Here is a 57,511-nt window from a genome sequence, read left to right as displayed (position 1 = left end):
GGGCCCTTAGGCCCGGTAAAAACACAGGGAAAGCAGGCTCAGTGGCTTACCACTTCATCTCGCCGGTATTGACCTTGGCACCGATGGCCAGACCATCGTCAACCGGCAGTGCCGGATAGGCTTTCTTCAGAGCCTCAATCAGCTCACCGGAGTTTTTCGCCTTGGCCAGCTCCTGTTCGAAACGCTCTACATAGTCACGGGTAAAGGTCACAGCAGCAGTGCCTTTGGGAGCAGTGCCCAGGAAGTGGCCCGGTACCACACGCTCGGGTTTCAGGGCCAGCAGGTTATCCAGCGCCTTGACCCAGTTGCTGCGAGCCGCTTTGGTCTGGCTGTCGGCCATCCAGACATGCACCCCGTGGTAGACCGGCACACCACCAAAAGCAGTCTTGATGGAAGGGGCCCAGAGGTAGGCATTCGGGGTATTCATCTCTTTGATTTCAATCTTCTCGCCATCCAGCGTCAGGTGGCTGGCGGTCATCACTTGCGGCACGGTCAGGCTCTTCGGTGCACCCTTGCCGAGGATCGGGCTCCAGTAGCTCAGCTTGGCATCCTTGGTCTGGTTGATATGGTCAACCACATGCTGGTCGGCCAGCACTTTGACATCCGGGAACGCCGCCATGACCGGCTCCAGACCGAAGTAGAAGTCGGGGTCACCGGCACTGATATAGACAGTGGTCAGCTTCTTGCCGCTCTTCTTGATCATGTCGACCAGCGCCTGACCATTTTGCACGTCGAACTGGGCATCGATCAGGATGGCCTCTTTGTCACCGGTCACCAGTGAGGAGGAGACCGGGAAGATCGCCTTCTCGCCAGGGTTGTAGACGGTCACGCTCAGGGGGGCGGCCAGTGCGGCGCCACTCAACAGGGTGGTCGCCAGAGTCAAGTTGCGGATCAGGGTGTTGTTCATCATCTATTCCTCATTAAGTATTCGGGGGTTCATTTGATGGACACAGTGTATTGGATCACTTAAGGTGCAAATACAGCATAAAAAGCGCATCACTGTTGCACATATCGAACATATAGAGAGCCATACATGGATCGACTGACCGCATTGAAGGTCTTTGTCAGCGTAGTCGAACAGGGGAGCCTGAGCGGCGCCGGAGAGAAACTGGATATGTCGCGCGCCATGGTGTCGCGCTATCTGGCCGAGCTGGAGAGCTGGATGGGCGCCCGCCTGCTGCACCGCACCACCCGTCGTCTGAGTCTGACCGGACCGGGAGAGGAAGCGCTGAACCGGGCCCGCGCCATGCTGGCCCTCGGCGAAGAGATGGAGCAGATCGCCGTGAAGGGGGATGACGCCCCCAAGGGACAACTGCGGATCACCAGCAGCTACTCCCTGTCGGAAGCCTTGCTGGTCGGGGCTGCTAACGACTATCTGGCGCAATACCCGGGGACGGCCATCGACATTCTGCTGCTCGACAGAACCGTCAATCTGGTGGAGGAGCGGATCGATCTGGCGGTGCGCATCACCAACGACCTCGACCCCAATCTGGTGGCGCGTCGTCTCGGCACCTGCCACTCGGTAGTCTGTGCCAGCCCGGCCTATCTGGCCCGTCATCCAATGCCACACAAGGTGCAGGATTTGGCGCTGCACAACTGCCTCACCTACACCTACTTTGGCAAGAGCCTGTGGGAGTTCAATGGACCGGACGGTCCCGAGTCAGTGCCGGTCAGCGGTAACCTGAGCGCCAATATCTCCAACCTGCTTCTGGAAGCAACGCTTGAAGGTGCCGGGATCAGCCTGCAACCCCGCTACTCGGCACAACCCTATCTGGAGCGTGGGGAACTGGTGCCCCTGCTGACCGACTGGCAACCCAAGCGCCTCGGGGTCTACGGGGTGTATGCCACCCGCAAGCAGATGTCGCCACTGCTGCGCAGCTTCCTCGATTTTCTGCTGGCCCGCATGGCGGCGGATCCCATCTGGCAGGAGTAAGCACTCCGCACACCCAAACATAACGAAGGGGCCGCTGCGGGCCCCTTCTTCACTCTGATCCCTTGATCAGGCTTCAAATCCGAATGGTTCTGAGTGCGGCGCTTCCGGCTGCGCACTCTCGTCGAGGAAAATATCCCGATAAGCCACATAGATGGAGTAGTTGAGCGCCGGGATCACCACCAGCAGACCTACCAGCAACAGCACAGCGCCAAACAGCAACAAAATGGCTGAGAGCAGCCCCCACCAGAAGAAGGAAAAAATATTGCGCCAGCAGCCGAAGAAGCTCAGCCGTACCGCCTGGATGATGCCGATATCGTGGTGGTAGATCAGCGCCGGAGCAAAGGTGACCCCCATCAGCACGGGAATGATAAGCAGCATACCCACCAGCAATACCAGCAGCAGTTGTTGCAACTGGCTGGCTGAGACCACCATGCTCTCGGGATCCTGCGTCAGCAGCGGGAGCAGCCCCCACATGGAGAGCAGACCGAGACAGACGAGGCCCACCAGGCTGAACAGCAGCAACACCAGCAGACCGCCTAGCATCAGCGGGGTCAGCTTGTGGCGAAAACCGGCGAAGAGATCGGCAAACTGCAGCGGCTCCCCCCGATAACCCCGAGCGGCGACCGCCACCCAACCCGCGCCCCACACCATGTAGAGCAGCTGGGAGATAAGGCCACCCGCCGGCAGTTGCTCCAGCAGCATGCCCACCATAAACCAGACCAACACCATGGCCACGCTGATCCCCATACCCTTGTTGAAGATATCGAACCCGCTGCGAACCCAGAGCCAGCCACGACCTGTCGTGTACCGGGCCGGAGTGGTGCGCAAAGGGGGTAATCCGTTCATATCGTCTCCTCGGAGTGTCGGTGGCATCAGTGCCGGAAGCCGATTCTAGAGCCAGGGCGGGGGCGACTCAATGGCGAAGCGGCCCGACCACGACATAAAACCTGACGCAGCTATGCACAAAAGGGGCGTCAGCCACGCCCCGCCACTGGCTGCACCGACGATAACGAGGCACAATCTGCCCCCTTCCCCAGCCGCGCCTGTCGTGGCCGACGTGTCGTGATCACCCTTTAGTGATCGACGAATGCCGGACAAGGGGTTGTCATCCCGCCATCCCGGGCGTTTTAACATCGAGTGATATCGTCATGAGAGTTGTTTGTTGTCTGTTGTTGTTACTGACCAGCCAGTCAGCCCTGGCCGAGGGTTTTATCAGTCGCCTGCTCAACCATCCGGTGCCGGGTGGCGTTGCGGTGATCCCTCTTGGCGCGTCACCCACTGCCCCCACGGCCCGCTATCACGACAAACCCGTGCTGGTAGTGCGCGAAGACAACCAGTGGATCGCCATCGTCGGCATCTCTCTGAAAAGCACGCCCGGCGCCCAGCAACTGACCACAGGTGATGGCCGTACTCTCGGCTTCACCGTGACCCCCAAGCACTACCGCGAGCAGCACATCAAGCTCAAGAACAGCCGTCAGGTCAATCCGCTTGCCGAGGATATGACCCGTATCAACCGCGAGCTGGCGGAGCAGACCCGGGCTTACCAGACCTTCAGCCCCAACCAGCCAAGCAACCTGCTGTTCGACAAGCCGGTCAACGGCCCCCTCTCCAGCCCTTTTGGCCTGCGTCGCTTCTTCAATGGCGAGGAGCGCAACCCCCACTCCGGCCTCGACTTCGCAGTGGGCGCCGGCACCCCGATCAAGTCCCCCGCCGCCGGCAAGGTGATCCTGATCGGCAACTACTTCTTCAATGGCAATACCGTCTTTGTCGACCACGGTCAGGGGCTCATCAGCATGTTCTGCCACATGTCGAAGATCGATGTGAAGCTCGGCCAGAACCTGCCGCGTGGCGGCATCGTCGGGCGAGTCGGTTCGACCGGCCGCGCTACCGGCCCCCATATGCACTGGAACGTCAGCCTCAACGACACCCGGGTCGATCCCGCCATCTTTATCGGTGCCTTCAAGCCCTGAATCGGCAGAGCCCGTTAACAAAACATCCTCTAACAAGACAGGCAGCCCATGGCTGCCTGTCTGCTATCTGCACGTCGAACCTGATTATCTATCCGGCCAGCGCGTGGGCGCCGGACTCCCGACGCATCGCCCGCCACATCACCAACACCAGCAATGAGCTGCACGTTGGCAATGCCAGCCAGACCCCGGGCACGCCCCACAGGGTCGAGAAGCCCCACAAGAAACCGCCAATCAGCACCAGCTTTCCGCCGGTGAGCAGGGAGGCGATGCGGGCCCGGTTGATGGCCTGGAAGTAGGTGGCCCCCACCAGCAGCAAGCCCTCCATCGGCAGCCCCCAGAAGTAGAGCCAGATCCCGAGGCTCGCCACCGGCAGCAGGGTGGCGTTGTCGCCGGCAAACAGATAGACCGCCGCCTCCGGCCACAGATAGAGCGGGATCATGGCGCACAGGGCGATCCCCAACGTCACTCCGAGTGCCAGGTTGCGGATCCGCAGCACCCGCCGCCAGTGACCGGCTCCTGCGTTGAAGCTGGCGATGGGCTGGATACCCATGGCGATTCCCTCGAACACCAGATAGAAGAAGGCCTCGGTGTAACTGATCACCCCGTAGGCCGCCACATGCAGCGAAGTGCCGACCGCCAGCAACGCCTTGTTGTGCAGCGCCAGCACTACCGAGAGATAGAGGTACATCAAAAAACTGGAGACCCCGAGGCGCACAGTCTCGCCCATCAGCCGCAGATCGGGGCGCAAGGTGTCCCAACTTATCCGCAGCTGGCTACGCGGTGTGAAGAAGTGCCACAGGCAGGCGAGGCCCGTCACTGCCTGGGAGAGCATGGTGGCCGTCGCCACCCCGGCCAGTCCGAACGGAAACACCACCATCAGCAGATAGTCGAGCAGCACGTTGAGCAGGCCCCCGACTACCATGATGAGGGTGACAAATCCGGGGCGGCCATCGTTGCGCAGCAGCGAGCTGAACGCCATCGACAGCACCGCAAAGACGCCAAGCCAGGCGTAGGCCTGCAGGTAGGAGAGCCCGGCGGTAAAGATCTCCCCCTCCGCCCCCATCCAGGCCAGCATGGGCTCGCCATAACGGATCCCGATAAAACTGAGCAATGCCGAGGCCAACAACACCATCACCAGCGCATTGCCGACGATATGGCGGGCTTTGGCCGGGTTGCCCTGCCCCAGATAGAAGGAGACCAGCGACGAGGCCCCCATGCCGATCAGCGCCCCCACCGCATAAAGCACGGCGCAAATGGGATAAGCCAGCATCAGACCGGCCATGCCATCCTGACCCAGCACATGGCCAACGAAGATGCCATCGATGGTGACATAGATGCCGGTGATCAGCATGGCCGCCACGGTCGGGGTTACGTAACGCCAGAAAAGGCGAGATAGCGGGGCTGTGCCCAGATCAACAGCTGACATATTCGACTCGGTGGAGAGAAAGCGGCCGGGATCATAGCGAAACGGCAGCACGACTTCCTGTTATTTGTGTTATGAATCATTAATATAGACTGCTTTACCCGCCTCCCTGCCCTGTTTTAGGCTAGGGCCACCTCTTCTGAACGGAAACGAGCCTCATGTTGCAACGCCTGCTCACCCTCTTGCTGCTCTCCCTAATCTTGTTGCCGCCAGCCGTGCGCGCCGACGATGCCATTGCCCAGGCCGAATCCCTGTTGCAGAGCGTGCCCAAGAGCGATACCCCGGAAAACCAGAAACTGCGGGAGAGCTACCAGCAGGCGCTGCAATTTGCCAGAGAGGCCGAGCGCTACCGGGAGCAGAGCAAAGCCTATCAGCAGATCCTTATCGATTACCCCAAGGAGTCGGCACGCCTCAAGGAGAGCCTGCACAACTATCAGCCCGCCGCTCGCCCGCCGCTGGCGAGCCTCAAGGAGGAGGCGCTGCGCCAGGCTATAGGCTTGAGCAGCAACCGCCAGCTCAACCTGCGCAAGGAGCGGCAGGGGGTGATGGACAGCCTCAACCAGCTGGAGAGCACCGGGCAGGAGTATCACCTGCGGGTGGATGATCTGCGCAAACAGCTGCAACTGACCCGCAGCCAGCTGGAGCGACTGAGCTTCAGCAGCGAATCGGATCGCCAGCAGGAGGCACAACTGCTGCTGACCAGAATGAAGGAGCAGAGCCTCTCCGACCGGATCCAGATGCTGGAGCTGGAGCAACTCTCGGCCCAGCAGCGCAACGATCTCGGCAAGCTGAAGCTGCAGGAGCTCAATCTGGCCATCGCCGACGAGGATGAGTGGCAAGCCAGCCTGCTGACCCAGCAGAACCAGCTGCGGCGGGAGAAGACCGAGCAGGCGCTGGAGGAGAGCGAACGGCTGCGCAAGCAGCTCACCACCGACATGCCGCTGCTGCTGGAGCAGCAACAGCAGAATCAGGCGCTCTCCATCCAGCTCGGCACACTGGAAGATCAGATTGAGCGGGTGCAGGACGAGCAGCGCAGCGTCGACAAGAATCTGTTTGAGCTGAATGAGCTGGTCAACTCGGTGCGCGAACAGCTGGAGTGGCTGCAGATCAGTAATGCCTACGGCGAGAACCTGCGCAGCAAACTCTCCGATCTGCCTCCCCAGTTCCCCCTCGACAAGCTGGAGTCCGCCATCGTCAGCGCCCGCATGGCCAAGTACCAGTACGAGAGCGAGCAGGATGGGCTCAAGGATACCCGCCAGCTGCGCGACAAGCTGATGGCCGAAGAGGAGGTGACGCTCGATCGGCCACAGCAAGCGGTGCTCGACAACCTGCTCAAGGCCCGGCGCCAGCTGCTGACCCGGCTCAACGACGCCTCCGACACCCTCATTCAGGAGCAGACTCGTCTCAAGCTGCTCTACAGCCGCCAGAACAGCAAGATCGACGAGATCCGGGAGATCAGTGCCAGCCACCTGTTCTGGATGCCGGATGTGCGCCCCTTTACCCCACAGGTGATGCTCGGCATTCCTGCCGCGCTGACCCTGGCCTTCAACCCGGACAACTGGTTGCAACTGCCCTACGCCATCGCCGAAAACAGCCCGCTGAGCCTCACGCTGGCCGGTATTGGTCTGCTGGTGCTGGCCTGGAGCTGGTTCAAGCTGGCCCGTCACCTGAACCTCTATTGCGACCATATTGCGCCGCGGATCGGCAAGGTAACTCAGGACAAATTCAGCCTCACCAGCCGCTTGCTGCTGCGCTCCCTGCTTGCCGCCCTCCCCTTGCCCGCCATGGTGCTGATGGTGCGCGGCCTGCTCGAAGGGGCCTGGCAATACCCGTTTGCGGTGGCGGTAGCGCGTGGCCTTGGCGAGATCTGGTTTCTGCTGCTGGCACTGGTGATGGCCCGCCATCTGACGCTGGAGCGGGGGATTTTGATCCACCACTTCCGCTGGCCCCGGGAACAGGTGCAAAAGGTATGGGGGCAGTTTCGCACCCTGCTGCTGGTGCTGATCCCGAGTTTCTTTGTGCAGGGGATGGCCAACAGCTATCAGGAGCACGCCTTCTACGACTCCCTCGGCCGGATGGCCTTCATGATCGGTGCACTCTGGCTGCTGCTGTTCTTTGCCCGCCTCAACCGGGAGCGGCTGCCGCTCACCTGGGGCCAGACCGACATGACCAAGCCCCATCTGCTGCACCACTTCATCTGGAACAGCCTGATGCTGGCGCCGCTGCTGGCGGTGATCGGCGCCCTGTTTGGCTACTTCTATACCTCGCGCACCCTGCTGCGCCAGCTGGAGCTGAGCCTGCTGATGGGGCTGGGTTGCCTGCTGATCTACTATCTGGCCAGACGCTGGATGCTGATCCAGCGCCGCCGCCTTGCCTTCGAGCGTGCCAAGAGCAAGCGGGCCGAGATGCTGGCCCAGCGCGGCCGTGACGACAATCAGGAGGAGCTAAGTTCGGAGATCCCCGATGTGGTGGAAGAGACTGAGCTGGACCTCGACACCATCAGCGCCCAGTCGCTGGGGCTGGTGCGCACCCTGCTGATGCTCGGCTTCACCATGCTGGTGGTAGTGCAATGGTCGGATCTCAACTCGGCGTTCAGCTTCCTCAGCAATATCGAGGTATGGCAGGTGAGCAGCAAGATTGGTGGCATCGAGCAGCTCTCCGCCATCACCCTGCAGGATCTGATGCTGACCGCCTTCGTCTTCATCCTGACCGTGGTGACCGCCCGCAACCTGCCGGGGCTGATGGAGCTGACCCTGCTTCAGCACCTCAGCCTCTCTCCCGGAACCGGCTTTGCACTCACCACGATCAGCAAGTATCTGGTGATCCTCGTTGGCGCCCTCACCGGTTTCTCCATGCTCGGTATCGACTGGTCGAAGACCCAGTGGCTGGTGGCCGCCCTCTCGGTAGGGCTGGGTTTCGGCCTGCAGGAGATCTTCGCCAACTTTGTTTCCGGCCTCATCATCCTGTTCGAGAAACCAATCCGGCTCGGTGACACTGTGACCATTCGCGATCTCACCGGCACCGTAACCAAGATCAAAACCCGGGCGACCACCATAGTGGATTGGGATCGCAAGGAGATCATCGTGCCCAACAAGGCCTTTATCACCGAGCAGTTCATCAACTGGTCGCTCTCCGATGCGATAACCCGGGTCAAACTGCGGATCCGGATCGGTCTGACCCGTGATCCGAAACTGGTGCAACGTATTCTTGAGGAGGCGATCCATGCCTCTACTCTGGTACTGGAGACCCCCAGTCCGGAAGTATTCCTGATCGAATTCACCGACTCGGCGCTGATCTACGAGATCCGCCTCTACGTCAACAACATGGATCACCGGATGCCCATCACTCACGAGGTTCACTCGCTGGTGCTGGAGAAGATGCAGCAGCAGGGACTTACTCTGCCCCATCAACAGATCGACATTCACCTGAGCCGCGGCTGATCCGCGAGGTAAAAGGAGCAGAACATGCAGATTATTGCCCATCGTGGCGCCAGCGGTCTGGCCCCCGAAAACACTCTCAAGGCGATGGCCAAAGCGCTGGAGCTGGGAGCATCAGCCATCGAGATCGACGTGCAGGCGGCCGATGGCGAGTTGTGGGTCTTCCACGACCGGCGGCTGGAGCGCTGCACCAATGGCAAGGGGGTACTGACCGAGCAATCCCGCTCCTATCTGGAGCAGCTTGATGCCGGTGAAGGAGAGGTGATCCCGACCCTCTGGCAGGTGATGGAGATCATAGCCGGACGCTGCGAGTTGCACATCGAGCTCAAGGGGGCTCATACCGCCGATGCGGTGGCAGCCCTGACCCGACGGGCAGAGGCCGAGCTGGGCTTTACTCCCGGCCAGTGGGTGGTTTCGTCCTTCCATCACCCGGAGCTGGCCCGATTTGCCGCCTTGCGGCCCGATATCCGCCTCGGCGCCCTGACCGCCAATCTGCCACTCAACCTGGCGCTGTTTGCTGATGAGCTGGGGGCCTGGTCACTTAACTGCGACGTGGATTTTGTCGACCGGATACTGGTGGAAGATGCACATCAACGCGGATTAAGGGTTCTAGTTTATACCGTTGATTATCATGAAGATTATGAAAAACTAGCCAGCATGGGGGTCGATGGAATCTTCACCAATCGTCCAGATCGTTTCCTGTAGCCACCTGACAAGGATACACATATGGATAAGCTCTGATTTAGGCACTAACTTTAAATAGCTGATCGGGATACAAAGAGTTCAACTTCAGCCGATAAGAACAGGCACATAACAATAACCAGTTTCCACACACTCAGACTGACGCTCACAAGGATGTAACTATGAACTTATCGATTAAAAACAAGCTGGTCCTGGCTATCGGGGTCATCATTCTGGTGATCACCGGGATACAGGTCTGGTACAACACCTCGCAACTGCGCAGCGAAACCCAGCGGCTGGTCTGGAATATCATCGACGAAAGCTCCATGGCCAACGTCAAGGGGATCTCCCGCTGGGTTGACTCCCGTATCGCCATCGTCAGCACCACCAAGGAGGCTTTCACCAAAGAGGATGAACCCATCAGCCATCTGGCCCAATCCATGAATGCAGGTGGATTCGACCTGGTCTATGCCGGTACTGCCGATGGCAAGATGATCCAGAGCAAGCCCACCAACCTCCCTGCCGGTTATGACCCCCGTCAACGCCCCTGGTACAAGGATGCGATGGCAGCTGGCAAACTGGTCATTACTGCCCCTTATGCGGATATCTCTACCGGACAACTGATTGTCACCATTGCCGAGCCGTTCCAGCGCGGCAACACTCAGGGCGTCATCGCCGGTGACGTATCCATCAGCGCCCTTATCTCGGATATTCTGGCAGTCACTACCGAGGGCACCTACGCCATTCTGGTAGACAGTAATGGCACCATCATCGCCCACCCGGATGCCTCGTTGAGTCTCAAGTCTGCCACCGCACTGGCCCCTGAATTGACCGCTTCTTACATCAACCAGATCGCCCATGACGGCATGATCAACGAGCTGGTGATCAGTGGCAAGAAAGAGGTCTTTGACTTCAACGCAATCCCCAATACCAACTGGTATTACGGCATGATGGTGGATGAGGAGACCGCCTATCAGTCGGTGCGCAGCATGGTCACCTCCTCCCTCATCCAGGGGCTTATCACCATACTGATCGTGGCTGGCTTCTCCTATGTCGCCATCAATGGTTCACTGGCACCCCTGAAAACCCTGGGCGAAGCGATTGCCGATCTCTCACGCGGCAACGGTGATCTGACCCGCCGCATCAAGATCGAGCGGGAAGACGAGGTGGGCGCGGTTGCCAAGCACGTCAACACCTTCATCGACCGGATCCATGTGATGGTGCAGGATATCTCCAACTCCTCGACCCAGCTTAATCAGCAGGCCAAATCCTCCCACAGCATGGCGGAGAAGGCGAATCAGGGGCTGGCACGTCAGCAAAACGAAATCTCCCAGATCGCTACTGCAGTACACGAGATGTCGGCCACAGCCGTTGAAGTGGCAAGCAACGCCGAACAGACCGCCGAAGCAGCCCGCTCTTCTAGCAGCAGTTGCGAACATGGCAAGCAGGTGATCGCCCGCAACCAGCGCTCCATCACCGATCTGGCCACCCAGGTGGAACAGGCCTCCAACATCATTCAGGAACTGGAGAAAAACGCTCAGGAGATCAACACCATCCTCTCCACCATTCAGGGCATCGCCGAACAGACCAACCTGCTGGCACTCAACGCAGCTATCGAAGCAGCCCGTGCAGGCGAACAGGGCCGGGGTTTCGCTGTGGTGGCAGACGAAGTGCGGGTGCTGTCACAGCGTACCCATAGCTCCACCGTCGAGATCCGCAGCATGATCGAGACCCTGCAGCGCAATACCCAGGGGGCAGTCAGCACCATGCATGAAGGACAGCTGCTGGCCCAGAACAGCGTGGATGATGCCAACAACGCCACCCAGGCGCTGGAACAGATCACCTCCTCCATCAATCAGATCTCCGACATGGCGACCCAGATATCCAGCGCGGCGGAAGAGCAACGAGCGGTGACCGACGAGGTCAGCCGCAACATTCAGGCGGTGAAAGATGTCTCGGACGAACTGGCAGTGGATGCAGACAGCTCACGCCATCTCTCTGAACAACTTAAAAATATTTCGGGTGAACTGAGCAATCAGGTCGGCATGTTCCGCATTTGAGCATGAGCAAAAGGGGCCGTACAGGCCCCTTTTATTTTTCTAAATAGCGCTTAATTTTCAGTGAGTAATCTCACATTACCCGCCAAATACCCCGCCTTGAAATCCTTGTGATTCGTCTGGGATTATCAGATCACCGCCGTGGTCACCGCAGCATTTCGGATTAACTATTTCTATCCGAACAAGTAAATGCCAATAATTCTCATTAAAAAATTACAATAAAAAACTTAAAATTTTTTTCGCGAGTACCTAAAAAGAGAGGTGATTCGCATTTTATTGAAAGAAAACTACGTACAATCCAGAAGTTAAAGTGCTCGTAGCTAGGTGTTCAACTGCTCAGTAACACCAAAAAATGACGATAATAACGACATTTTCATCCAGGGATTTGGGTGTTTTATAGAAAAATAACCAATAAAAAGGGAATAAAACCTAGCAGTTTGACTTGCATCAAGCCTGAATTTTTTTCATAGAGCAAAATCGTGCCCAGCAAATCTATCCCTAAGGAGGCAGATGTGGATATTATCAAGACCGATGTGGCCATCATCGGTGCTGGCGGTACCGGCTTACGCGCCGCTATCGCTATAGCCGAATCACAGCCAGACCTGGACATCGCCCTGATTTCCAAGGTTTACCCGATGCGCAGCCACACGGTAGCTGCCGAAGGCGGCGCTGCCGGTGTCGTCCGTGATGACGACTCCCTCGAAAACCACTTCAACGACACCGTCTCCGGTGGTGACTGGCTGTGTGAGCAGGACGTTGTCGATTACTTCGTCAACAATGCGACCAAAGAGATGATCCAGCTGGAGCACTGGGGTTGCCCCTGGAGCCGCAAGCCGGATGGCAAAGCCAACGTGCGTCCTTTTGGTGGCATGAAGGTACCCCGTACCTGGTTCGCTGCTGACAAATCCGGTTTCCACATTCTGCACACCCTGTTCCAGACCTCCGTCAAATACCCGAGCATCAAGCGCTTCGACGAGCACTTCTGCCTCGATCTGATCGTGGAAGATGGTCGTGTTCAGGGCGTTCTGACCTTTGACATCCAGAACGGCATCACCCGCTTCATCCAGGCCAAATCCGTGATTCTGGCAACTGGTGGTGCTGGTCGTGTTTACCGTTACAACACCAACGGCGGCATCGTGACCGGTGACGGCATGGCGCTGGCCTATCGTCACGGCGTACCGCTGCGTGATATGGAGTTCGTCCAGTATCACCCGACCGGTCTGCCGGGCACCGGCATCCTGATGACCGAAGGTTGTCGTGGTGAGGGTGGCGTCCTGTTGAACAAGGATGGCTACCGCTACCTGCAAGACTACGGCTTGGGCCCGGAAACCCCGATCGGCCAGCCGAAGAGCAAATACATGGAGCTGGGTCCGCGCGACCGTGTTTCCCAGGCATTCTGGCAAGAGCAGCAGAAAGGCCGCGTCATTCAGGGCCCGATGGGCGATGTGGTTCACCTCGACCTGCGTCACCTTGGCGAGAAGTACCTGAAAGAGCGTCTGCCGTTCATCTGCGAACTGGCCAAAGCCTACGTCAACGTGGATCCGGCCAAAGAGCCTATCCCGGTACGTCCGACTGCCCACTACACCATGGGTGGTATCGAGACCGACAACAAGTGTGCCACCCGTCTGCCCGGCCTCTACGCCGCGGGCGAATGTGCCTCCGTCGGTCTGCACGGTGCCAACCGTCTGGGTTCCAACTCCCTGTCCGAGATCGTGGTATTCGGCAAGCTGGCCGGTGAGCAGGCAGGTGAATTTGCCAAGACTCAGAAGCATGGCAATACCGAAGCGCTGGCCGCCAAGGCCGAGGCGCTCATCAAGCAGCACCTCTCCCTGCTCGACATTGATGGCACTGAAAACCCGGCCGATATCCGCAACGAGCTGGGCATGTCCATGGAAGCCGGTGTCGGTATCTACCGTACCGAAGAGCTGATGCAGGGCACCATCGACAAGATCAACGAGCTGAAAGCCCGTTACAAGAAGGTCAAGATCAACGACAAGTCCTCTGTCTTCAACACCGACCTGCTGTACGCCATCGAACTGGGCTACATGCTGGACGTGGCAGAAGCCATGGCGCACTCCGCCATCAATCGTAAAGAGTCCCGCGGTTCCCACCAGCGTCTGGATGGTTACGAAGAGCGCGATGACGTGAACTTCCTCAAGCACACGCTCTCGTTCTACCAAAATGGCGAAACGCCCTCCATCGATTACTCCGATGTGAAGATCACTAAGTCCCAGCCGGCAAAACGCGTGTACGGCTCCGAGGGTGAGAAACAAGACGAGGCTAAGAAGAATGGCTGAGATGATTGAAATTGAAATCCTGCGCTATCGTCCGGAGCAGGATAACGAGCCCTGGATGCAGACCTTCCAGGTGCCTTACCAGAGAGAAATGTCTCTGCTGGATGCGCTGCAATACATCAAGGATCACCTGGACTCTACCCTGAGCTTCCGCTGGTCCTGCCGGATGGCGATCTGCGGCTCCTGCGGCATGATGGTCAACGGTGTTCCCAAGCTGGGTTGCAAGGCATTCCTGCGCGACTATCTGCCGGGCAAGATGACCATCGAGCCGCTCAACAACTTCCCGATCGAGCGCGACCTGGTGGTCGACATGTCCGATTTCATCGAGAAGCTGGAGAGCATCAAGCCCTACATCATCCCGAGCGAGCCGCGCAACCTGTGCGATGGCGAGTACATCCAGACTCCGGCCCAGATGGCGAAGTACAAGCAGTTCTCCCAGTGCATCAACTGTGGTCTCTGCTACGCGGCCTGCCCGCAGTACGGCATCAACAAGAAGTTCACCGGTCCGGCGGCACTGGCTCTGGCCTATCGCTACAACGTCGACAACCGTGATGCCGGTGCCAAAGAGCGTATGCGCATCATCAGCCAGGACGAAGGCGTCTGGGGCTGTACCTTCGTGGGCTACTGCTCCGAAGTGTGCCCGAAGGGCGTCGATCCGGCAGCGGCCATCCAGCTTGGCAAGGTAGAGAGTGCCAAGGACTACATGATCGCCATGTTCAAGCCAGATTGAGAGCAGGATTGAGACCATGAACAACACTGAAAGCAAACGTAAACCTTACGTCCGCGAAATGAAGAAAGACTGGTGGCTGAAGAACGCCTTCTACACCGGTTACATGATCCGCGAAGGCACCAGTATCTTCGTCTCCATCTACGCTGTTGTGCTGATGTGGGGTCTGATGCGTCTGGTACAGGGTCAGGAAGCGTTCAACGGCTGGCTGGAATCCCTGCAAAGCCCGATCGCCATCCTGTTCCATGTGATTGCGCTGGCAGCCTGCCTGTTCCACGCCAAGACCTGGTTCGCACTGGCGCCGAAAGCCATGCGTATCTTCCGTGGTGAAGACCTGGTGCCGGAGAAACCGATCGTCATCGCCCAGTATGTGGCGCTGGCTGTGGTATCCCTGCTTGTCCTGATCATCGTGGCCTGAGGAGAAAACAATGAGACGTTCTGACGAGCCAATTTACTGGGGTCTGTTTGGTGCGGGTGGCATGGTCGTTGCCATGCTGCTGCCGGTCATTGTCCTCATCACCGGTCTGCTGGTGCCCATGGGCATCATGGACGTGGAAACTATGAGCTATGACCGCGTGCACGCGTTTGCCAGCTCCTGGTGGGGTGCCTGCATCCTGCTGGTGATCATCGCCCTGCCCATCTGGCACGGCATGCACCGTATCTACCACGGTCTGCACGATCTGGGGATCCACACCACCAAGCTGCACCACTATGTTTTCTATGGCTTTGCCTTCCTGGTATCTGCCATTACCGTCGGCCTGCTGATGGTACTGGTACTCCAGTAATCACATCTGACTGATAGACCAAACCGGGCACTCTGCCCGGTTTTTTTATCCTCCTGAACAGCTGAAAAGGGCCAGCAAGATTGCTCAGGCTGGCCCTTTTCAGCTGCATTTCCTGATGAGCACCTACTCCATCGGCGGCAAGAAACGGCGCATCACCTCGTCGGCATGCCCTCCTTCCTGAAACGCCACCAGAGCCTGATTGAGGTTATTCACCAGCTCGTGAGCGCGGGGGGAGCCCTTGCTCACCAGCAGATAAAATCCCTTGCGGCTGGGCAGGGCGAGATTGAGCAACCCGCTCTCGCTGCGGTAGATGCCAAGGCTGATGCCTGCCACCAGAGGTTCGATTTCGCTCGGCAGAAAATCGCAGCGATCCCGCTCCAGCATATCGAGCGCCTGCTGCAACTGCTTGACCCGGCGTGGCTCCTGCGCAAGCCCGTAGGGGGTGTAGTTGTAGCCAATCACCCCGCACACCCGGGAGCGATTGACCGTCTGCAGATCTGGCGGTTCAGGGTAGCGGCGCTTGAGATAGAAGAAACCGAGGTGGGTGTAATAGAGGGGAACGCTGTAGAAGGCAAACTCGGCCCGCTCCGGCTTGTAGCTGGCATCCCAAGTCAGCTCGCACAGACCATTCTGACGATAATCCGCCAGCTCCTGCTGCACCCGCGCCCAGGGCAGATAGCGGATCTGGTGGGACAGCCCGCTCTGTTGCAGCGCATCGAGCACCAGCGTTGTCGCCGAACCGGTCAGGCGGCTGGTATCGGGCACCCCGTCCTTGCGCTCCCAGTAGGTAAAGGGGGCCCACTCGTTGCCCTCCCCCAGACAGATCTTCACTGGCGGCTCTTGCCCCCATAGCGCGGGGGACAAGATGGCCATCGCCAATCCCGCCCACCATGTTGCCACTCGTTTCATCTCCCGCTCCCGGACTGTTTATCCCTCTTGCAGCTTAGCCCAGAAGGGATAGATCTCACTTTGCAGGGGTGCTTTCATGCCACAACGCCAGCAAATTGGCCGGAATGGCACCATAACGGAGCTGCGGGGTCTGGTGCCAGTCAGCCAGCTTTTGCAGGGCTTTCGCCAGATCCTGTGCAAGCGTACGGGTCACTCTCACACCAGCTTCCAGATAGAGGCTCTTGATCTCGAAGATCCCCTGCTGGCGATGGGCCTTGGCATCCATCCTGCCCACCAGCTTGCCGCGATGGAGCAAGGGCAACACGAAGTAGCCGTACTGCCGCTTGGGGGCCGGGGTGTAGCATTCGATGCGATAGTCAAAATTGAACAGTTCACTGGCCCGCTTGCGATCCCACACCAGCGGGTCGAACGGCGACAAGGCGGTGGTATGGGTCGCCTTGAGGGTGCCCGCCTGTGCCCTTGCCAGCTCATCGGCCAGCGAGGCGTGCACAAAAGCGCCGTGCCGCCATCCCTCCACCCGTACCGGCAACAGCTCCCCCTCGTCCGCCAGTTGATGGAGCAGGGCGTCATATTTGCCGCGCCGCAGCCGGTAGTAGTCCGCAACCCAGCCTGTTTTGACCAGCCCCAACGCCCGACAGCTGGCGCGCACCATATCCCGCTGCGCCAGCTCGACGCTCGGCAGATCCCGCTGGTCGTTCCACTCGGGGATGACCCGCTCGGCAAGATCATAGACCCGCTGAAAGTTGCGCCGCTCCCGCACCATCAGCTGACCGCTGGTAAACAATACCTCCAGATGGCGCTTCTCCGGTTTCCAGTCCCACCAGCCATTGCCCTTCCCCTCTTTGCGCTCAAAATCGGCCGCCCGTACCGGGCCGTGCTGGCGAATGCGTTCGATAAGCTGGCCAATCTCCTGCTGATGGGTAGCGAGCCAGTTGGCCGAAAACTTCCACCCCATGGCGGCAGGGTCAAGCATTCGGTGGCGCAGCAGCCGGTAATCCTCGCGGGGCACAAAGCAGGCCTCGTGGGCCCAATATTCGAAGATCTCGCCGTCGGCCAGCAGCTGCTCCAGCCAACGCGGTTCGTACTGGCCAAGGCGGCTAAAGAGCACCAGATAGGGGCTGCGCGCCACCACCGAGATGGTATCGATCTGCAGCAGCGCCATGCGGCGAATGGTGGCCAACAGGTCGGCCGGAGTCGCCTTGCTGCGGCGGGGGACGAGCAGCCCTTGCGCCGCCAGTTGCAGATGACGGGCATCTTGCAGTGACAAATGGGTAATCGACATCAACAACCGCTCCCTGGTATCTGACCATCGCGCGCCCGGCGGATGGCCAACAAAAACCGGGGGAGGCTCCACGTAGGCATGCCTCCCCTTCCTTGTGTGCCTGCGCCGCTATGAGTGGGCCGGGGGCAAGACCAGCTGATTGACCACCAGCATGATCTCTTGATAAGTGGCCTCTACCGTCTCGGGGGTCGGCTCCAGAATGAGGTCATCGGCATAGCCGTTGATGAGGGAGGTGATCTGGCGCGCCAGTCGCCGGGCATCGCCCGCCACAAACTCGCCGCTGTCGATCCCCTTTTGCAGGATCAGCTCCAGCACCTCGCGCCACGCCAGAATGATTTTGCGGTAGCTCTCGGCAAACACAGGGTCGCGCAGTGACTCGTTCCAGGCATCCAGATAGATGGCCCAGGAGGCATCCTGACTGGTCGGCAGGTTGTCCCGCACAAAGAGCGGCAACGCTTCGCGGGCAGGCAGCGGCAACAGCCACTCCCGCTGCTCGGCTATCTCCTGATAGGTGAAACGCTCCACGGCACAGAGGCAGAGCTCCTTCCAATCCTTGAAGTAGTGGTAGACGTGGCTGCGCGCCAGACCGGTGCGCTCGGCAATATCACGGGTTGACGATGCCGCCATCCCCTTTTCTCGAAACAGGGCCAATACGGCCTCGATGATCATCTCTTTGCGCTGTTCTGCTGATGGGCGTGCCATCTGACCTCCTGCGATATCCATCGTTCTGCTTGACTTTGAGCAGTCGCTCAAACAAACTTTGAGCACTCGCTCAAACTTAGCGTTTCCGACATCTTAGGAGATAACCCATGACAACACCAACCACTTCGGCAGCCAGTTGCGACGAGCAGGCCACGCCGTTGCCACACTCGGCCGGTCGTTCGCTGGGGGCGATTGCGCGGGCCAATCCCCTCAAGCTGGCGGGCACCTTCTCGCTGGTGGCCCTCGAAAACATCCTGCTGGTGGTCTATCCCCTGTTCGCCGGTTTTGCCATCGACGCCATCGTCAAGGGCCAGTGGTGGCAGGCTTCAAGCTACGCCCTGATCGTGCTGCTGTTCTGGCTCATCGGCGCCCTGCGCCGGGCGGTCGATACCCGCACCTTTACCCATATCTATGCGGCACTGGCGGTGCCGGTGATCCTGACCCAGCGCCAGCAGCAGGAGGGGCAATCCACCATAGTGGCGCGGGTCACCCTGGCGCGGGAGTTTGTCGACTTCTTCGAGAAACATATCCCGATCCTGGCCACCAGCCTGATCTCCATCGTCGGGGCGGCCGTGATGCTGATGGTGATCGAGTTCTGGGTCGGCATCGCCTGCATGGGGGTATTGCTGCTGTTCGGCCTGCTGCTGCCCGGCTTTTCGCGCAAGAACCAGCTGCTGCACGAGCGGCTCAACGATCGACTGGAACACGAGGTCAAACTGGTCACCCATGCCCAATCAACCAGCCTCGCCCGCCACTACCGCGCGCTGGCCTGGCTCCGAATCCGGATTTCGGATCGGGAGGCACTCGCTTTTCTGGCGGTCGGCATCAGCGCCTCCCTGCTGTTCCTGCTGGCCATCACCATGCTGATGGCCCAACCCCAGGTCTCGGCAGGCCATGTCTATGCTGTGATGACCTACCTCTGGAACTTTGTCACCAGCCTGGATGAGGGGCCCGGTCTTGCCGATCAGCTGGCCCGGCTGCGAGACATAGGCCGCCGGGTCAATACCGCCCAACCCGATGAACTGATTTGATATTTTGTATCTGTAACCGGAGTAGAAGATGAATCCGACCACCCTTTGCCAACGAGCGTTGACCATGTGCATCAGCTGTTTTTTCCTCGCCGCCTGCGGCCCCAAGATGAGCGACTTTGAGCCCAACACCAGCTACTGGTTCAAGGAGAAACCGGCAGAGGAGAGTGCCCCGCTGGCGCAAGACCTGAAGGTCGATATCGCCATCATAGGTGGCGGCTACAGCGGCCTCTCCAGCGCCTGGCATCTGGCCAAGGCCAATCCGTCGCTCAAGATCGCCATCTTCGAGGCCAAGCAGGTGGGCAGCGGCGCCTCGGGCCGCAACGGCGGCATGGTGTTGCCGGGCTCCGAGGTGATGGATCTCTACGAGGAGGGGGAAGCGAGCAAGCGCCACTACGATCTCACCGTCGCCAGCATGCGCAAGCTGCAGGCGCTGGTCGCCTCAACCGGCGTCGAGGCCGACCTCAAGCTCGATGGCTATGTGGAGGCGATCCTCGATGAGGAGGATATCGCCGAGTACCGCGACTATGTGAAAACCGCCAATCGCCTCGGCATCCCGCTCCAGTACTGGAACGCCGATACCACAGAGGAAAAACTCGGCACCGATCGCTACGCGGGGGCGGTCTACGACCCCAATGGCGGCCAAGTACACGCCATGAAACTGGTCAATGCCCTGCGCAAGGCGGTGGAGCAGGCGGGCGTCACCATCTACGAGCAGAGCCCGGTAATGGGGATCAAGGAGGGCAAGCAGATCGAGCTCAATGTGGCCGACAAGTACAAGGTGAGCGCCGACAGCATAGTGCTGGCAACCAACGGCTATACCTCAAAACTTGGCTACTTCAGCGGACGGGTCTTTCCGGTGCACGCCCAGAGCGCCATCACCGAGCCGCTTACCAAAAAACAGCTGGCCGCCATCCAGTGGCAGAGTCGGGTGCCCTACTACGACACCCGCAACATCCTGTTCCATCTGGTATTGACCCCGGATAACCGCATCGTCATCGGTGGCGGCAATGCCGAGTACGTCTTCAACGACGGCCTCAACTACAAAGGCGATCTTAACCGGGTCAGCGAGATGATGAGCGAGCTGGTGACCCTCTATCCGGCCCTCAAGGGGATCAAATTTGAGCAGGTGTGGGACGGGGTTCTCGGCATGACCGGCGACAGCACTGAAGCGGTGGGGGTGATGGGGGATCACAAGAACATCTACTACGCCCTCGGCTACAACGGCCACGGCATCAACCTCTCCTTCCTGTTTGGCGACATCGTGGCCAGCCTCTATCAAGGCAAGGATCACCCCTGGTTCAACCATGCGGAGCAGACCCTGCCAATGTGGCTGCCGCCAGAGCCGTTCAAGTCAATCGGCGTCAAATCTGCCCTGATGTACTACCAGTGGCAGGACAAGGGCTACAAGGAATAGCGCCGAGCAAGAACCCGACGAGTAACAGACGAAGGCACGCCTCAGGGCGTGCCTTTCTGCAATACCGCCACATCGGCGTGGGGGAAGCTAAGTTCGGCCTGCCAGCTGGCGGCCAACACCTGAAACGATGCCTCGGCAAAGAAGACGATGTGGGTCGGGTCGTGGCGATAGCGCCAGTTTTTAAACCGCTCGTCACCGAGCACCCGCTGGGTCTGCAACACCAGCAGGCCACCGGGCTTGAGGCAATCCCACAACTGCGCCAGCACCGTGCGCGGCTCGGCGATATGCTCGATCACCTCGGTACTGGTGATGAAGTCATACTGACGCGTCAGCAACTCTGGAAAATCGGCGTAGAACTTGTCATACCCCGCCATCTGGTAACCCGCCTCACGCCCCATCGCCACCAGCGCAGGGCCGGGACCGCAGCCAAAATCGAGACCACTGGCAGGTAGCGGCACCCGCGCCAGCACTTCGCCAAAAGCCCGCATCAAAAAAGTGCGATAACGGGGATCATCTACCCGATTGTCGTGACCGTCATAGACCGCCTTCTCCGCCGCCTCATCCAGATGATCCGCCTGATCCAGCCAGACCAGCTCGCACGCGAAGCAGCGATGATAGCGTTTGCCCGCCACCGGCAGGGGATAACTGCGATGGCTGGCACACAGGGGGCAGCTGACGGTGGATGACATGGCGATTCCTCTTGGGGGATTCCTGTTGGATAACAGCGGCGCAGATTGCCTGCAGGCTGCCTCGCTGACAACTTTTTTTGCTCCTTAAGGGTTTCTTAAGTTTGCCCTTTTACTCTCAAACCATCGCAAGAGAAGGAGTCACCCATGACCATCGAGATCCAGGCCCCCTACCGATTGCTGCTAGCCAAGTCCCCGCAGCAGGTCATGGCGCTGCAAACCTATATCCAGGCCGCCTACACCCTCGAGTTCAACGCCCGCATCCCCCATTTCCTCCCCTGTCTGCTGGGGCTATATCGGGCGGATGGGACGCTGGTCGGTGCCTGTGGTCTCAATCATGCCAGTGAGGGGCCTCTCTATCTGGAACAGTATCTGGAGCAACCCATCGAGGCCGCCATCAACACCCGCCTAGGAGTCTATCCGGCACGCAACCGCATTATCGAAGTGGGCAATCTGGCCTGCAGCGAACCGGGCAATGCCCGCCTGATGTTCGCGGCCCTGTGTCGTCTGCTGTGTGAAAACGCCCTCGACTACGTGGTCTTTACCGGCACTGCCAAGCTGCGCAACAGCTTTGCCCGCCTGCAACTCAACCCGGTGGAGCTGGCCCCCGCCCAAGCCCATCAGGTGGGAGCCGACGCCGACGCCTGGGGTGAGTACTACCGTTGCCAACCCAAGGTGATGGTGGGAGACATCAATCAGGGGCGCGAGGTGCTGACCCAGCGCAGCCTGCTGCTCAATCTGCTGGCCCCCATGCCGACCCTGTTTGACGATGCCGGCAAGAGCAGTGATAACCAGCCCCATCAAAAAAGGTGCGCCCAATGAGCCTGTTCGACGCCATCGCCAAGCATGCCCACGAGGATCCGCAATCTCCTGCGTTGCTGAGCAGCCAGCAGCGCCTCGATTACCAGACCCTGTGGCAACAGATCCAGCGTCTGGCCAGCCAGCTGCAACAGCTCGACGTCAGCCGTCTGGCGCTGCAACTGGACAACGGCCTGCCCTGGGCGCTGCTGGATCTCGCCTGCACCCGCGCAGGTATCGTGGTGATCCCTGTGCCCCACTTCTTCAGTCAGGCCCAGCAGGCCTGGTTGCTGGAGAGCAGCGGCGCCGATGCGCTGGTGGGCCCATATCATCAGGGGTGGCATGCCGCCGAGCCGCTCTCGCTGATCACCGGTCCTCATGTTGAACAAACAGTGCCGCTCTGGCGCCACGCACCAGCCAATCGACCGGCGCTGCCCAAGGGCACCGCCAAGATCACCTACACCTCCGGCACCACGGGTCAGCCCAAGGGCGTCTGCCTGTCACTGACCCAGATGATGGCGGTGAGCCATGCGCTGGCCGAGCGAGTCGCGCCAGCCAAGGTGGAAAAACACCTGACCCTGCTGCCGCTGGCGACCCTGCTTGAGAACATCACCGGCCTCTATGTGCCGCTGCTGACCGGCGCCTGCAGCCGCATTCCGTCCCTCGGGGAGCTCGGTTTCACCGGATCCAGTTCGCTCAATGCGGCCATGCTGGGGGAGGCCCTGCTGCGCTGGCCAACCCACAGTCTGGTGCTGGTGCCCGAACTGCTGCGCCTGCTGCTGGCGCTCTGCACCAGCACCCCGACGCTGGCCCAGCAGCTCAAGAGCCTGCGCTTTATTGCCGTCGGTGGCGGCAAGGTAGCCCCCGATCTGATCACACATGCCCGCCAGCTCGGACTGCCGGTATACGAAGGTTATGGCCTCTCGGAGTGTGGCTCCGTGGTGGCGCTCAACAGCCCGGATGCTGACAAGCCCGGCAGCGTCGGCCGCCCCCTGCCCCACTGTCAGGTCACCATCGCCAGCGACGGCGAAATTATGGTGAGCGGCAGTGCCATGCTGGGCTATCTCGGCAGCAACGAACCGACTCCCGAACAGATCGCCACCGGCGAACCTTCTGCCATGCAGATCGCCACAGGCGATCTGGGTCATCTGGATGATGAGGGCTACCTCCATATCACCGGGCGCAAGAAGAATGTCCAGATCACCGCCTTTGGCCGCAACTTCTCCCCCGAGTGGGTAGAGGCCGAAGCACAGCTCTGCCCCGCCATCGCCCGCATCGTGGTGTTTGGCGATGGTCAACCCGCCAACGTGGCGCTGATCCAGCCCCTGCCGGGGAAAGAGGCGGATCTGCCACGCCAGATCGCAGGCCTGAACCAGCGGCTGCCCGATTATGCCCGGCTGCACCACTGGTTGCCGGTGGCGCTGGATCAACATCCCGGCCTGCTGACCGCCAACGGGCGCCCCCGTCGCAACGAGATTTACCAACACTTTTCCCGGCAAATCAGCCAATGCCTTACAGGAGAACCGTCATGAGCTTCTATCAGACTCTGCAACAAGCCACTGCTCAGGAGCGTGAGCATCTGTTCAACGCCCCCATCATCGAAGCCTGTCGCCATGGCGATATCAGCCGTGACACCTATCTCGCCTTTCTGGCGCAGGCTTACTACCACGTGCGCCACACAGTTCCACTGCTGATGGCCACCGGCGGCAAGCTGGGTCAGGAGTACGAGTGGGTGCGCGGCGCCATTGCCGAGTACATCGACGAGGAGTATGGCCATCAGGAGTGGATCTTAAGCGATATCCGCGCCTGTGGCGGCGATGCCGAGGCGGTGCGCCACGGCCAGCCGGGGCTACCCATCGAGCTGATGGTCGCCTTCCTCTACGACCAGATCCAGCGCGGCAACCCCATGGGTTTCTTCGGCATGGTGCAGGTACTGGAAGGCACCAGCGTGGCCATCGCCCTCACCGTCGCTGATCAGCTGAAAAAGGGTCTCGGCCTGCCACCCCAGGCGATGAGCTACCTGAGCTCCCACGGCGCCCTGGATCAGGAGCACCTCAAGTTCTTTGAATCCTTGATGGATCGGGTCGAGAGTCCGGCGGATCAGGCCGCCATCATCCACGGGGCCAAGGTGGTCTACCGCCTCTATGGCGAGATGCTCTACAACCTCACCGCCACACCGTAAGTCGGCAGCAGACAGCAAAAAGGGAATCCATACCATGAACCTTGAAGGGAAACTCGTTCTGCTCACCGGCGCCAGCGGTGGCATAGGTGAGGAGCTGGCACAGGAGCTGGCCGCCCAGGGGGCCCGCCTGCTGCTGCACGGACGTCGCGGCCCGGCACTGGAGCGGCTGTGCAAGTCACTGCCTCATCCCGAGCGCCATCAGGTGGTGCTCGCCGACCTCGGCTCTGCACAGGAGCGGGCCAAGCTGTTGCAACACCCGGCGCTGGAGCATGGGATCGACATCCTGATCAACAACGCTGGCTGCAACCAGTTTGCCTGGCTGGAAGATCAGAGCTTTGAGCAGGTGGAGCGCCAACTGCTGCTCAATATCGAGGCACCGATCCAGCTCACCCGTGCCCTGCTGCCAACCATGCGCAAGCCGGGGATCATCATGAACATGGGCTCGAGCCTGGGCAGCATCGGCTACCCCGGTTACAGCGTCTACTGCGCCAGCAAATTTGCCCTGCGCGGCTTTAGCGAAGCGCTGGGACGGGAGCTGGAGGGGAGCGGCATCAAGGTGCTGCACTTTGCCCCCCGCGCCACCCGCACCAAGCTCAACTCCGAGGCTGCTTACGAGATGAATGCGGCGCTCGGCACTCAGACCGACAGCCCGCAGGAGGTGGCCGAAGAGGCGGTCATCGCCCTGTGCAACGAAACCCGCCGCAGCTGGCTCGGCTGGCCGGAAAAACTGTTCGTGCGGCTCAATGCCATGCTGCCCGGCATTGTCGACAAGGCGCTGGCCAGACAGCTGCCGATCATCAAACGTTATGCCCGTCATCTTCAGCCAGGGACGGCTGATGCTGGCGCCAACAGCGCGCCACAACCAGACTTGTCCCGCCCGATCCCGACCAAGAAGGAGCATTAATATGAACTTTTTCCGTCAATCAGTGACCTCTTGTGCCATCGCCATCCTGCTGGGATCCACCTCAGTCATGGCCGCGGGTGATGCCCTCGTCCCCATCCAGCAACAGTGGGCCGTCTGCCAGTATCAACAGAGCGGCAAGGCGAAAGAGAGCTGCCTCGAAACCCTGAGCACCCAGGCCGAAGCGGCCAGCGCCAAGGAGCCTTTTCGCGCCGATCTGCTGATCTGGTCGGCCATCGTCAAGAGCACCTGGGCGGGGGCCAAAGGGGGGCTGGGGGCACTGGGTCTGGTGAAAGAGGCCAAAGCCAAGCTGGAGCTGGCGCTCAAGCAGGATCCCAAGGCGCTGGACGGCTCTGCCTACACCAGTCTGGGCTCCCTCTACTATCAGGTGCCCGGCTGGCCGGTCGGCTTTGGCGATGACGAAAAGGCAGAGCAGCTGCTCAAGCAGGCGCTGGCCATCAATCCGGATGGCATCGACCCCAACTTCTTCTATGGCGACTTCCTGCTGGATCAGGGTCGCAAGGCCGAGGCCAAAACCTATCTCGACAAGGCGCTGGCCGCCCCGGCTCGCCCGGGCCGCGAAGTGGCCGACGAAGGGCGCAGAATGGAGATCCGCGATCGGCTGGCCAAGCTATAAAATCCTGATGGATCAAAGAACTATTTAAACTCTGCCCACCAGCTTGCATACTGGTGGGCAGGGTTGTTTATGCCACGGCACGCCCTGGCGCTGAGCCAGATCGCCACACCCAACAAACAGGGAGAAAAGAATGCGGATCCTGCTGGTGGAAGATGATGTGATGCTGGGGGATGGTATGCAGGATGCACTGCGCCATAGCGGCTACACGGTGGACTGGCTGCAACAGGGGTTGCCCGCTCTGGCAGCCCTCAAGAGCGACGAGTTCGCCGCCCTGATCCTCGATCTCAACCTGCCCGACATCGACGGCCTCAGCCTGCTGCGCAAGTTGCGGCGTGAAGGACACCAGCTGCCGGTGCTGATCCTCACCGCCCGCGATGCGCTGGACGATCGGGTGGTTGGCCTCGATGCTGGCTCCGACGACTACATGGTCAAGCCCTTCGCCCTGCAGGAGCTCAACGCACGCCTGCGCGCCCTGGTTCGCCGCAGCAAGGGGCAGGCTCAGGCGGTACTGGAGTATGGCGACATCCTTATCTATCCCGAATCCCAGCAGGTCACCTATCAGGGGGAGGCGGTCAAACTCACCCCCCACGAATACAAGTTGCTGCAGGAGCTGATCAGCCAGAGCGGCCGGGTGCTGAGCAAGGATCAGCTGCAACAGAGCCTCTACGGCTGGGATGAAGGGGCCGAGAGCAACGCGGTAGAGGTGCATATCCACCATCTGCGCAAGAAGTTCTACAGCGACCTCATCCGCAATATTCGCGGGGTCGGCTACATCATTCCCCAGCTCGAACAGCCAAGCCGGACACCCGCACGATGAAACGCCCGCGCTCCATTCGCCGCTTTCTGCTCACCGGTATCCTGACACTGGTAAGCCTGAGTCTCACCATCAGCGCCTTTATCGGCTACATGGAGGCGAGCCACGAAATGGAGGAGCTGTTTGATGCCCGCCTAGCCCAGTCGGCGCGCATCACCAACCAGCTGCTGGCCCGCTACATGGCCCAGCAGGGGCAACTGCCCGCCAACGGCACCGTCTATCAGGAGTGGGAGGCGCAAAATCCCGATGAGTGGCAAAAAGACCCCAGCCTCAACCTGACCGGCGAGGATCGGGAGATCACCCCCTACGGCCACGAGTTCGAACGCAATCTCTACTTCCAGCTGCTCGATGAAAAGGGCGGCCTGCTACTGCGCGCCCCCAGCGCCCCGGAGCAGCCGCTGGTCACCCTGGCCATCGGCTTTGACACGGTCGAAAAAGATAACCACCAGTGGCGCACCTTCACTCTCTACAACCAGCAGGAGCAGACCTGGCTGGTTGTAGCCGAGCGGGACGACGAGCGCAGCGAACTGGCCAGCAAGATGGCAACCCTCACCATGCTGCCGCTGCTGATCACTCTCCCCTTCCTGCTGGCCCTGCTCTGGTGGCTCATCACCCGCGGGCTGGCCCCCCTGCGCCAGCTGGCCCAGGCCATCAGCGAACGTCACCCCGCCAACCTGAGCCCGCTCAGCCTCAAGATAAGCGCGCAGGAGCTGACCCCCCTCACCAACGAGATCAACCGGCTGATGCAGGCGCTGGCGGAGACCATAGAGCGGGAGAAGCAGTTCACCAACGAGGCGGCCCACGAGCTGCGCACCCCGCTGGCGGTACTGCGGATCCACAGTGAAAATGCCCTGGCTGCCGAAGATGAAGTGAGCCGCCAGCAATCCCTGCACAAGATGCTGCAGGCCCTCGATCGCAGCGATCGGCTGATCCGGCAACTACTGACCCAGGCCCGCATCGACAACCAGCAGGGGCTGGTATTGACCGAACTGGAGGTGGGTCACCTGCTGCAAGGCACCCTCGCGACCCTGGCACCCATCGCGCTCAAGAAGGATCAGCAGCTGTCGCTGGAGTGTGAATTGCCGCAGCTGGTGATGGGGCAGGCCACCCTGCTCGACCTGCTGTTCAGTAATCTCATCGACAATGCGCTGCGCTACACCCAGCCAGAGGGCGAGATCAGGGTGCGGGTACTGCGAGAGGGCAACCGGGTGAGGGTGGATGTGAGCGACAACGGCCCCGGCATTCCCGCCAGTGCCTTGCCCCGGCTGTATGAACGCTTCTTTCGGGTCAATCCCCAGCAGGGGGATGGCGTGGGGCTCGGCATGGCCATCGTCTCACGCATCGCCCAACTGCACGGCGCCGACCTCGATGTCCACAACCGGCCGGAAGGGGGGCTGGAGGTGAGCGTGTTACTCCCGCTCCCGCCGGCAAGATAAGCGATAAGTAAAGAGCCCGCGATGCGGGCTCTTTACTTTCAATGACAATCTGGCTGCACGGTAAAGGTTCGACTGGCATCCACCGGGCCCAGCTCCGCCAGCAGACGTCGGCCCAGCAGCACCGGATAGATCATCTTGCTGCGATCCCGCAGGGTAAACCACTCCTCATACACCTTGTCCCCCAGACAGATGGACATGGTCACCGTTGGCCGCTGCTCCATGCCGCCCGCCCCGCGCACCGTCACGCTGCGCTCGACCCGCCGCTCGAACTGCTGTTTGACCAGCTTGCCGCTGTCGGCATCAGTTACCACCAGCATGAAGCGCACCCAGGGCTTGCCATCCCGTTTGAATCTGGTGATGGAGCGTGCATCGAGGGAAGAGGTGAGCGCCCCGGTGTCGAGTTTCATCTTCACCGCCACGCCGGTAGGCAAAATAAGCCCCTTCTCGATCCAGCCATAGCTGGCCGGGGTCTCAGCCAGCGCACTGCCACACAGTGCCAGCATCAGGGTGATCCCCACCATCATCTTGCCCATTTTACTGCCCTGCCTTGTCAATCCTGCGCCCAGATCTACCACAGTCCCATTGTGGGTCAATCCGATTTATTTCAGCTACTTGGATAATATCTGGCGGGTCAGGAGAGAGAGGACAAAGAGTGGCCGAACGGCGGCCCAAGCGGGCGGGAATATCGTAGGAGAGCAAGGCACCGAACGGTGCTGGATGAAACTGGTGGTTAACCTCAGGTTGTGACGCCAAAGGCTACCACAAGGATTTACAAATTATCAGTCTTGTTCTGAAGGGATTTTTGCCTACACTGTTGTAAACCGGAGGGCCTGAAAACCACCGGTTTTTTTGCGCCTGCCGAAAATTTGCCACTGCAAAAGTGACTTTCAACAAGGCTCAATAAGGAATTTGTAATGCGTATCGAAGAAGACTTGAAGCTCGGTTTCAAGGATGTCCTGTTCCGCCCCAAGCGCTCTACTCTCAAGAGCCGTTCCCAAGTAAGCCTGACCCGTCAGTTCACCTTCAAACATACTCAGACCCAATGGCAAGGCGTACCCGTCATCGCCGCCAACATGGATACCGTCGGCAGCTTCGCCATGGCGCGCACGCTGGCCGGTTTCGAGATGATGACCGCGGTACACAAGCACTACAGCCTTGAGCAGTGGCAAGCTTTCGTCAACGAGACCGACCCGGCGCTGCTGGGCCATGTGATGGTCTCCACCGGCACCTCGGCTGAAGATTTCGCCAAGACCCGCCAGATCCTCGCCATGTCCGAAGCGCTGCGCTTCATCTGTGTCGATGTGGCCAACGGCTACTCCGAACACTTCGTCGAGTTCGTACGCAAGATTCGTGAAGCCTGCCCCAACCACGTCATTCTGGCGGGCAACGTAGTGACCGGCGAGATGGTCGAAGAGCTGATCCTCTCCGGCGCCGACATCGTCAAGGTCGGTATCGGCCCGGGCTCGGTCTGTACCACTCGCGTCAAGACAGGCGTCGGCTACCCGCAGCTCTCCGCCATCATCGAGTGTGCCGACGCGGCCCACGGCCTCGGCGGCCAGATCGTCGGTGACGGCGGCTGCACCTGCCCGGGCGACGTCGCCAAAGCCTTCGGCGGCGGCGCCGACTTCGTGATGCTGGGTGGCATGCTGGCAGCCCACGAAGAGTGCGGTGGCGAGATCGTCGATGTAGACGGCGAACCCTTCATGAAGTTCTACGGCATGAGCTCCTCCAGCGCCATGGACAAGCACGCCGGTGGCGTCGCCGAGTACCGAGCCTCCGAGGGTAAAACCGTGCTGCTGCCCTACCGCGGCCCGGTCGAGAACGCCGTGCGCGACATTCTGGGCGGCGTGCGCTCCACCTGTACCTACGTCGGAGCCAGCCAACTGAAAGAGTTGACCAAGCGCACCACCTTCATCCGGGTTCGCGAGCAAGAGAACAACGTCTACGGCAAGGAGTAAGCTGCCGCAGCGACCGTCACGCGCTGACGGTTAGAAGCCAGTCAACCGGTGTGCTACCCTGCGCACCGGTTTTTTTGCATCTGGGATCCCGAGCCATGACCACTCACCTGCCCCCGTTTGACTGGGATATCTTCTGTTGCGTCGTCGATAACTTCGGCGACATCGGTGTCACCTGGCGACTCGCCCGCCAGCTAAAACGGGAGGGGAATATTGCGGCACATGGCGATGAGGTTCAGGTGCGACTCTGGGTGGACGATCTGGCAAGTTTCGCCCGCATCTGCCCCGGGCTCGACCCGGCGCAGGATGGCCAGTGGGTCGAAGGCATCTATATCCAGCACTGGCATGAGACCCTGCCGAGCGACATGGCACCGGCCAAGGTGGTGATCGAGGCCTTTGCCTGCGAGTTGCCCGCCCCCTTCATTGAACGAATGGCCGAACTGATGGCGAGCCAACCCAAGCCCCCCTGCTGGATCAATCTGGAGTACCTCTCGGCGGAGAGCTGGGTCGAGGATTGCCACGGCCTCGCCTCGCCCCAGCGGGTTGGCAATAAAAGCCTCAACAAATACTTCTTCTTCCCGGGCTTTACCGCTAAAACCGGCGGCCTTTTGTGCGAGCACGACCTCATCACCGAACGGGAGCAGTGGCAGCAAGATGATGCGGGACTGGCAGCCTACTGGGCCAGCCTCGGTTTGCCGCCCAGACAAGAGCACGAGCTGCGGGTCAGCCTCTTTACCTACGAGAGCGATGCGCTGCAAAGCCTGGTCAAGAGCTGGTGCCAGAGCACCACACCCGTCACCCTGCTGCTGCCGCTGGGGCGCTCGCTACAGGATGTGCTGCGCGGCGCAAGCCTTGAAGGGGCCATCACCACCGCCAAGGCGGGGGATCTGCTCCACTCGGGCAACCTCACCATCAAGCTGCTGCCGATGACCGATCAGGCCGGTTACGATCGACTGCTGTGGAGCTGCGATCTCAATCTGGTGCGCGGGGAGGACTCCTTCGTGCGGGCCCAGTGGGCAGCACGTCCTTTCCTCTGGCATATCTACCAACAGGAGGAGGAGGCCCATCTGATCAAACTGGAGCAGTTCCTCGACCACTATCTTGCTGATCTGCCTGCCGATTGCGGCCAATGGCTGCGCCGCTTCAATCTGGCTCTCAACCGTGGGGAAGATTGCCGCGCACTCTGGGCCCAATGGCCGCAATACAGCGCGATTTGGCAGCAACATGGGCGACTCTGGTCACAGAAGCTGCACCGGGATGGGGATCTCGTCACGAGGTTGGTGAAATTTCTGGAAAGCCGTATATAATCTGGCAGTTTTTATCCGTCCGTTTCACGAACAGGAATTTTTTACATGAAAACCGCTCAGGAAATCCGCGCTGGTAACGTAGTCATGATCGGCACCGAGCCGATGGTGGTCCAGAAGGCTGAATTCAACAAATCCGGCCGTAACTCCGCCGTGGTCAAAATGAAGCTGAAAGGCCTGCTGAACGGCAGCGCCACCGAGACTGTCTTCAAGGCCGACGACAAGCTGGACGTTGTTCAGCTGGAGCGTAAAGAGTGCACCTACTCCTACTTCTCCGACCCCCTGTATGTCTTTATGGACACCGAGTACAACCAGTACGACGTAGAGAAAGACAACCTGGGTGACGTGCTGAACTACCTGGTAGACGGCATGGAAGATCTGTGTGAAGTGACTTTCTACAACGAGAAAGCCATCTCCGTAGAACTGCCGACCACCATCGTGCGCGAAGTTGAGTACACCGAACCGGCTGCCCGTGGCGACACCTCCGGTAAAGTGACCAAGCCTGCCCGTCTGAAAGGCACTACCTACGAGCTGGCTGTTGCCGCTTTCGTAGAAATCGGTGACAAGATCGAAATCGATACCCGCACCGGTGAATTCAAGCGTCGCGTCAACTAATTGACCACGTTGAATTGATTGCAAAAAAGCGAGCCTCCGGCTCGCTTTTTTATTGCCTGTTCGCGGCCATAACGCCGCCTCCCCCTTCAGAAAATCCCACCGCCGCCGCTAACCCAGATAACCGGGGGAGCACACTATGGCCAGATTATCCTTATCACTGCTGTTATTGACCATGCTGGCTGGCCATGTCGCGCAGGCGAGCGACGTTGCGCCGCCCATCGCAGAGCCACTCCCCCTCGATCACTGGCAAGCGAGCGACTGGAAAGGGCAACCCGAGGCTACCCAGATCGACAAGCAGACGGTGCTGTTTGCCAAGCATGACAGCGACAACTATGTGGGTCTCGCCATCCTGCTGCCCGACTGGCAGCGCAGCGGTCAGCTCTGGCAACTAACCCGAGCCCTCAGCCAGCTGGGCTTTGATACCCTGCTGCTGCTCCCCTCTCCCCAGCAAACCGAGCTCGACCCAGCCGCCGAGAAAAAAGCCAAGGAGAGCGATGCCTTTCGCAAACAACTGGCCGAGCGGATCAGCAAGCTGGCCGATGCCAAGCTGCAGGAGGGGGGCTTCAAGCTGATCCTGGCGCAAGGCACCGGCGCCGCCTGGACCGCCAACCTTATCGCCAGCGAACAGCTGCCCGCCCCCGATGCGCTGGTGCTGCTCGATGGCTTCTTCCCCGACCAGCAGAGCAACCAGATCCTCGCAAAAGAGATAGCGCAGGGCACCATCCCTACTCTGGATCTCTATCAGGAGGATGGCGGCCGCTGGCCGCTGCTGGCGGCCGAGGCACGCCAGACCGAGAGCCGTCGCAGCCACAAGCTCAACTATCGCCCCTACGCCCTGATGGAACTGGGCGAAACCCCCTCCCGCATTCAGGGGTGGCTCAACCATCTGGGCTGGCTCTGACCAAGGCCACAAAGCACGCGCAACATCACATCTGCCGGAGAAAGCCCACCCGCCATGGCGCGGCACACTGGCTCTGATGGCGCCCTTTTTGGCATCATGACGGTTCAAACCCGAATATGGCAGGAAGGTACATGCAGCAGATTGTGTTTCTCGACAGCGATACCCTGGATGCGGGCATCACCCTGCATCATCCCGACTTTCCCCACCACTGGCAGAGTTATCCCAGCACGACCCCGGAACAGGTGGTCGAGCGGCTGAAAGATGCCAGCATCGCCATCATCAACAAGGTGCGCATCGGCGCCGCCGAGCTGGCCCAACTGCCGGAACTCAAACTCATCGCGCTCGCCGCTACAGGCAGCGATAACGTGGATCTGGAGGCGTGCCGCGCCGCCAACGTCGGGGTGTGCAATATCCGCAACTACTCGGGCCCCTCGGTGCCGGAGCACGCCATGGCACTGATGCTGGCCCTGTCGCGCAACCTCTTCTGCTGGCGCCAGTCGCTGCTGGAGGGGCGCTGGCAACAGAGCGGCCAGTTCTGCTTCTTCGACCACAACATCATGGATCTGCACGGCAAGCAGCTTGGCATCATCGGCAAAGGAACGCTCGGACAGGCGCTCGGCGAGCGGGCCAAAGGGATGGGGATGAGTGTGCGCTACGCCCAGAGCCAGGTCGGCGCCAGTCACGACGAGGATCGCTTGCCTCTCGACGAGTTGCTGCAAAGTTCGGATGTGATCAGCCTGCACTGCCCGCTCACCCCCTACACCCGCAACCTCATTGGCGAGCGGGAGCTGGATCTGATGAAACCGGGCGCCCTGCTGATCAACGTCGGCCGCGGTGGGTTGGTGGATGAGGAGGCGCTGCTGCAAGCGCTGGCCAACGGTCGCCTCGGTGGTGCCGGTTTCGATGTGGCGAGCGTCGAACCGCCGCCTCCCGACCATCCCTTGATGAAGGCGCTGCAATACCCCCACTTCATTCTGACCCCTCATGTGGCCTGGGCCAGCGAGGAGTCGATGCAGCGACTGGCCGACCAGCTGATCGACAACATCAACGCCTTTGCCGCCGGTCGCCGCCAGCACCGGCTGGTGTAACCGCACGAGCGAGTCACCGCAAAATCGAGTGACCACACCATGCAAAACGGGACCAACAGGCCCCGTTTTGCATCTTCCGCACTCACTGCACACGCATCAATTGTCGTCGTGCCATCTGTGCTTCTTATGCTTTTTGTACTTCTTGTGGTGCTTGTGATGGTGATGATCATCGTCATCATCGTAATAGCGCTCCTGACTCTGGTGGCCATCGCCGGTCTTGGCACCGATGGCCGAACCGCTCGCCCCGCCAACCCCGGCGCCGATCAGCTGACCGGTATCGCCACCGACACTCTTGCCGATAGCGGCACCGCCCAGCGCCCCCACCGCGCCACCAAGGGCCGCTTCATTCTTGTTGCCCTTGTTGGCCGTCGCCGCACCACCGGCTGCGCCGCCCAATGCAGCCCCCACCAGCGCACCGGTATCTCCCCCCAACTCCTTGCCGATCATGGTGCCCGCCACCCCGCCTGCGCCACCACCGAGAATGGTGTTGAGAGTTTCCGAACCGTGGGCCGCAGTGCTGCCCAGCAATGACGCCCCCAACAGAGCCAGAGCACCGATGCCACGCGTACTCATATCCATGGATACTCCTGTCAAACCTGATTAATAATCAGCAGCACTATACAAAGAGCTATCAGGTTCGCCAGCCAGCAGAAAACAGGGATGCGACAGTCAATGGCAGTACAGTCACAGCCAACACAGGAAGAGTAGAATCAACCTATTGAATTAAAACGTGAAAATTAACATTGAACCAGACAGTCACGACAAAGTGACCGATAACCTGGCAGCCGCGTCCTGTCGAATAGTCAGCGCGCTGGGACAAAAGCTGTCAGTCAAGGGCCCCTGCCACCCCTTCAGCCAGATGCCAGCAGTTCCGGCCAGCCTCCTTGCTGCGGTAGAGGGCAGCATCAGCCCGCTCGAAGATAGGGCCGGCGGCAGGAGAATGGCAGGCGCCGCCGGCACTCAGGGTGATCGGCCCATGGTGTTCACGCCACTGTTGCTGACGCACCAGTTCAAGCAGACAACCGAGTTTCTCCGCCAACTCATCCTGTGGCTGTTGCAGCAGAGCGGCAAATTCATCCCCACCTATCCGGTAAACCGTACTCACCCCCAGCACATCAGCAAGACAGTTGGCCACCCGACACAGCACCTGATCGCCGAAGGCATGGCCCTGGCTGTCGTTGATCCCCTTGAAGTGATCGACATCAAACAGCAGCAGCCAGAAGCACGCCCCCCTCTGCTCCAGTGCCGCCTTGTGCTGCTCGAAGGCTCGTCGGTTCATGATACCGGTCAGGGGATCCCGCAACAGCGCATCCTGCCCCTTGAGAAAACTGGCCCTGACCTGATCGATCTCGTTCAGGCTACGCCGCACGAACCAGGTCTTGGGCTCACTGACAGGCGCTGAACGCTCCAGATCGCGCACGATGCCGGTCAATGAGCCCGACACCAGCTCCTGCTCCTGGCGGAAGATCCGCACCAGCAGACTCAGGCTGCAACACCAGATGGCAAACAGAGAGAGCAGTGGAAAAACCACCATCTGCAACGCATCGTAGAGGCTGTCACGAAACAGTACTGGCGGCAGATAGATGTTGAGATCCCAACCAATATCCGCCAGCTCACGCTTGATATAAGTCCCATGCCACAGCACATCCAGGCCGAGCCACTGCTGACTCTGATGCTGCTTGATGGTGTTGGTCGCCAGCAGATCCATATTGCTGCCCACTACCAGCTGATCAGTGTCACGCAAGGTCAGATAGAGTGCCGCCTGATTACTACCGACCGTGCGCTGCAGCGCCTGCTGCAGCGAGTCGAATGACATGTCAACCATCAGCAGACCCAGCAACTGCCCCTGCTCGTCCCTCACCCGTTTGATCAGGCTGAGAATCAGCTCCTGAGTATTGTATTCAGGGTAGGGGCCAAACCAGACGGGCTCGTCGCCCGGCATGGCGGTCACCTGATACCAGGGGCGCAGCGCTGCCTTATAACCTGGGGGCGCGAGCCACTCCGGGTAACTGTCGATGCGATCCGCTTTCAGGTTGTAAAAGTAGATATAGTGGTTGCCGGGCTTGATCTGATGGGCAATAGCCCAGATGGGAGAGTCGGCCGGCTCGCCGCGGGCTATCTTCTCCTTGTCTAGGGAGCCCTCCAGCACTGCCAGTTGCCGCTCATTGACCTTCACCATCTCGTGGATCAAGGACGCCTCAACGGAGGAAGCCATGTGACCGAAGCCGGATACCGTCATGTCGATATCCCGCAGATAGCTGGCAATGGCCATGATGATAGTCACGATCAGGATCAACAAGCCAAGCAGTGCGGAGAGGGGGGCCAGCACATAGTAACGCTTGTTGAGATACGAGCGGCTCACATGACATCCGAACAGGGGAAAACATAGCGGGATTGTGCGAGAGAAAGGAGAGTGAATCATTGATTAATATCACTTCAACGCCCCTTTAATGACATTTCCAATACTAACAAAACATCAAGGTTCGCAAACGAATATCAACTGACAGGAAAAACGCTAGTTACCCCGGGTTAACCCCGCTCTGCATTGCGGGTGTTATAGTCTATACCTGACGCGGCCGGCGCTGGACACACCGTCCATCACCGGCTGCAACGCCAAGCAGAACAAGGAGATGTTATGAGCAGTCCGTTTATCGAACAGATCAAAGCACGTCGTACCATCTATGCCCTGGGCAGCCAGGTGTCCCATACACCGGAACAACTGACGGCCCTGATCCAGGATGCCATCAGGCACAGCCCCTCCTCCTTCAATTCCCAGAGCTCCCGCGCCGTCATCCTGTTTGGCGCCCAGCACCATAAGCTGTGGGATATCGTCAAAGCCGAGCTGAAAAAGATCGTGCCGCCGGAGGCCTACGCCCAGAGTGAGGCCAAGGTGGATGGCAGCTTCCGCGCAGGTTTCGGCACTGTGCTGTTCTTCGAAGACACCGACGTCATCAAGGATCTGCAGCAAAAGTTTGCCCTCTATGCAGACAACTTCCCCATCTGGTCGGAACATGCCACCGGCATCGCCCAGTTTGCGGTCTGGACCACCCTGGCCCAGGAGAAGATCGGCGCCTCCCTGCAACACTACAACCCCCTCATCGACGAGGCGGTACGCAAGGAGTGGAACCTGCCAGCCAGCTGGCTGCTGCGTGCCCAGATGCCCTTTGGCAGCATCCAGCAACCGGCCGGCGACAAGACCTTCATCGACGATGCCACCCGTTTCCGCGTTTTCAAATAACGGCCAGATAGCAAAACGCCCCCGCATCTCGGGGGCGTTTTTATTGCGACATCAAGAGTTCGGATAGCGATGGTTCATACCGCAATCTGCGGTCGTCACGCACTCGCACCACAGCTCAGGCGGGCAGCGTCACCAGCAGGGATGTCTCTCCAGGTTCCACCTTCACCTCGTGCCAGCCTCAGCCGTGCTGACTACTTAGCTGTTCGATAATGGTGGCGCGCAGCAGGGCTCGCCCTTCGTCGATGCGAGTTGATCGGGAGAGTCCTTTCGCCCACATCAGCGCCAGGGTTCGACTCAGCACTGGCTCGTGCAGCGCCACGACTTTCAGCTGGGGATCGCGCAGGTTCGCGGCATAGAGTCCGGGCAGGATAGCAACTGCCAACCCTGAGCGCACCAAGCCGTAAAGCGTCTCGACATAATCTGTGGTGTATCTGGGCTTGAGCCCGGGCAACTGGCTCTGGGCCAGTCCGTTGACCTGCCGGCTGACGTTGCCTCTGGCAAAAAGGGCGATGTCGCGGCGGGTCAGCGCCTGCCAGCTGATGATCTCTTCCGCTGCCAGCGGATCCTGCCGGTTGATCACCGCCACCAGCGCATCGTCCAGCAGCGGCGTCACCTCCAGCGAGTCGGGCAACTCGCCATCCAGCACGCCAATCCCTGCATCCAGAGACCCCTCGGCCAGCGCCTGCAATAGACCGTCGTTGGTGTGATCCTGAAACTCGACCCGCAAGCCCGGAAACTGCTGCTGCAGACGGGCGGCCGCCAGCGGAAACATCAGGGTGCAGGCCGACGGGATCAGACCGATGCGCAGGGTGCCATCGCCCCCTTCTGCCATCACCTGCTGCATATCGGCAAAAGCGGCATGGGCCACATTGAGTAGCCCCTTGGCGTGAGGCAGGATCGCCTCCCCCTGTTCGGTCAGGGTGACCGCCTGCGCGGTACGGTGAAACAGTTTACCGCCAAGCACAGATTCAATCTGGCGCAGGGCACTGCTCAGGGCAGGCTGGCTGATGGCCATCTGATTGGCCGTTTCGGTGAAGTGGCGCAGCTGGGCCAGCGTGACAAAATACTGGATCTGCTTGAGAGAGAGCGCAGGCAGACGGCGCCAGGGTTCGGACATGAAATCGACAACCGGAGAAAAACGTTTGCAGCAGCATAACCCTTTCTTATCCAGTTATAAATTCTTTGCGCTATGCACGGGCCAATCCCCTCCCTAAAGTGGGCCCATTATTCCCCTTGTCAGGCCATCTCATTCATGTGTGAACAAGATGCATCCCTCAACTTGCGCCGCCGCGCCGTGCAGGCCGCCCTCGGCGAAGCCCCCTTCGATCTGCTGCTGACCAACGCCAACCTGATCGACATGGTGACCGGCGAGATCCGCCCCGTCGACGTGGGGCTGGTCGGCCCGCTGATCGCCAGCGTCCATCCGGTCGGCTCCTTCCAGCAGGCACGCGAGACCCACGATCTGGCCGGCGCCTATCTCTCGCCCGGTCTTATCGACAGCCATGTCCATATGGAGAGCTCCCACCTGACGCCGGAGCGCTACGCCGATGTGGTGGTCGCGCAGGGCACCACCACCATCTTCTGGGATCCCCACGAGCTGGCCAATGTGCTCGGGCTGGCGGGGGTACGCTATGCCATCGACGCCAGCCGCAATCTGCCGCTGCGGGTCATCTGCGCCGCCCCCTCCAGCGTTCCCTCGACGCCGGGTCTCGAGATGTCGGGGGCCGACTTCCACGGCCCCGAGATGGCGACCATGCTGGAGTGGCCTGAGGTGGCGGGGATCGCCGAGGTGATGGACATGCAGGGGGTGCTGGGCGGCAGCGAGCGGATGACCGGCATCCTGCACGCCGGTTTGCAGCGCAATGCCCTGATTGAGGGACATGCCCGGGGCCTCACTGGTCACCGGCTGCAAGCCTATCTGGCCGCCGGGGTCAGCTCGGATCACGAACTCACCTCGGCTGCCGATGCGCTGGAGAAGCTGCGGGCCGGGCTCACCCTCCAGCTGCGCGGCTCCCACCCCTACCTGCTGCCGGAGATCGTCGCTGCGCTGAAACAGCTGCCCCACCTCTCCTCCCAAATCACCCTCTGTACCGACGATGTGCCGCCCGACATGCTGCTGGAGAAAGGGGGCATGATTGCGCTGGTCAAGCTGCTGGCAGAGCTGGGGCTGGCGGTGCCCGACGTGCTGCGGATGGCCACCCTCAATGCCGCCATCCGGCTGCAGCGCAACGATCTGGGGCTGGTTGCTGCCGGCCGCTGCGCCGACCTGGTGGTGTTCGACAACCTCACCGATCTCAACCCGCTCTGGGTCTACAGCGGTGGTCAGCGGGTCGCCCGCCATGGCGCCATTCTCAACCCCTCCGAGCCTGTCGCCGGTTGTCAGGCGCCGCGCGATACCATGCAGATCCCCCTGCGCACGCAGGAGGAGTTCATCATCCGGGTACCCGGGCTGACTGCGGGTCGGGCCCGCTTCAAGACCATCAAGGGGGCTCGCTTCACCCAGTGGAGTGAAACCGAGGTTGAGGTTCGGGATGGTCAGGTCATCGTGCCTGCGGGATTTAGCCTCATCTCGGTGCAACACCGCCATGGCCGCCATCAGGCGGGCACCCGGCTGGCGCTGCTGGAGGGGTGGGGCGAGCTGCAAGGGGCCATCGCCACCAGCTACTCCCACGACTCCCACAATCTGGTGGTGCTGGGGCGCGACCCGCAAGAGATGATGCTGGCCGCCAACACTCTGATCACCAGCGGGGGCGGCATGGCGGTCGTCCAGCAGGGTGAGGTGCTGGCCCACGTTGCCATGCCCATCGCCGGCATGCTCTCCGACCTGCCGGCCAGCGAGCTGGCCGCCAGCTTCCACGCTCTGCGCGAAGTGAGCGGCAAGGTGGTGGAATGGGAGCCCCCCTACCGTGTCTTCAAGGCCATCGAGGGAACCTGCCTTGCCTGCAATGCGGGGCCCCATCTGACCGATCTCGGCCTCACCGATGGCCTGACCCGCGAGATTGTCGACCCCTTTATCTGCTGCTGGCCCCACGATGCCAGCCAAGCCGATTAACCTCGAGGAGAACAGCGTGAACCCTGTCGCCATTATTCTGGATACCGACCCCGGCATCGACGATGCCGTTGCCATCGCCGCCGCCCTGTTTCACCCCGGGATCGAGCTGGCGCTCATCACCACGGTCGCCGGCAACGTCGATGTCAGCAAGACCACCCGCAACGCCCTGCGCCTGCTGCACTTTTTCGGCAAAGAGGTGCCGGTGGCACAGGGGGCCAGCCAGCCCCTCGTGCGCCCCCTCGACAATGCCAGCCATATCCACGGCCACTCCGGCCTCGATGGTTACGAGTTTGCCGAACCCGGGCAACAGCCGATACCGGAGCATGCCGTCGAAGCCATGAAGGCCACCCTGCTCGCCAGCGAACAATCCATGACGCTGGTGCCCATCGGGCCGCTGACCAATATCGCCCTGCTGCTCACCCTGCACCCCGAGTGTCGGGAGAAGATCGCGCGGATCGTGTTGATGGGCGGCTCGGCCGGTCGGGGCAACCACACCCCCAATGCCGAGTTCAATATCTACGTGGATCCGGAGGCGGCTCACATCGTCTTCAGCAGCGGTCTGCCCATCGTGATGTGCGGACTCGATGTCACCAGCCGGGCCACCCTGACCGGCGAGATGATTGCGGCGCTGCCCGCCCTCAACCGCACCGGCGCCATGCTCCACGCCCTGTTCGGCCACTATCGCGGCGGCAGTATGCAGACCGGGCTCAAGATGCACGATCTCTGCGCCATTGCCTATCTGGTGCGCCCCGATCTCTTTATCACCTGGGCCTGCCATGTGGCCATCGAGACCCGGGGTGAGCACACCCTCGGCACCACCTCGGTGGATATCAACAACCGGCTCAAACGCCCGCCCAACGCCGAGGTGTGTCTCGATATCGACGTGCCCGGATTCAGGGCCTGGTGCATGGAGACCCTTGCCCGCGCCATCTGATCCCGAACCGCCAGCCCGCTGGCCCATTCACATCAAGAAGAGAGTGTTGGAAACATGCTGGAAATAATTGTCAGCACCCTGATCCTGGTCATCTGCGGCTATCTCATCGCCAAAAACTACGATGCCAAGATAGTGCTGTTTGGCGCCGGGCTGCTGCTGATGTTTGCCGCCGTCGGACTGGGCCACCCCCTGCTGCCTGCGGCGCAGAGCAGCGGCCTCAGCTGGCTTGATCCCTTCGTCCAGATCAAGCAGATCTTCATCAGCCAGATGGGCAATGTCGGCCTCACCATCATGGTGCTGTTCGGCTTCTCCAGCTACATGAGCCACATCGGCGCCAACGACGTCACCGTGATGCTGCTGACCCGCCCCTTGAGTCGCATCCGCTCCCCCTACCTGCTGGTGCCGGTGATTTTCCTCTTGGGCAATCTGCTCTCACTGGTGGTGCCAAGCGCTGCCAGTCTGGCAGTGTTGCTGATGGCGACCCTCTATCCGGTACTGAAGGCATCGAACATGTCCTCCCTCACCGCGGGGGCCGTCATTGCCACCACTGCCACCATCATGCCCAGCCCGCTGGGGGCCGATAACGTGCTGGCCGCCCAGAAGCTGGGCATCCCGCTGGTGGAGTACATCGTCTCCTACCACGCCCCCATCTCGCTGCCGACACTGGCGTTGATGGCAGTGGTGCACTACTTCTGGCAGAAGGCGATGGACAAGCGGCAGCAGTCGCGCAGCGGACTAGAGGAAAAAGAGGAATCGCTCGCCGTGCCCACCGGCTTGCCACCCGCCTACTACGGCCTCTTCCCTGTACTGCCGCTGGTGCTGGTACTGCTGTTCGGCATCTGCTTCACCCATATCTCCCTAGGGCTGGTGGAGATCACCTTCGTCTGCCTGCTGCTCACCATAGGGGTAGAACTCTTGCGCAAAGGCAATATCAAGGAGACCAGCAAGGAGTTCGCCATCTTCTTCACCGGCATGGGGACGGGTCTGGCTCAGGTGGTCTCGCTCATAGTAGCGGCCAGCATGCTGGTGGAGGGACTGAAAGCCATCGGCATCATCGATACCCTGGTCGATAGCGTGAAACACATCGACGGCGTCGGCTCCATCTTGATGTTCTTCTTCTCCGGTACGGCGGCGCTGATCGGCTTTATCAGCGGCAGTGGGCTGGCAGTCTTCTACTCCTTTATCAACATCATTCCCGAGATCACTGAGAAGGTCGGCGTCAACAGTGTCGCGGTGGCCCTGCCGATGCAGCTCACTGCCAACCTGATCCGATCCATGTCGCCGGTCGCCGCGGTGATCATCGTCATCGCCTCGATCACCGGCAGCAATCCCATCGAGATCATCAAGCGCACCTCGGTGCCCATCATCTCGGGCATCATCTGCTGCATGACCCTCTCCTACCTGCTGTTCAGCTAAACCAGCTCCATCTGCAGGCGATCAATCCGGTCGCCTGCAGACGGTTTTTTACCTCCGGTTGAAAGTGAACCCACTGCATGTAAACGCCCGGAAGATAATCGGTGGGGATCGTCTATAACTTTTGCGACCAAGAGCCACATGCGCCTGAGTAACTGACCGCCAGCCATCAGGCTCAGCCCCCTAATTCAACTCCCAGAGCTCTCGTGCCGTCATTCTTGGTTGGCGCCCTGCATCGACAGCATCACCAGCAAGGACTCGCCTTTCCCTGACACCACTCTCACCTCGCGCCAGTCGCGGATCACCGCCACCACCGCCGGATTGAGCGGCGCATCGCCCCCTACCTGCACCACGGTGCAACCTGCACGCAGGGCGCTCTCGATACCGGCCGGGGCATCCTCGAACACCAAGCAACGAGCGGGCGACACGCCAAGCCGTACAGCGCCCAGCAGATAGGGCTCGGGATCGGGTTTGCCATTGATCACAGCTTCGGCCCCCACCAGCACGGCCGGCAGCGGCAAACCGGCACAATTCAGGCGGTGACGGGCAACCTGCTCGCTGGCGGAGGTCACGATGGCCCAAAGCTCTGGCGGCAAATGGCGCAGCAACTCGCCAGCTCCTGCGATGGCGTCGCCGCCGGTATGCAGCATCTCCAGCTCGTCGAGCCGCGCCGCTTCCCGCTCCACATCCAGCTGCGGGGCCAGCTCCCGGATCACCTCGCGCGAACGTATACCGTGGCACATCGCCAACACTGGCTCGGGATCGAGCAGATGTTCACGACACCAGAGCTGCCATACCTGCTCCACATCGCCTGTCGAGCAGACCAGGGTGCCATCCATATCGAGCAGCAGGGCGGATACCGACAGGGTGATCGTGTTCATGCCAGCACTCATACAGACACTCATACAGGCACCCCGGCCAGCTCGGGCAGAGAGCCAGAGAGCGCATCGGCAAAGGCCTGCTGCTGGGCGGCACGCTCATAACAGGCGAGCGCCTGCTCGGTACTGCCAGCCCACACTTGCAAGGGGCCGACCACAAACCCCTGTTGCAACAGGCTGGCGAGCAGCTCCCCAGTCTCCGGGGCCGCCAACGGCTGAGCCAGCACCAGCTTGCCCTTGATCAAAAACAGATAACGTTGGGTAGACATGATATGGCTCCTTATTCCGGTTCAGAGGAGGGCGATTCCCCCCTTGCCGAGCCATTAGAACAAGGCGATTAGATAATTTATAATCAATAAATCGCCACTTTGGATAACCAATTGGAATGAAATTCGACTTGAGGCAACTGCAGGCGTTTGTGACGCTGGCCGAGACCGCCAACTACCGGGAAGCGGCCAATCGCCTCTTCATTACCCAACCGGCCCTCACCAAGCAGATCCAGGGGCTGGAGCAGACGCTGGGCTGCACCCTGTTCAAGCGGGGCCGACATGGTGCCGAGCTGACGGCGCTCGGCGCCCAGCTGCTCACTCAGGCAAGCGCACTGGTCAAACACGGCAGGGAGTTTGAACGTCACGCGCTGGCAGTGGCGAGTGGCGTGGCCGGTCGGCTCAAGATTGGGTTTGGCCTGTCGAGTTTCGCGCTGGCCCCTGCGCTGGTGGCCCGCTTCAAACAGCAGGTCACGGACGTGATGGTCCATCTGCAGGATATGCCCTCCGCGATCCAGCAGGAGCAGCTGCTCTCCGGCCAGTTGCAACTTGGTTTTATGCGTCGGCCAGAGACTCCGCTGTTGCAGGAACATCGGCTGCTGACCGACCGGCTGGTACTGGCGGTGCCAACCCGGATGACCCAGCCAGGTCCGTCATCGTTTGACGTCCAGCAGGCACTGACCAGTCAACCCCTGTTGCAGATGGTGGGCTACCGTTGTCCCGGCCTAACCCGGCAGATCGCCGGGTTTCTCGGCGCCAACCGGCTGACCGGCATGGTTCAAGAGGCAGAGGATATTCAGACTCTGGTGGCATTGGTTGCGGCAGGCATAGGTAATGCCATCCTGCCGCACAGCGTCAGCTTTATCGCGGGCCCGGACGTCACCCTCTATCCCCTCTTTGGCCCCTGTTCCGAGTGGGAGATAAGTCTGGTGTGGAACCCCGCCTTTGCCGACCCGATCCGCGATCGCTTCGTGCAGCTGGTCCTCGATCCCCATCCCGCACCGCACCCAGCCACAATCGATCGCTGACCCAGCCAAAAACTCCCGCAGACGGAACCAGGAGAAGATAGCGCTCAGCAATCGAGATGAATTAATCGGGCCTTTGTGAATCAAAGCATTTCAATTAACACACCACTGATCTTCACAGGGGATGCCATCTCCTTCCCCATCCATCTTGGTACCAGGGCAGTTTTGTAAAAACCAGGTTGCCTCCTCGCAGGAGGTCATCTGGGAGCAATGCTGCCGACCATCACACTGGCGAGTAAAGGTCGCTGCCTGTGGCGTACTGAAGATGGAACTAACCTCCTCTTGAGTAACTGGCGATGCGGGCGACAAATAGGCAAAGAAGCGGGAATAGATGGAAAAGAGGCCGACGAGCAGCAACAGGGGGAGCAATTTACCACTCCAGCTGCTCTTGCGACGTCGATAGGGGTTACTTCGCTCTCTGGTAAAAGTGGGTCTTGGCGGCTGACTTGCCGCCCGAAATGCAGGCGCCGCCGATGATGCGGCTGATCTTGCTGCTGATGGTGTGACCGACGGCACAACACCCGCCAACGTGAGCGGGCGATCGGGGAAAAAAACCTGTAACGCCCTCGGTTTGCCATCCTGGCCACTGCCGATCAGATAGGTGACACGCTCCCCCGGCTCGGGCACGCGGCCATCTGATTGCAGCGCCGTAACATGCACAAACAGCCCTGCACTGCGTGCTCCATTGATTGCCTGCTCGGCGCCATTTTGCTCCGGCGTAATAAATCCAAAGCCGCGCGCCTCGTTCCAGCTCGCGATCCGTCCCTGATGACGCATCTGTCCATCCTTGTTGTTATCCATGTGAGCACTATCTTGCCCGACAATCATGTTGCCCAAAAGTGCTGCGGCCCGACAGGGGGCCGCAGAGTCAATCTCAACACGGTGATCGGGTGCAGCCTGCGTTAAGGATCAAGCCAGCTGGGACACCTTGATGATCTCGGCGATGCGACCCAGCATCCGCAGCGAGGTGTGATGCTCGGTGGCATCTGCGGCGGCGCAGGCATCCTCCAGAATGGTGATGGCGTAGTCGCGATCGTGACCATCCCGCGCTGCCGCCTGAATGGCCCAGCTGGTGCTCACCCCGCACAGATAGAGGTGGTCGATGTGGTTGGCCCGCAGGGCAGGTTCCAGCGCAGTACCATAGAATGGACTCACTCTGGGCTTGGCCAGCACCAGATCGCCGGGCTGCACATCCAGATCAGGATGAAAGTCGGTGCCGCTGTCAGCCAAAGAGAGCGCCCCCAACTGGTGAGCGCGACCAAACATGGGAGACCCCTTGGGTTGCAGCTGATAGCCGCCGTCAAAGCCCACCTTGATCAGCACTACCAGCCAGCCGTTGGCGCGGGCATGGGCCAGCGCCTGATTGGCATGCGCGATGGCATTCTGCTCCAGCACATGGGCTGCGGAGGCAGCAATGCGCCCGTCGGGGTGGGCGATATCGTTGATAAAATCGATCACCAGCAGTGCCTTGCTCATCACCTTTGCTCCTTCGCGCATTCAGCCCGTGTTATCTGGTTTCTACCTGTCAAACCAGCCCCAGTGCATAGCGCAGCGCCATCTCCTTGAGCGGGCCCGCCTTGTCCGCCAGATTGAGAGCCAGATTGCGGGCCAGCTTGAGGGGGCCAATCTCGTTGCTGAACACCCCGTAGAAGAGATCCATTCCCGACTGCATCAGCAGGTTGTCGGGGCGACGGCGTCGCTCGTAACGCTCGGCCAACGCCAGCTGATGCCAGTCGGCGCCGGCTCCTTGCAGCAGATCAGCCCAGCAGGCCACATCCTTGAAGCCAAGGTTGACCCCCTGCCCCGCCAGCGGGTTGATGGTGTGGGCAGCATCGCCAAGCAGCACCACCCGACCGACGTGATAGTCGTTGGCGTGGCGGCGCACCAGCGGGAAGCTCCCCTTGCCGGTGACGGTAAATCCGCCGAGGCGGCTTGGGAAGTGGCGGCGCACTTCGGCGGCAAGCCCTTCGTTGCTCATGGCCGCCAGCGCGCGGATACGGGCCGGGCTGTCATACCACACCAGGGAGCCGTGCTGACCGGGCAGCGGCAGGAAGGCGCGCGGGCCGCTCGGGGTGAACTGCTGCCAGGTGATATCTTCCTGCGCAAAGTCGGTGTCGATATTGATCAGCATGCAGTGCTGGCGGTACTCGAAGCGCGATACGCCGATACCGACCAGCTTGCGGGTGTGGGATTCGGCACCGTCGCAGGCCAGCACCCAACGGGCCGCCAACTCAGTGCCATCATCCAGAGTCAGCACCGCTTCATCCGCACTCTGGCGCAGGCTGGTCACCGCCGCCGGGGTGTGGGTCTGGATGGTAGGAAAATCTTCCATCCGCTTGAGCAGGGCGAGCTGCACCAGCCGGTTTTCGATGATGTAGCCGAGCTGGGGCAGACCGAGATCGGCGGCATTGAAGCGGGTGGCAAAACCGTCCAGCTCCCAGGTCTCCAGCTGGCGATAGGGGCAGAGCCGCATCTGCTGCAGATGGTGCCAGGCACCGGCCTGCTCCAGCAGCGCCACCGAGGCCTGACTGATGGCGGAGACCCGCAGATCCAGCGGCTGCTCCGGCGCGTAATGCTCCGGCAGTTGGGTCTCTATGACCCGCACCGAGAGGCCCTGAGCCGCCAGCAGACAGGCGGTGGCGGCGCCCACCATGCCGGCGCCGACGATGGCGATATCACACTGTTCCATACATTTATTCCTGAAAGGGTGCGTCCGGCGACAACGCCCGGACGTGAACCGGATGGCTGCATGATAGCGCAAGGGCGGCTGATAAACAGTGAGACAAACGGGGAATTGCTGCGTCAAATCAAGGAGAAAGCTTATTGAGCTTGCTGGCAACAGGTATCGGGTGAGCACCATTGCCAGCTGGATATTAGCTAGGCAGTATCCAGATTGCGGAGTAAAATGCGCGGTCCTTTGACCATGCCGATTTCAAAACAAGTCAAGAGAAGCAATGAGCAAGAAACTTCACATTAAAACCTGGGGTTGCCAGATGAACGAGTATGACTCGTCCAAAATGGCCGACCTGTTGGATGCCAGCAATGGCTACACCCTTACCGAAGAGCCCGAAGAGGCAGATGTCTTGCTGCTGAATACCTGCTCCATCCGCGAAAAGGCGCAGGAGAAGGTGTTCCACCAGCTGGGACGCTGGAAAAAGCTCAAGGCCAACAAGCCCGGTCTGGTGATCGGCGTGGGTGGCTGCGTTGCCTCTCAGGAGGGCGATGCCATCCGCCAGCGCGCTCCCTATGTGGATATCGTGTTCGGCCCGCAGACCCTGCATCGCCTGCCCGCCATGATCAAGGAAGTGCAAGAGGGCCGTGGTGCCCAGGTTGATATCGCCTTCCCCGAGATCGAAAAATTCGACAGCCTGCCCGAACCGCGCGCCGAAGGGGCCACCGCGTTCGTCTCCATCATGGAAGGCTGCTCCAAATACTGTACTTACTGCGTGGTGCCCTACACCCGCGGCGAGGAGGTGAGCCGACCGCTGGACGACGTGCTCTACGAAATCGCCCAGCTCGCCCAGCAGGGCGTGCGCGAAGTGAACCTGCTCGGCCAGAACGTCAACGCCTACCGCGGCCCTACCTTTGATGGCGGCATCTGCACCTTCGCCGAGCTGCTGCGTCTGGTGGCCGCCATCGACGGTATCGATCGTATTCGCTACACCACCAGCCACCCGATCGAGTTCACCGACGACATCATCGAAGTCTACAAAGACACCCCGGAAGTGGTCAGCTTCCTGCACCTGCCGGTGCAGAGCGGCTCCGACCGTATTCTGACCATGATGAAGCGCCCGCACACCATCCTGGAGTACAAATCCAAGATCCGTCGCCTGCGTGCCGCCCGTCCCGACATCACCATCAGCTCCGACTTCATCGTTGGCTTCCCGAACGAGACGGACGAAGACTTTGAAGCGACCATGAAGCTGATCGAGGATGTGGGTTTCGACATGAGCTTCAGCTTCATCTTCAGTCCGCGCCCCGGTACGCCGGCCGCCGACCTGCCCGACGATGTCGACATGGAAGTGAAGAAAGCCCGTCTGGCCCGCCTGCAGCACGTCATCAACAACCAGGCGATGCAGATTGGCCGCGCCATGCTGGGCACCACCCAGCGCATCCTGGTGGAAGGGCCCTCCAAGCTCGACCCGATGCAGCTGTGTGGCCGCACCGAGAACAACCGGGTGGTCAACTTCGAAGGCCAGCACACCCTGATCGGCGGCTTTGCCGACGTGGAGATCACCGAGGTGCGTCCCAACTCCCTGCGCGGCAAGTTCATCCGCGGCGAGAGCGAGATGAACCTGCGGATCGCCACCGCACCGAGCGAAATCCTAGCCCGTCGCCCGGATAACGTACCGGACGAGCTGGGCGTGGCCGCCTTCACACCCCATTAATCCCCTCCTCCCCATTCGCCCGGCGGATGGGGAGCGCCTTGAGACGAGGATATTTTGAGCCGACACATCTCGACCCTGAATCTGCATCTGGAGCCCGCCGACAACCAGCGCCTTGCCAGCCTGTGCGGCCCCTTCGATGACAATATCAAGCAGCTGGAGCGCCGCCTCGGCGTCGAGATCAGCTACCGTGACAGCCACTTCCAGCTGGTGGGCAAACCGGCCCAGCTGGATGCCGCCGCCGTCATCCTCAAGCACCTCTATGTGGAAACCCAGCCCCTCAAGGGTGGCAAGGTGACCGACATCACCCCCGACATGGTCCATCTGGCCATTCAGGAGTCGCGGGTGCTGGAGCAGGATGACGAACCGGCGCCGAGCATCCCCTATGGCAAGGAGGTGACGGTCAAGACCAAGCGCGGTCTCATCAAGCCACGCAGCCCCAATCAGGCTCAGTACATTGCCAATATCGTGCGCCACGACATCTGCTTCGGCATAGGCCCGGCCGGTACCGGCAAGACCTATCTGGCGGTCGCAGCGGCGGTGGATGCGCTGGAGCGTCAGGAAATTCGCCGCATTCTGCTGACCCGTCCGGCGGTGGAAGCGGGTGAGAAGCTCGGCTTCCTGCCCGGGGATCTCTCCCAGAAGGTCGATCCTTACCTGCGCCCGCTCTACGACGCCCTGTTCGAGATGCTGGGCTTTGAGCGGGTCGAGAAGCTGATGGAGCGCAACATCATCGAAGTGGCGCCGCTCGCCTATATGCGCGGAAGAACCCTCAATGACGCCTTTATCATTCTCGATGAGGCCCAGAACACCACCACCGAGCAGATGAAGATGTTCCTCACCCGCATCGGCTTCAACTCCAAGGCAGTGGTCACCGGTGACATCACCCAGGTAGACCTGCCGCGCAACGCCAAATCCGGCCTGCGTCACGCGCTGGAAGTGCTGCCAGGGGTCGATGGTCTGTCGTTCAACTTCTTCGAGTCCAAAGACGTGGTGCGCCACCCGGTGGTGGCCCGCATCGTGCAGGCTTACGAGGCATTCGATGCCAAACAGGCCGCCGAGAAGGTGGCCGGCCAAACAAACGCCAGCAAAGAGAGCGAGCAATGAGCGTAACCCTGGATCTGCAGCTGGCCAGTGCCAGCACTGATGGCCTGCCCACCGAAGCCCAACTGCAAGGCTGGCTCGACGGCACCATTCTCGGCTTCCAGCAGGAGGCAGAAGTAACGGTGCGTATCGTCGACGAGGCGGAGAGCAACGAGCTCAACCTCACCTATCGCGGCAAGGACAAGCCCACCAACGTGCTCTCCTTCCCGTTCGAGGCGCCACCCGGTCTGGAGCTGCCGCTGCTCGGCGATCTGGTGATCTGCCGTCAGGTGGTAGAGCACGAGGCCGAGGAGCAGGGCAAGCCCCTCATGGCCCACTGGGCCCACATGGTTGTGCACGGCAGTCTGCATCTGCTAGGTTATGACCATATCGAGGATGAGGAAGCCGAAGAGATGGAAGCGCTTGAGCGCGACATCATGCAGGAGCTCGGTTTTGCCGATCCTTATCTGAACGACGAAGAGTAAAACGCCGGACGGTCATCGTCTTGAAACAGCAGATGACCATCCTTATATAACCCGAACTATTTCAAGTGTGTTCATACGAGTAACCAAGAGAGAAAATGACCGACGATCACCCTAGTACCGGCTCGCCGAAGAAAACCTGGCTCGACAAACTCAGCCAACTCTTCCAGGGCGAGCCAAAAGACCGCAATGATTTGGTAGACGTGATAGCCGATGCCGAAGAGCGCGACCTCATCGATCAGGACACCAAGGACATGATCGAGGGGGTGCTGGAGATCGCCGATCTTCGCGTGCGCGATATCATGATCCCCCGCTCCCAGATGGTGACCATCGAGAAGTCCCAACCGGTAGATGCAATCCTGCCGGTGATCATCGAGTCCGGCCACTCCCGCTTCCCGGTGATCAACGAGGACAAGGATCATGTGGAGGGCATTCTGCTCGCCAAGGATCTGCTCCCCTTCGGGTTTGGCGGCCATCACGCCAGCGAGCCGCTGCAGCTCGAGAAAATCTTGCGCCCCACGGTGATCGTGCCGGAAAGCAAACGGGTTGACCGTCTGCTCAAGGAGTTCCGTGAAGAGCGCTACCACATGGCCATCGTGGTCGACGAATTTGGTGGCGTCTCCGGTCTGGTGACCATTGAAGACATTCTCGAGCTTATCGTCGGCGAGATAGATGACGAATTCGATGACATCGAGGATGAGCCGGACGAGATCCGCCGCATCAGCAAACGGGTCTTCTCGGTTAGTGCCCTTACCGAGATCGAGGATTTCAACGACTTCTTCGGCACCCAGTTCAGCGATGAAGAGGTGGATACGGTAGGCGGTCTGGTGATGCACGCCTTCAGCCACCTGCCCAAGAAGGGCGAGGAGATCGAGCTGGACGGCTACCTGTTCAAGGTGATGCATGCCGACCGGCGTCGTCTGCAGCAGTTGCAGGTGAAGATCCCCGAGCACCACGCGGCGGCGCAATCCGAGCCGCAATAAGCAGATCCGCTCAATGTGTGAAACAACGCCCCGACCTCGGGGCGTTGTGCTCTCTGCCACCGGCATCGAGGCTCGCCGTTGCCCCGCTTACAGGTTAAGATACCGGCCATTCGACCCAGTTTCAGACCAAGACGAGCACCATCGCCCGTGAGATTATCCCCCGTTACGTCCAAAATCCTGTTGAGCCTCGGCGCACTGGCCAGTGGTGCCATCGCTATATTGGCTTTCTCTCCCTTTGGCTACTGGCCGCTGGTGATCCCCTCCCTGCTGGGCCTCTACGCCCTGCTGGACAAAGCCACGCCAAAGCAGGCCGCCTGGCGTGGCTTTGGCTACGCCATGGGACTCTTTTTGCCGGGGCTATGGTGGATCCACGTCAGCATGACTGAATTTGGCGGCATCCCGCTGCCGATGGCCTTCGTACTGCTGGCCGGGCTCTCCGCCTATCTGGCGCTCTACCCGACGCTCGCCTGCTGGGTCTTTGCCCGCTTCTTTGGCGGCCGTCACTGGAGCCGCTGGCTGCTCGCCTTCCCGACACTCTGGCTGCTGGCGGACTGGCTGCGTGGCTGGGTAATGACCGGCTTCCCCTGGCTCTGGTTTGGCTACAGCCAGATCGACGGCCCGCTCAGGGGCTTCGCCCCAATCCTTGGGGTGCAGGGCATCACCCTCGCCCTGTTGCTCTCTGCCTCCGCCATCTGGCAGGTGTGGAAATCCCGCTCCCCGCTCTGGCTGGCGGTGCCCGCCCTGCTGGTTGCCGGTGCTCACGGCCTGATGCAACTCAACTGGGTGACCCGTGGCGAACCGGTCAAGGTGGCACTGGTGCAGGGCAATATCGCCCAGTCCCTCAAGTGGGATCCGGAGGCGCTGGCCCCCACGGTGCGCACCTATCAGGACTTGAGCCGCGAGAATCAGGATGCTGACATTATCATCTGGCCGGAGTCGGCGATCCCGGCCATCGAGAAGGCGATGGGCCCCTATCTGGAGAATCTGGACAAGGCGATGAAGGTGAACGATACCGGCCTGCTGGCGGGGATTATTCACTACGACGAGCAGCAACAGCGCTTCTACAATACCGTGCTCGGCATGGGGGTGCAGGATGCGGATGGCAAGGAGTCCTACTTCTACAACCACTCCAACCGCTACAACAAGTACCACCTGCTGCCCATCGGCGAGTTCGTGCCGTTTGAAGATCTGCTGCGCCCCATCGCCCCCTTCTTCAACCTGCCGATGTCCTCCTTCAGCCGGGGTGACGAAGTGCAGCCAAACCTGATCGCCAAGGGGCTCAAGTTCGCCGCCGCCATCTGCTACGAGATCATCTTCCCGGAGGAGGTGCGCCGCAACGTCAATGCCGATACCGACTTCCTGCTGACCGTCTCCAACGATGCCTGGTTCGGCACCAGCATTGGCCCCTGGCAGCATATGGAGATCGCCCGGATGCGCGCGCTGGAGCTGGCTCGTCCGCTGCTGCGGGACACCAACACCGGCATCACCATCGTTACCGAAATCGACGGCAGCATCATCGGCCAGATCCCGCAGTTTGAAGCGGGCGTGCTGCGCAGCGAAGTGCGTCCCGCCCACGGCGAGACCCCCTACCTGCGCTTTGGCAGCTGGCCTCTCTACGGTCTGACCGTACTGCTGCTGGGTCTGGCGCTGGCCCTGCGTCCCAAGGCTCACCCCTGGGCCCGCGAGCTGTAATGGCCATCCGCAATCCCTGATAAACAACGAGGCGCCCGCAGGCGCCTCGTTTTTTTCATCTCCAATCAAAGCGATATGCCTGAGAAGGACATAAAGCCGAGGGACATCAGCCCCGCCACGATAAAGGTGATGCCGATGCCCCGCAGCCCCTCGGGGACATCGGCGTACTTCAGCTTCTGGCGCAGTCCGGCCATGGCGACAATGGCCAGCAGCCAGCCAAGCCCCGAGCCAGCGCTGTAGACCAGCGACTCGATGAAATCGTAATCCCGCTGCGCCATAAACATCACCCCGCCAAAGATGGCGCAGTGCACCGTCAACAGCGGCAGATAGATGCCGAGTGCCTGATAGAGCGCCGGAACGTACTTGTCGAGCACCATCTCCATCACCTGCACCAGCGCCGCCAACACCCCGATGTAGATGATGTAATCGAGAAATCCCAGATCGAATTCGCCGAAAAAGGTGCTGCCTGCCCGCAAGATATGGCGGTAAATCAAGTTGTTGAGGGGAATGGCGATCACCATCACCACCAAGATCGTCATACCAAGGCCAAAGGCGGTGTTGATGTTCTTCGAGACGGCCAGAAAGGTACACATCCCCAGAAAGAATGCCAGGGCGAGGTTCTCGACAAAGATTGAGTGAATAAACAGGTTGAGGTAGTAGTCCATAGGGTGTGCTCACCAGGTGTTTGCGCAAAGAGAAAGTCTGCCTCTGGCCGATGGCCAGCAGCATGGACGAAACAACAGAAAGCGCGGACGCAGCACCGGACGATAGAGCGCAGGCTGCAGGTGTCAGCCTGCCCCGTCAGTCAATCGGGAGCGTTAAATCCGTGTGAAAACGTGGATGAGCGTCCGCCAGCCGGGTGAGCTAGTCGCCGTGACAGAAACGATATTGCAGGTGGCGACAGCGCAGCAGCCGTCGGTGCAAATAACCGAAGTAGACGGGGAGCTGCCTGACATAGAGAAGAGGGAGAACCAGTAGCAGACCGCAGAGCAGGCCGAGGATATCGTGCTGGAACCAGGCCAGCACCATCTGATAGCGCTCGGAATGAGTGGCCCCTTCGAGTCGCCGCCCCAGCTCGAAGCCGAGTCGCCACTGGGAGGCAGGAGGAAGGCCGACACTGTTGACCAATCCCGGATCGGATTGCTCATGCAACTGCATCGAGACCTTCTGCCTGACCGACGCCTGATGAGGTGTTGCAGTGACCCCTACCGCAGCGAAAGCGGCAAACCATAGCAGGCTGGCGATAGCGAGGACCATCGCCCAGGTCGATAGTCGGCCAAAAGGCAGCAAAGAGTCAGTCCCGTTCAAACAACAAAATGATGCGGGGATGAATGTATCACAACGCCTCTTTTTCTTGAATTTGAAACCGTACTAACTGACGTAAAACGATACTAAAAACCCTCTTTCTAAGAAAGCCAGCAATTAAATACCAACATAACAAGGCGGTAGAGTCACCCCCGGGCCCACAGTAAAACGGCCACCCGAGGGTGGCCGTTGTCAGCGATCAGAGCAGCAATGCTACCTGCTCAGAGACCGGCCGCCTCCAGATGCTCCACCAGCAGCTGCACACTGCGGTTGCCGCGCCACTCGTTGACGTCAAGCCGGTAGACAAGCCGCACCCGCTTGACCGAGGCATCGGGCCAGCGCTTGAGATCGACGCCGAAGGCGATGGCATCCACCGCGTGGCCAGAATCGGTAGTCAGCATCATCTTGAGGTGCTTCTCCCCCACCAGCCGCTGCTGCACCAGCACGAATTCGCCGTCAAACAGCGGCTCGGGGAAGGCCTGACCCCAGGGGCCGGAGGCGCGAATAAGCTCCGCCAACTCGAGAGTGAGCTCGTCCGGCAGCAGCTCGCCATCGGTGAGCAGCACCCCGGTCAAGAGCTCCGGCGTCACCAGCTCGCTGATGACCGCCTCAAAGGCCCGCCCGAACGCTTCGATATTGGCCTTGGGCAGGGTCAGCCCCGCCGCCATGGCGTGGCCGCCAAACTTGCCCATCAGCCCCGGGTGGCGGGTGTCGAGCAGTTCCAGCGCATCGCGCAGATGCACCCCGGGGATGGAGCGGCCAGAGCCCTTGAGCTCGCTCTCGCTGCTCTCGGCAAACGCGATGACCGGGCGGTAGTACTTCTCCTTCACCTTGGAGGCCACCAGCCCCACCACCCCCTGATGCCACTCGTTGCGGTGCAGCACTATGCCCGACGGCACCTCGCCATCGTGAAACCGGATCTGCTCCAGGGTAGCGAGGGCCTCCTGCTGCATCCCCTGCTCGATCTCCTTGCGCTCCTGATTGAGGCTGTCCATCTCGGCCGCAAGCTGGCGCGCCAGCTTGAGATCATCGCAAAGCAGACAGGCGACCCCGAGGGACATGTCATCGAGGCGCCCTACCGCATTGAGGCGTGGCCCCAGTGCAAAACCAAGGTCGGAGGCAGTGAGGCGACGACCATCGCGGCCCGACACATCCACCAGCGCCTGAATGCCGGGGCGACAGCGCCCGGCCCGGATCCGCTGCAACCCCTGATGGACCAGGATGCGGTTGTTGCCATCGAGGGCCACCACGTCGGCGACCGTGCCGAGGGCCACCAGATCGAGGTAATCCGCCACATTGGGGGCGCGTAGCCCTTGCCGTTCGTACCAGCCAAGCTGACGCAGATGGGTGTTGAGGGCCGCCATCAGATAGAAGGCCACCCCCACCCCGGCCAGGGACTTGGAGGGAAAATCGCAACCGCGCTGATTCGGGTTGACGATGGCATCGGCATCAGGCAGCTCCTGACCCGGCAAATGGTGATCGGTAACCAGTACATGCATCCCGGCCGCCTTGGCCGCCGCCACCCCGGCGATGCTGGAGATGCCGTTATCCACCGTGATCAGGAACTCGGCGCCGCGGGCCACCGCCAGCTCGACGATCTCGGGGGTGAGGCCATAACCGAACTCGAAGCGGTTGGGCACCAGAAAATCGATATGGCGCCCCCCCATGGCGCGCAGGGCCAGCACGCACAGGGCCGAGCTGGTGGCGCCGTCGCAGTCGAAGTCGCCGACGATAAGGATCCGTTTTTGCGCCGTCAGCGCCTCCGCCAGCAGCGGCACCGCACGCTCCATCCCATAGAGGCGCTGGGGAGGCAGCAACTGGCTGGCGCTGCGCTCGAGCAGAGCGGGATCCTCTACGCCACGGCTGGCGAAGATTTGACGAAGCAGGGGGTGCAGGGTGGCGGGGAGATGGGAATCATCAACTCGCGGACGACGACGGATTTGCAGGGGCATCAATGTGATCCAGTATCTTGAGCAGTTGTTCCGGGCTCTGGTAGCCCCTTACCAGATCTCCATCAGAGGAGACCCAGGCAGGCAGTACCTTGACCCCCAACCACTGGCTCAGGCCAATATTCTCGATAAGGGTCTCACTACATTCCTTTTGAGGCAAATAGGCTTTGAAGGGATCATTCTGTAGCAGGGGATCCTGGCACCAGTGGGAAGCCTGTCCTGCATGTTCAATCACGGGGTAGAGCTCGACACTGACCCCGGACGCCTGCAGATGTTGCAGCGTGCCGGACAGCTGGCGACGAGCGGCATCCTGCTCACCGAAAAAGAGCGCAACCCGATGACGCTCATTACTGGCCTGGAGAACGACCGGTGTATGGGTCACCTGGGACAAGCCCAGTCGACGCTGCTCGCGCATGCCCGAGATGGTGAGATTCTTCATGTTATGAGTCATATCCAGCATGACCCCCTGCACCACATAGTTCCCCTTGGCATCGCTGTAGAGCACCCCTTGCGAAGTGCCCAGCATATAGAGCCCGGGAATGGGGGTCTGTTCCACCAGATAAACAGAGACCCCTAACCGGGCGGTAATGGTCTGTTTCAAGGTTTGGGTATCCATCCCCGCTCTGGCAGCAAATGTGCACAAAAGCATCATTCCCAGTAGTAAATACTTCACTTGTTTACTCACGCGGTATGAATGAATCGACCCAGCAAACTACAGCAGCACAGCTCATCATTCAATCAGCTACTTATCAAAAAATTAATATCACTTTGTACCAAAAAAAAGGTTCCCCCCGATTGCCAAGGACTCATAACGCCCGCAAGCTAGTCAGGACGACAGGAACAACGCGGCTTAGCCTCTGTTTT

The 57,511-nt window shown here is 60.5% G+C and carries 53 protein-coding genes; 33 read left to right on the top strand and 20 right to left on the bottom strand.

What is annotated here, in order from left to right; all coding sequences use genetic code 11:
• Positions 1-46: 46 nt before the first annotated feature.
• Positions 47-907, bottom strand: coding sequence for a Vmh family MBL fold metallo-hydrolase (locus G5332_RS07005; RefSeq protein ID WP_005335035.1), 861 nt, complete (start codon positions 905-907; stop codon positions 47-49).
• A 126-nt stretch (positions 908-1,033) separates the two neighbouring features.
• On the opposite strand from G5332_RS07005, the gene G5332_RS07000 reads away from it, so the two are divergent.
• A complete protein-coding gene (locus G5332_RS07000; protein WP_320545894.1) occupies positions 1,034-1,933 on the top strand; it encodes a LysR family transcriptional regulator in 900 nt (299 codons plus the stop codon).
• A 66-nt stretch (positions 1,934-1,999) separates the two neighbouring features.
• Here G5332_RS07000 and G5332_RS06995 read toward each other — a convergent pair whose 3' ends face one another.
• Positions 2,000-2,779 carry a BPSS1780 family membrane protein gene (locus G5332_RS06995; protein ID WP_320545893.1) on the bottom strand — a complete coding sequence of 260 codons (780 nt, stop codon included), beginning with the start codon at positions 2,777-2,779 and terminating at the stop codon, positions 2,000-2,002.
• Positions 2,780-3,081: 302 nt separating this feature from the next.
• Here G5332_RS06995 and G5332_RS06990 point away from each other — a divergent pair, with 302 nt between their 5' ends.
• Positions 3,082-3,903 (top strand): peptidoglycan DD-metalloendopeptidase family protein, encoded by an 822-nt coding sequence (locus G5332_RS06990; RefSeq protein WP_421249409.1) that lies wholly within the window; start codon positions 3,082-3,084, stop codon positions 3,901-3,903.
• Positions 3,904-3,991: 88 nt separating this feature from the next.
• Here the strand turns inward: G5332_RS06990 and G5332_RS06985 are convergent, their stop codons facing one another.
• Positions 3,992-5,329 (bottom strand): MATE family efflux transporter, encoded by a 1,338-nt coding sequence (locus G5332_RS06985; RefSeq protein ID WP_159164764.1) that lies wholly within the window; start codon positions 5,327-5,329, stop codon positions 3,992-3,994.
• Between the two features lie 155 nt (positions 5,330-5,484).
• Here G5332_RS06985 and mscM point away from each other — a divergent pair, with 155 nt between their 5' ends.
• The 7 genes from mscM to frdD all read left to right on the top strand — a co-directional run bounded on the left by mscM (position 5,485) and on the right by frdD (position 15,307).
• Entirely contained in the window at positions 5,485-8,766 is a 3,282-nt protein-coding gene (gene mscM, locus G5332_RS06980; protein ID WP_421311194.1) for a miniconductance mechanosensitive channel MscM, read from the top strand.
• Between the two features lie 24 nt (positions 8,767-8,790).
• Positions 8,791-9,468, top strand: coding sequence for a glycerophosphodiester phosphodiesterase (locus G5332_RS06975; RefSeq protein WP_421230607.1), 678 nt, complete (start codon positions 8,791-8,793; stop codon positions 9,466-9,468).
• 158 nt (positions 9,469-9,626) lie between these two features.
• Complete coding sequence (locus G5332_RS06970) at positions 9,627-11,504, top strand: methyl-accepting chemotaxis protein (RefSeq protein ID WP_266134319.1); 1,878 nt, start codon at positions 9,627-9,629, stop codon at positions 11,502-11,504.
• Positions 11,505-12,013: 509 nt separating this feature from the next.
• Positions 12,014-13,798 carry a fumarate reductase (quinol) flavoprotein subunit gene (gene frdA / locus G5332_RS06965; RefSeq protein ID WP_421249406.1) on the top strand — a complete coding sequence of 595 codons (1,785 nt, stop codon included), beginning with the start codon at positions 12,014-12,016 and terminating at the stop codon, positions 13,796-13,798.
• Entirely contained in the window at positions 13,791-14,525 is a 735-nt protein-coding gene (locus G5332_RS06960; RefSeq protein WP_041210003.1) for a succinate dehydrogenase/fumarate reductase iron-sulfur subunit, read from the top strand. The genes frdA and G5332_RS06960 overlap by 8 nt, the downstream gene beginning before the upstream one ends.
• Before the next feature lie 16 nt (positions 14,526-14,541).
• A complete protein-coding gene (locus G5332_RS06955; protein WP_033112664.1) occupies positions 14,542-14,940 on the top strand; it encodes a fumarate reductase in 399 nt (132 codons plus the stop codon).
• Between the two features lie 10 nt (positions 14,941-14,950).
• Positions 14,951-15,307 (top strand): fumarate reductase subunit FrdD, encoded by a 357-nt coding sequence (gene frdD, locus G5332_RS06950; protein WP_040098079.1) that lies wholly within the window; start codon positions 14,951-14,953, stop codon positions 15,305-15,307.
• A gap of 123 nt (positions 15,308-15,430) precedes the next feature.
• Here the strand turns inward: frdD and G5332_RS06945 are convergent, their stop codons facing one another.
• From G5332_RS06945 to G5332_RS06935, 3 genes are all read right to left on the bottom strand, one after another.
• Positions 15,431-16,180 (bottom strand): substrate-binding periplasmic protein, encoded by a 750-nt coding sequence (locus G5332_RS06945; protein WP_421249425.1) that lies wholly within the window; start codon positions 16,178-16,180, stop codon positions 15,431-15,433.
• Between the two features lie 91 nt (positions 16,181-16,271).
• Positions 16,272-17,498, bottom strand: coding sequence for a winged helix-turn-helix domain-containing protein (locus tag G5332_RS06940; protein ID WP_421249405.1), 1,227 nt, complete (start codon positions 17,496-17,498; stop codon positions 16,272-16,274).
• 108 nt (positions 17,499-17,606) lie between these two features.
• Positions 17,607-18,200: a TetR/AcrR family transcriptional regulator gene (locus tag G5332_RS06935; RefSeq protein WP_109867214.1), complete on the bottom strand. Its 594-nt coding sequence runs from the start codon at positions 18,198-18,200 to the stop codon at positions 17,607-17,609.
• A 107-nt stretch (positions 18,201-18,307) separates the two neighbouring features.
• On the opposite strand from G5332_RS06935, the gene G5332_RS06930 reads away from it, so the two are divergent.
• Complete coding sequence (locus G5332_RS06930; RefSeq protein WP_421249404.1) at positions 18,308-19,231, top strand: ABC transporter six-transmembrane domain-containing protein; 924 nt, start codon at positions 18,308-18,310, stop codon at positions 19,229-19,231.
• Positions 19,232-19,259: 28 nt separating this feature from the next.
• A complete protein-coding gene (locus G5332_RS06925; protein ID WP_421249403.1) occupies positions 19,260-20,645 on the top strand; it encodes an NAD(P)/FAD-dependent oxidoreductase in 1,386 nt (461 codons plus the stop codon).
• A gap of 41 nt (positions 20,646-20,686) precedes the next feature.
• Here the strand turns inward: G5332_RS06925 and G5332_RS06920 are convergent, their stop codons facing one another.
• Positions 20,687-21,334 carry a class I SAM-dependent methyltransferase gene (locus tag G5332_RS06920; RefSeq protein ID WP_421249402.1) on the bottom strand — a complete coding sequence of 216 codons (648 nt, stop codon included), beginning with the start codon at positions 21,332-21,334 and terminating at the stop codon, positions 20,687-20,689.
• 144 nt (positions 21,335-21,478) lie between these two features.
• Between G5332_RS06920 and G5332_RS06915 the strand changes: the two genes are divergently transcribed.
• The 7 genes from G5332_RS06915 to G5332_RS06885 all read left to right on the top strand — a co-directional run bounded on the left by G5332_RS06915 (position 21,479) and on the right by G5332_RS06885 (position 28,099).
• On the top strand, positions 21,479-22,153 hold the full coding sequence (locus G5332_RS06915) for a thermostable hemolysin (protein WP_421249401.1): 675 nt from the start codon (positions 21,479-21,481) through the stop codon (positions 22,151-22,153).
• On the top strand, positions 22,150-23,661 hold the full coding sequence (locus G5332_RS06910; RefSeq protein ID WP_421249400.1) for an AMP-dependent synthetase/ligase: 1,512 nt from the start codon (positions 22,150-22,152) through the stop codon (positions 23,659-23,661). The genes G5332_RS06915 and G5332_RS06910 overlap by 4 nt, the downstream gene beginning before the upstream one ends.
• Positions 23,658-24,311 (top strand): TenA family transcriptional regulator, encoded by a 654-nt coding sequence (locus G5332_RS06905; protein ID WP_421249399.1) that lies wholly within the window; start codon positions 23,658-23,660, stop codon positions 24,309-24,311. Before G5332_RS06910 ends, G5332_RS06905 begins: the two co-directional genes overlap by 4 nt.
• Positions 24,312-24,345: 34 nt before the next feature.
• Entirely contained in the window at positions 24,346-25,215 is an 870-nt protein-coding gene (locus G5332_RS06900) for an SDR family oxidoreductase (RefSeq protein ID WP_216950293.1), read from the top strand.
• 1 nt (position 25,216) lies between these two features.
• On the top strand, positions 25,217-25,849 hold the full coding sequence (locus tag G5332_RS06895) for a tetratricopeptide repeat protein (RefSeq protein ID WP_216950292.1): 633 nt from the start codon (positions 25,217-25,219) through the stop codon (positions 25,847-25,849).
• Positions 25,850-25,979: 130 nt separating this feature from the next.
• Positions 25,980-26,666, top strand: coding sequence for a response regulator (locus G5332_RS06890; protein ID WP_005335091.1), 687 nt, complete (start codon positions 25,980-25,982; stop codon positions 26,664-26,666).
• The gene (locus G5332_RS06885) at positions 26,663-28,099 is read left to right on the top strand and encodes an ATP-binding protein (RefSeq protein ID WP_202001785.1); all 1,437 of its coding nucleotides are present in this window, start codon (positions 26,663-26,665) and stop codon (positions 28,097-28,099) included. Before G5332_RS06890 ends, G5332_RS06885 begins: the two co-directional genes overlap by 4 nt.
• A gap of 38 nt (positions 28,100-28,137) precedes the next feature.
• Here G5332_RS06885 and G5332_RS06880 read toward each other — a convergent pair whose 3' ends face one another.
• Complete coding sequence (locus tag G5332_RS06880) at positions 28,138-28,632, bottom strand: ATP-dependent zinc protease (protein WP_202001782.1); 495 nt, start codon at positions 28,630-28,632, stop codon at positions 28,138-28,140.
• Between the two features lie 381 nt (positions 28,633-29,013).
• Here G5332_RS06880 and G5332_RS06875 point away from each other — a divergent pair, with 381 nt between their 5' ends.
• The 5 genes from G5332_RS06875 to G5332_RS06855 all read left to right on the top strand — a co-directional run bounded on the left by G5332_RS06875 (position 29,014) and on the right by G5332_RS06855 (position 33,962).
• Complete coding sequence (locus tag G5332_RS06875; protein WP_005348017.1) at positions 29,014-30,057, top strand: GMP reductase; 1,044 nt, start codon at positions 29,014-29,016, stop codon at positions 30,055-30,057.
• A gap of 95 nt (positions 30,058-30,152) precedes the next feature.
• Complete coding sequence (earP, locus tag G5332_RS06870) at positions 30,153-31,361, top strand: elongation factor P maturation arginine rhamnosyltransferase EarP (protein ID WP_421311193.1); 1,209 nt, start codon at positions 30,153-30,155, stop codon at positions 31,359-31,361.
• 45 nt (positions 31,362-31,406) lie between these two features.
• On the top strand, positions 31,407-31,973 hold the full coding sequence (efp, locus tag G5332_RS06865) for an elongation factor P (protein WP_005335100.1): 567 nt from the start codon (positions 31,407-31,409) through the stop codon (positions 31,971-31,973).
• 136 nt (positions 31,974-32,109) lie between these two features.
• Entirely contained in the window at positions 32,110-32,874 is a 765-nt protein-coding gene (locus tag G5332_RS06860) for a DUF3530 family protein (protein ID WP_421311192.1), read from the top strand.
• A 131-nt stretch (positions 32,875-33,005) separates the two neighbouring features.
• Entirely contained in the window at positions 33,006-33,962 is a 957-nt protein-coding gene (locus G5332_RS06855; protein WP_101529536.1) for a D-2-hydroxyacid dehydrogenase, read from the top strand.
• Between the two features lie 96 nt (positions 33,963-34,058).
• On the opposite strand, the gene G5332_RS06850 is transcribed toward G5332_RS06855, so the two are convergent.
• Both G5332_RS06850 and G5332_RS06845 read right to left on the bottom strand, forming a co-directional pair.
• Positions 34,059-34,541 (bottom strand): YMGG-like glycine zipper-containing protein, encoded by a 483-nt coding sequence (locus G5332_RS06850; RefSeq protein ID WP_421311191.1) that lies wholly within the window; start codon positions 34,539-34,541, stop codon positions 34,059-34,061.
• Between the two features lie 247 nt (positions 34,542-34,788).
• Positions 34,789-36,324, bottom strand: a complete 1,536-nt coding sequence (locus G5332_RS06845; RefSeq protein ID WP_164536238.1) for a sensor domain-containing diguanylate cyclase — start codon at positions 36,322-36,324, stop codon at positions 34,789-34,791.
• 273 nt (positions 36,325-36,597) lie between these two features.
• Between G5332_RS06845 and G5332_RS06840 the strand changes: the two genes are divergently transcribed.
• Complete coding sequence (locus G5332_RS06840) at positions 36,598-37,200, top strand: nitroreductase family protein (protein WP_216953036.1); 603 nt, start codon at positions 36,598-36,600, stop codon at positions 37,198-37,200.
• Between the two features lie 178 nt (positions 37,201-37,378).
• On the opposite strand, the gene G5332_RS06835 is transcribed toward G5332_RS06840, so the two are convergent.
• Positions 37,379-38,317 (bottom strand): LysR family transcriptional regulator, encoded by a 939-nt coding sequence (locus G5332_RS06835; RefSeq protein WP_421249394.1) that lies wholly within the window; start codon positions 38,315-38,317, stop codon positions 37,379-37,381.
• 135 nt (positions 38,318-38,452) lie between these two features.
• Here G5332_RS06835 and G5332_RS06830 point away from each other — a divergent pair, with 135 nt between their 5' ends.
• The 3 genes from G5332_RS06830 to dcuC are packed head-to-tail and all read left to right on the top strand — an operon-like array spanning position 38,453 to position 42,602.
• Complete coding sequence (locus G5332_RS06830) at positions 38,453-40,252, top strand: adenine deaminase (RefSeq protein ID WP_421249393.1); 1,800 nt, start codon at positions 38,453-38,455, stop codon at positions 40,250-40,252.
• Positions 40,253-40,268: 16 nt separating this feature from the next.
• Positions 40,269-41,186: a ribonucleoside hydrolase RihC gene (rihC, locus tag G5332_RS06825; protein WP_421311190.1), complete on the top strand. Its 918-nt coding sequence runs from the start codon at positions 40,269-40,271 to the stop codon at positions 41,184-41,186.
• A gap of 54 nt (positions 41,187-41,240) precedes the next feature.
• The gene (dcuC, locus tag G5332_RS06820) at positions 41,241-42,602 is read left to right on the top strand and encodes a C4-dicarboxylate transporter DcuC (RefSeq protein WP_227342077.1); all 1,362 of its coding nucleotides are present in this window, start codon (positions 41,241-41,243) and stop codon (positions 42,600-42,602) included.
• Between the two features lie 209 nt (positions 42,603-42,811).
• Here dcuC and G5332_RS06815 read toward each other — a convergent pair whose 3' ends face one another.
• Both G5332_RS06815 and G5332_RS06810 read right to left on the bottom strand, forming a co-directional pair.
• Positions 42,812-43,480 carry an HAD-IA family hydrolase gene (locus G5332_RS06815; RefSeq protein ID WP_216953031.1) on the bottom strand — a complete coding sequence of 223 codons (669 nt, stop codon included), beginning with the start codon at positions 43,478-43,480 and terminating at the stop codon, positions 42,812-42,814.
• A 20-nt stretch (positions 43,481-43,500) separates the two neighbouring features.
• The gene (locus G5332_RS06810) at positions 43,501-43,746 is read right to left on the bottom strand and encodes a hypothetical protein (RefSeq protein WP_088868650.1); all 246 of its coding nucleotides are present in this window, start codon (positions 43,744-43,746) and stop codon (positions 43,501-43,503) included.
• A gap of 116 nt (positions 43,747-43,862) precedes the next feature.
• Here G5332_RS06810 and G5332_RS06805 point away from each other — a divergent pair, with 116 nt between their 5' ends.
• Positions 43,863-44,771 carry a LysR family transcriptional regulator gene (locus G5332_RS06805; RefSeq protein WP_421249392.1) on the top strand — a complete coding sequence of 303 codons (909 nt, stop codon included), beginning with the start codon at positions 43,863-43,865 and terminating at the stop codon, positions 44,769-44,771.
• A gap of 90 nt (positions 44,772-44,861) precedes the next feature.
• Here the strand turns inward: G5332_RS06805 and G5332_RS06800 are convergent, their stop codons facing one another.
• From G5332_RS06800 to G5332_RS06790, 3 genes are all read right to left on the bottom strand, one after another.
• Complete coding sequence (locus G5332_RS06800; RefSeq protein WP_421249391.1) at positions 44,862-45,545, bottom strand: cold shock domain-containing protein; 684 nt, start codon at positions 45,543-45,545, stop codon at positions 44,862-44,864.
• A gap of 132 nt (positions 45,546-45,677) precedes the next feature.
• On the bottom strand, positions 45,678-46,244 hold the full coding sequence (locus G5332_RS06795; RefSeq protein ID WP_421249390.1) for a cysteine hydrolase family protein: 567 nt from the start codon (positions 46,242-46,244) through the stop codon (positions 45,678-45,680).
• 49 nt (positions 46,245-46,293) lie between these two features.
• Entirely contained in the window at positions 46,294-47,457 is a 1,164-nt protein-coding gene (locus tag G5332_RS06790; protein WP_421249389.1) for an FAD-dependent oxidoreductase, read from the bottom strand.
• A gap of 265 nt (positions 47,458-47,722) precedes the next feature.
• Here G5332_RS06790 and miaB point away from each other — a divergent pair, with 265 nt between their 5' ends.
• The 5 genes from miaB (at position 47,723) to lnt (ending at position 53,393) form a co-directional block, all read left to right on the top strand.
• Positions 47,723-49,156, top strand: a complete 1,434-nt coding sequence (miaB, locus tag G5332_RS06785; protein ID WP_421249388.1) for a tRNA (N6-isopentenyl adenosine(37)-C2)-methylthiotransferase MiaB — start codon at positions 47,723-47,725, stop codon at positions 49,154-49,156.
• Positions 49,157-49,210: 54 nt separating this feature from the next.
• Complete coding sequence (locus G5332_RS06780) at positions 49,211-50,260, top strand: PhoH family protein (protein ID WP_005362369.1); 1,050 nt, start codon at positions 49,211-49,213, stop codon at positions 50,258-50,260.
• The gene (ybeY, locus tag G5332_RS06775; protein WP_421311189.1) at positions 50,257-50,721 is read left to right on the top strand and encodes an rRNA maturation RNase YbeY; all 465 of its coding nucleotides are present in this window, start codon (positions 50,257-50,259) and stop codon (positions 50,719-50,721) included. The genes G5332_RS06780 and ybeY overlap by 4 nt, the downstream gene beginning before the upstream one ends.
• A 95-nt stretch (positions 50,722-50,816) precedes the next feature.
• On the top strand, positions 50,817-51,701 hold the full coding sequence (corC, locus tag G5332_RS06770; protein WP_203118663.1) for a CNNM family magnesium/cobalt transport protein CorC: 885 nt from the start codon (positions 50,817-50,819) through the stop codon (positions 51,699-51,701).
• Positions 51,702-51,848: 147 nt separating this feature from the next.
• A complete protein-coding gene (lnt, locus tag G5332_RS06765; protein ID WP_421230627.1) occupies positions 51,849-53,393 on the top strand; it encodes an apolipoprotein N-acyltransferase in 1,545 nt (514 codons plus the stop codon).
• A 65-nt stretch (positions 53,394-53,458) separates the two neighbouring features.
• On the opposite strand, the gene nqrE is transcribed toward lnt, so the two are convergent.
• The 4 genes from nqrE to G5332_RS06745 form a co-directional block, all read right to left on the bottom strand.
• A complete protein-coding gene (nqrE, locus tag G5332_RS06760) occupies positions 53,459-54,058 on the bottom strand; it encodes an NADH:ubiquinone reductase (Na(+)-transporting) subunit E (RefSeq protein ID WP_227342072.1) in 600 nt (199 codons plus the stop codon).
• Positions 54,059-54,257: 199 nt separating this feature from the next.
• Positions 54,258-54,650 (bottom strand): hypothetical protein, encoded by a 393-nt coding sequence (locus G5332_RS06755; RefSeq protein WP_421202807.1) that lies wholly within the window; start codon positions 54,648-54,650, stop codon positions 54,258-54,260.
• A 269-nt stretch (positions 54,651-54,919) separates the two neighbouring features.
• The gene (gene recJ / locus G5332_RS06750) at positions 54,920-56,650 is read right to left on the bottom strand and encodes a single-stranded-DNA-specific exonuclease RecJ (RefSeq protein WP_227342070.1); all 1,731 of its coding nucleotides are present in this window, start codon (positions 56,648-56,650) and stop codon (positions 54,920-54,922) included.
• Complete coding sequence (locus G5332_RS06745) at positions 56,616-57,263, bottom strand: disulfide isomerase DsbC N-terminal domain-containing protein (protein WP_421172117.1); 648 nt, start codon at positions 57,261-57,263, stop codon at positions 56,616-56,618. The genes recJ and G5332_RS06745 overlap by 35 nt, the downstream gene beginning before the upstream one ends.
• Positions 57,264-57,511: the final 248 nt, after the last annotated feature.

It is taken from the genome of Aeromonas sp. 603757 (genome assembly GCF_049171255.1).
Classification (GTDB): Bacteria; Pseudomonadota; Gammaproteobacteria; order Enterobacterales; family Aeromonadaceae; genus Aeromonas; species Aeromonas veronii_A.
The sequence above is the reverse complement of the archived record's forward strand: the minus strand, read 5'-3'. Positions and strand labels throughout refer to the sequence as shown.

Coding starts and splice junctions, on each gene's coding strand:
- dcuC (WP_227342077.1), top strand. CDS start 41,241: ATGCTGGAAATAATTGTCAGCACCCTGATCCTGGTCATCTGCGGCTAT.
- G5332_RS06805 (WP_421249392.1), top strand. CDS start 43,863: ATGAAATTCGACTTGAGGCAACTGCAGGCGTTTGTGACGCTGGCCGAG.
- earP (WP_421311193.1), top strand. CDS start 30,153: ATGACCACTCACCTGCCCCCGTTTGACTGGGATATCTTCTGTTGCGTC.
- frdD (WP_040098079.1), top strand. CDS start 14,951: ATGAGACGTTCTGACGAGCCAATTTACTGGGGTCTGTTTGGTGCGGGT.
- recJ (WP_227342070.1), bottom strand. CDS start 56,650: ATGCCCCTGCAAATCCGTCGTCGTCCGCGAGTTGATGATTCCCATCTC.
- G5332_RS06860 (WP_421311192.1), top strand. CDS start 32,110: ATGGCCAGATTATCCTTATCACTGCTGTTATTGACCATGCTGGCTGGC.
- G5332_RS06880 (WP_202001782.1), bottom strand. CDS start 28,632: ATGGGCAAGATGATGGTGGGGATCACCCTGATGCTGGCACTGTGTGGC.
- G5332_RS06955 (WP_033112664.1), top strand. CDS start 14,542: ATGAACAACACTGAAAGCAAACGTAAACCTTACGTCCGCGAAATGAAG.
- G5332_RS06990 (WP_421249409.1), top strand. CDS start 3,082: ATGAGAGTTGTTTGTTGTCTGTTGTTGTTACTGACCAGCCAGTCAGCC.
- G5332_RS06945 (WP_421249425.1), bottom strand. CDS start 16,180: ATGGCCATCTTGTCCCCCGCGCTATGGGGGCAAGAGCCGCCAGTGAAG.
- G5332_RS07000 (WP_320545894.1), top strand. CDS start 1,034: ATGGATCGACTGACCGCATTGAAGGTCTTTGTCAGCGTAGTCGAACAG.
- G5332_RS06930 (WP_421249404.1), top strand. CDS start 18,308: ATGACAACACCAACCACTTCGGCAGCCAGTTGCGACGAGCAGGCCACG.
- G5332_RS06925 (WP_421249403.1), top strand. CDS start 19,260: ATGAATCCGACCACCCTTTGCCAACGAGCGTTGACCATGTGCATCAGC.
- G5332_RS06875 (WP_005348017.1), top strand. CDS start 29,014: ATGCGTATCGAAGAAGACTTGAAGCTCGGTTTCAAGGATGTCCTGTTC.
- mscM (WP_421311194.1), top strand. CDS start 5,485: ATGTTGCAACGCCTGCTCACCCTCTTGCTGCTCTCCCTAATCTTGTTG.
- G5332_RS06940 (WP_421249405.1), bottom strand. CDS start 17,498: ATGTCGATTACCCATTTGTCACTGCAAGATGCCCGTCATCTGCAACTG.
- G5332_RS06755 (WP_421202807.1), bottom strand. CDS start 54,650: ATGGTCCTCGCTATCGCCAGCCTGCTATGGTTTGCCGCTTTCGCTGCG.
- G5332_RS06890 (WP_005335091.1), top strand. CDS start 25,980: ATGCGGATCCTGCTGGTGGAAGATGATGTGATGCTGGGGGATGGTATG.
- G5332_RS07005 (WP_005335035.1), bottom strand. CDS start 907: ATGAACAACACCCTGATCCGCAACTTGACTCTGGCGACCACCCTGTTG.
- G5332_RS06985 (WP_159164764.1), bottom strand. CDS start 5,329: ATGTCAGCTGTTGATCTGGGCACAGCCCCGCTATCTCGCCTTTTCTGG.
- G5332_RS06815 (WP_216953031.1), bottom strand. CDS start 43,480: ATGAACACGATCACCCTGTCGGTATCCGCCCTGCTGCTCGATATGGAT.
- G5332_RS06995 (WP_320545893.1), bottom strand. CDS start 2,779: ATGAACGGATTACCCCCTTTGCGCACCACTCCGGCCCGGTACACGACA.
- G5332_RS06855 (WP_101529536.1), top strand. CDS start 33,006: ATGCAGCAGATTGTGTTTCTCGACAGCGATACCCTGGATGCGGGCATC.
- G5332_RS06790 (WP_421249389.1), bottom strand. CDS start 47,457: ATGGAACAGTGTGATATCGCCATCGTCGGCGCCGGCATGGTGGGCGCC.
- efp (WP_005335100.1), top strand. CDS start 31,407: ATGAAAACCGCTCAGGAAATCCGCGCTGGTAACGTAGTCATGATCGGC.
- G5332_RS06905 (WP_421249399.1), top strand. CDS start 23,658: ATGAGCTTCTATCAGACTCTGCAACAAGCCACTGCTCAGGAGCGTGAG.
- miaB (WP_421249388.1), top strand. CDS start 47,723: ATGAGCAAGAAACTTCACATTAAAACCTGGGGTTGCCAGATGAACGAG.
- nqrE (WP_227342072.1), bottom strand. CDS start 54,058: ATGGACTACTACCTCAACCTGTTTATTCACTCAATCTTTGTCGAGAAC.
- G5332_RS06850 (WP_421311191.1), bottom strand. CDS start 34,541: ATGGATATGAGTACGCGTGGCATCGGTGCTCTGGCTCTGTTGGGGGCG.
- G5332_RS06895 (WP_216950292.1), top strand. CDS start 25,217: ATGAACTTTTTCCGTCAATCAGTGACCTCTTGTGCCATCGCCATCCTG.
- G5332_RS06915 (WP_421249401.1), top strand. CDS start 21,479: ATGACCATCGAGATCCAGGCCCCCTACCGATTGCTGCTAGCCAAGTCC.
- G5332_RS06920 (WP_421249402.1), bottom strand. CDS start 21,334: ATGTCATCCACCGTCAGCTGCCCCCTGTGTGCCAGCCATCGCAGTTAT.
- G5332_RS06885 (WP_202001785.1), top strand. CDS start 26,663: ATGAAACGCCCGCGCTCCATTCGCCGCTTTCTGCTCACCGGTATCCTG.
- G5332_RS06835 (WP_421249394.1), bottom strand. CDS start 38,317: ATGTCCGAACCCTGGCGCCGTCTGCCTGCGCTCTCTCTCAAGCAGATC.
- G5332_RS06970 (WP_266134319.1), top strand. CDS start 9,627: ATGAACTTATCGATTAAAAACAAGCTGGTCCTGGCTATCGGGGTCATC.
- G5332_RS06900 (WP_216950293.1), top strand. CDS start 24,346: ATGAACCTTGAAGGGAAACTCGTTCTGCTCACCGGCGCCAGCGGTGGC.
- G5332_RS06960 (WP_041210003.1), top strand. CDS start 13,791: ATGGCTGAGATGATTGAAATTGAAATCCTGCGCTATCGTCCGGAGCAG.
- G5332_RS06800 (WP_421249391.1), bottom strand. CDS start 45,545: ATGCGTCATCAGGGACGGATCGCGAGCTGGAACGAGGCGCGCGGCTTT.
- G5332_RS06795 (WP_421249390.1), bottom strand. CDS start 46,244: ATGAGCAAGGCACTGCTGGTGATCGATTTTATCAACGATATCGCCCAC.
- G5332_RS06935 (WP_109867214.1), bottom strand. CDS start 18,200: ATGGCACGCCCATCAGCAGAACAGCGCAAAGAGATGATCATCGAGGCC.
- ybeY (WP_421311189.1), top strand. CDS start 50,257: ATGAGCGTAACCCTGGATCTGCAGCTGGCCAGTGCCAGCACTGATGGC.
- corC (WP_203118663.1), top strand. CDS start 50,817: ATGACCGACGATCACCCTAGTACCGGCTCGCCGAAGAAAACCTGGCTC.
- G5332_RS06745 (WP_421172117.1), bottom strand. CDS start 57,263: ATGGATACCCAAACCTTGAAACAGACCATTACCGCCCGGTTAGGGGTC.
- G5332_RS06840 (WP_216953036.1), top strand. CDS start 36,598: ATGAGCAGTCCGTTTATCGAACAGATCAAAGCACGTCGTACCATCTAT.
- G5332_RS06975 (WP_421230607.1), top strand. CDS start 8,791: ATGCAGATTATTGCCCATCGTGGCGCCAGCGGTCTGGCCCCCGAAAAC.
- G5332_RS06810 (WP_088868650.1), bottom strand. CDS start 43,746: ATGTCTACCCAACGTTATCTGTTTTTGATCAAGGGCAAGCTGGTGCTG.
- G5332_RS06910 (WP_421249400.1), top strand. CDS start 22,150: ATGAGCCTGTTCGACGCCATCGCCAAGCATGCCCACGAGGATCCGCAA.
- G5332_RS06830 (WP_421249393.1), top strand. CDS start 38,453: ATGTGTGAACAAGATGCATCCCTCAACTTGCGCCGCCGCGCCGTGCAG.